At 60.9% G+C, this 56,413-nt stretch carries 49 protein-coding genes and 5 pseudogenes; 19 read left to right on the forward strand and 35 right to left on the reverse strand.

The window, feature by feature from the left end; all coding sequences use genetic code 11:
* Positions 1 to 700 precede the first annotated feature (700 nt).
* From ACN9M1_RS27590 to ACN9M1_RS27600, 3 genes are all read right to left on the reverse strand, one after another.
* Positions 701 to 2,428 carry a DUF2334 domain-containing protein gene (locus tag ACN9M1_RS27590; RefSeq protein WP_426400954.1) on the reverse strand — a complete coding sequence of 576 codons (1,728 nt, stop codon included), beginning with the start codon at positions 2,426 to 2,428 and terminating at the stop codon, positions 701 to 703.
* Between the two features lie 24 nt (positions 2,429 to 2,452).
* Positions 2,453 to 2,902 carry a hypothetical protein gene (locus tag ACN9M1_RS27595; protein WP_426400955.1) on the reverse strand — a complete coding sequence of 150 codons (450 nt, stop codon included), beginning with the start codon at positions 2,900 to 2,902 and terminating at the stop codon, positions 2,453 to 2,455.
* 138 nt (positions 2,903 to 3,040) lie between these two features.
* Positions 3,041 to 4,549 carry a lactonase family protein gene (locus tag ACN9M1_RS27600; protein ID WP_426400956.1) on the reverse strand — a complete coding sequence of 503 codons (1,509 nt, stop codon included), beginning with the start codon at positions 4,547 to 4,549 and terminating at the stop codon, positions 3,041 to 3,043.
* Positions 4,550 to 5,162: 613 nt separating this feature from the next.
* Here ACN9M1_RS27600 and ACN9M1_RS27605 point away from each other — a divergent pair.
* Positions 5,163 to 6,284 (forward strand): DUF2252 family protein, encoded by a 1,122-nt coding sequence (locus ACN9M1_RS27605; protein ID WP_426400957.1) that lies wholly within the window; start codon positions 5,163 to 5,165, stop codon positions 6,282 to 6,284.
* 1,142 nt (positions 6,285 to 7,426) lie between these two features.
* On the opposite strand, the gene ACN9M1_RS27610 is transcribed toward ACN9M1_RS27605, so the two are convergent.
* Both ACN9M1_RS27610 and ACN9M1_RS27615 read right to left on the reverse strand, forming a co-directional pair.
* Positions 7,427 to 10,540: an LPD7 domain-containing protein gene (locus ACN9M1_RS27610; RefSeq protein WP_426400958.1), complete on the reverse strand. Its 3,114-nt coding sequence runs from the start codon at positions 10,538 to 10,540 to the stop codon at positions 7,427 to 7,429.
* A gap of 7 nt (positions 10,541 to 10,547) precedes the next feature.
* The gene (locus ACN9M1_RS27615) at positions 10,548 to 10,907 is read right to left on the reverse strand and encodes a plasmid mobilization protein (protein WP_426400960.1); all 360 of its coding nucleotides are present in this window, start codon (positions 10,905 to 10,907) and stop codon (positions 10,548 to 10,550) included.
* A gap of 402 nt (positions 10,908 to 11,309) precedes the next feature.
* Between ACN9M1_RS27615 and ACN9M1_RS27620 the strand changes: the two genes are divergently transcribed.
* A complete protein-coding gene (locus ACN9M1_RS27620; RefSeq protein ID WP_413705625.1) occupies positions 11,310 to 11,810 on the forward strand; it encodes a hypothetical protein in 501 nt (166 codons plus the stop codon).
* A 312-nt stretch (positions 11,811 to 12,122) separates the two neighbouring features.
* Here the strand turns inward: ACN9M1_RS27620 and ACN9M1_RS27625 are convergent, their stop codons facing one another.
* Together ACN9M1_RS27625 and ACN9M1_RS27630 are read right to left on the reverse strand one after the other, a co-directional pair.
* Positions 12,123 to 12,743, reverse strand: coding sequence for a hypothetical protein (locus ACN9M1_RS27625; RefSeq protein WP_413705624.1), 621 nt, complete (start codon positions 12,741 to 12,743; stop codon positions 12,123 to 12,125).
* Between the two features lie 571 nt (positions 12,744 to 13,314).
* Positions 13,315 to 15,204 carry a ParB/RepB/Spo0J family partition protein gene (locus ACN9M1_RS27630; protein WP_426400961.1) on the reverse strand — a complete coding sequence of 630 codons (1,890 nt, stop codon included), beginning with the start codon at positions 15,202 to 15,204 and terminating at the stop codon, positions 13,315 to 13,317.
* A 782-nt stretch (positions 15,205 to 15,986) separates the two neighbouring features.
* Between ACN9M1_RS27630 and ACN9M1_RS27635 the strand changes: the two genes are divergently transcribed.
* Positions 15,987 to 16,145, forward strand: coding sequence for a hypothetical protein (locus tag ACN9M1_RS27635; protein ID WP_021197635.1), 159 nt, complete (start codon positions 15,987 to 15,989; stop codon positions 16,143 to 16,145).
* 55 nt (positions 16,146 to 16,200) lie between these two features.
* Here ACN9M1_RS27635 and ACN9M1_RS27640 read toward each other — a convergent pair whose 3' ends face one another.
* Both ACN9M1_RS27640 and ACN9M1_RS27645 read right to left on the reverse strand, forming a co-directional pair.
* Complete coding sequence (locus ACN9M1_RS27640; RefSeq protein WP_426400962.1) at positions 16,201 to 16,941, reverse strand: winged helix-turn-helix domain-containing protein; 741 nt, start codon at positions 16,939 to 16,941, stop codon at positions 16,201 to 16,203.
* Between the two features lie 322 nt (positions 16,942 to 17,263).
* Positions 17,264 to 17,506, reverse strand: a complete 243-nt coding sequence (locus ACN9M1_RS27645; protein ID WP_426400963.1) for an H-NS family nucleoid-associated regulatory protein — start codon at positions 17,504 to 17,506, stop codon at positions 17,264 to 17,266.
* A 1,120-nt stretch (positions 17,507 to 18,626) separates the two neighbouring features.
* Between ACN9M1_RS27645 and ACN9M1_RS27650 the strand changes: the two are divergent.
* Both ACN9M1_RS27650 and ACN9M1_RS27655 read left to right on the forward strand, forming a co-directional pair.
* A pseudogene (locus ACN9M1_RS27650) lies at positions 18,627 to 18,860 on the forward strand (AI-2E family transporter); the annotation flags it as partial.
* A gap of 79 nt (positions 18,861 to 18,939) precedes the next feature.
* The gene (locus ACN9M1_RS27655) at positions 18,940 to 19,659 is read left to right on the forward strand and encodes a Crp/Fnr family transcriptional regulator (RefSeq protein WP_021197631.1); all 720 of its coding nucleotides are present in this window, start codon (positions 18,940 to 18,942) and stop codon (positions 19,657 to 19,659) included.
* A 20-nt stretch (positions 19,660 to 19,679) separates the two neighbouring features.
* Here ACN9M1_RS27655 and ACN9M1_RS27660 read toward each other — a convergent pair whose 3' ends face one another.
* On the reverse strand, positions 19,680 to 20,141 hold the full coding sequence (locus tag ACN9M1_RS27660; protein WP_021197630.1) for a PRC-barrel domain-containing protein: 462 nt from the start codon (positions 20,139 to 20,141) through the stop codon (positions 19,680 to 19,682).
* 394 nt (positions 20,142 to 20,535) lie between these two features.
* Entirely contained in the window at positions 20,536 to 20,718 is a 183-nt protein-coding gene (locus ACN9M1_RS27665) for a CsbD family protein (RefSeq protein ID WP_045204854.1), read from the reverse strand.
* Positions 20,719 to 21,095: 377 nt separating this feature from the next.
* Here ACN9M1_RS27665 and ACN9M1_RS27670 point away from each other — a divergent pair, with 377 nt between their 5' ends.
* The 5 genes from ACN9M1_RS27670 to ACN9M1_RS27690 all read left to right on the forward strand — a co-directional run bounded on the left by ACN9M1_RS27670 (position 21,096) and on the right by ACN9M1_RS27690 (position 23,638).
* Positions 21,096 to 21,686 carry a BPSL1445 family SYLF domain-containing lipoprotein gene (locus ACN9M1_RS27670; RefSeq protein ID WP_031330235.1) on the forward strand — a complete coding sequence of 197 codons (591 nt, stop codon included), beginning with the start codon at positions 21,096 to 21,098 and terminating at the stop codon, positions 21,684 to 21,686.
* Between the two features lie 21 nt (positions 21,687 to 21,707).
* Entirely contained in the window at positions 21,708 to 21,899 is a 192-nt protein-coding gene (locus tag ACN9M1_RS27675; protein ID WP_021197626.1) for a hypothetical protein, read from the forward strand.
* 271 nt (positions 21,900 to 22,170) lie between these two features.
* Positions 22,171 to 22,329 (forward strand): DUF3309 family protein, encoded by a 159-nt coding sequence (locus ACN9M1_RS27680; protein WP_037026237.1) that lies wholly within the window; start codon positions 22,171 to 22,173, stop codon positions 22,327 to 22,329.
* A 73-nt stretch (positions 22,330 to 22,402) separates the two neighbouring features.
* Entirely contained in the window at positions 22,403 to 22,660 is a 258-nt protein-coding gene (locus ACN9M1_RS27685) for a hypothetical protein (RefSeq protein ID WP_027678056.1), read from the forward strand.
* Between the two features lie 90 nt (positions 22,661 to 22,750).
* The gene (locus ACN9M1_RS27690; RefSeq protein ID WP_021197623.1) at positions 22,751 to 23,638 is read left to right on the forward strand and encodes a slipin family protein; all 888 of its coding nucleotides are present in this window, start codon (positions 22,751 to 22,753) and stop codon (positions 23,636 to 23,638) included.
* A gap of 88 nt (positions 23,639 to 23,726) precedes the next feature.
* On the opposite strand, the gene ACN9M1_RS27695 is transcribed toward ACN9M1_RS27690, so the two are convergent.
* On the reverse strand, positions 23,727 to 23,942 hold the full coding sequence (locus ACN9M1_RS27695; protein ID WP_080981236.1) for a glycine zipper 2TM domain-containing protein: 216 nt from the start codon (positions 23,940 to 23,942) through the stop codon (positions 23,727 to 23,729).
* A gap of 396 nt (positions 23,943 to 24,338) precedes the next feature.
* Between ACN9M1_RS27695 and ACN9M1_RS27700 the strand changes: the two genes are divergently transcribed.
* Positions 24,339 to 24,554, forward strand: a complete 216-nt coding sequence (locus tag ACN9M1_RS27700) for a hypothetical protein (RefSeq protein WP_426400965.1) — start codon at positions 24,339 to 24,341, stop codon at positions 24,552 to 24,554.
* A gap of 95 nt (positions 24,555 to 24,649) precedes the next feature.
* Here the strand turns inward: ACN9M1_RS27700 and ACN9M1_RS27705 are convergent, their stop codons facing one another.
* Entirely contained in the window at positions 24,650 to 25,939 is a 1,290-nt protein-coding gene (locus ACN9M1_RS27705; protein WP_426400966.1) for an NRAMP family divalent metal transporter, read from the reverse strand.
* Between the two features lie 271 nt (positions 25,940 to 26,210).
* Here ACN9M1_RS27705 and ACN9M1_RS27710 point away from each other — a divergent pair, with 271 nt between their 5' ends.
* Positions 26,211 to 26,675, forward strand: a complete 465-nt coding sequence (locus tag ACN9M1_RS27710; protein WP_426400967.1) for a hypothetical protein — start codon at positions 26,211 to 26,213, stop codon at positions 26,673 to 26,675.
* Between the two features lie 126 nt (positions 26,676 to 26,801).
* Here ACN9M1_RS27710 and ACN9M1_RS27715 read toward each other — a convergent pair whose 3' ends face one another.
* From ACN9M1_RS27715 to ACN9M1_RS27730, 4 genes and pseudogenes are all read right to left on the reverse strand, one after another.
* Positions 26,802 to 27,017, reverse strand: coding sequence for a hypothetical protein (locus ACN9M1_RS27715; protein ID WP_156158400.1), 216 nt, complete (start codon positions 27,015 to 27,017; stop codon positions 26,802 to 26,804).
* Positions 27,018 to 27,553: 536 nt separating this feature from the next.
* Positions 27,554 to 29,767 (reverse strand): glycogen debranching N-terminal domain-containing protein, encoded by a 2,214-nt coding sequence (locus ACN9M1_RS27720; protein ID WP_426400968.1) that lies wholly within the window; start codon positions 29,765 to 29,767, stop codon positions 27,554 to 27,556.
* Between the two features lie 17 nt (positions 29,768 to 29,784).
* Positions 29,785 to 30,864, reverse strand: a complete 1,080-nt coding sequence (locus ACN9M1_RS27725) for a glycosyltransferase family 4 protein (RefSeq protein ID WP_426400969.1) — start codon at positions 30,862 to 30,864, stop codon at positions 29,785 to 29,787.
* A gap of 400 nt (positions 30,865 to 31,264) precedes the next feature.
* A pseudogene (locus ACN9M1_RS27730) lies at positions 31,265 to 31,588 on the reverse strand (Crp/Fnr family transcriptional regulator); the annotation flags it as partial.
* A gap of 332 nt (positions 31,589 to 31,920) precedes the next feature.
* Here ACN9M1_RS27730 and ACN9M1_RS27735 point away from each other — a divergent pair.
* Both ACN9M1_RS27735 and ACN9M1_RS27740 read left to right on the forward strand, forming a co-directional pair.
* Positions 31,921 to 32,697: an EAL domain-containing protein gene (locus ACN9M1_RS27735; protein WP_045204846.1), complete on the forward strand. Its 777-nt coding sequence runs from the start codon at positions 31,921 to 31,923 to the stop codon at positions 32,695 to 32,697.
* Between the two features lie 131 nt (positions 32,698 to 32,828).
* Positions 32,829 to 34,079, forward strand: coding sequence for a sensor domain-containing diguanylate cyclase (locus tag ACN9M1_RS27740; protein ID WP_426400970.1), 1,251 nt, complete (start codon positions 32,829 to 32,831; stop codon positions 34,077 to 34,079).
* A gap of 330 nt (positions 34,080 to 34,409) precedes the next feature.
* Here ACN9M1_RS27740 and ltrA read toward each other — a convergent pair.
* Positions 34,410 to 35,900 (reverse strand): annotated as a pseudogene (ltrA, locus tag ACN9M1_RS27745) (group II intron reverse transcriptase/maturase); the annotation flags it as partial.
* A gap of 469 nt (positions 35,901 to 36,369) precedes the next feature.
* Here ltrA and ACN9M1_RS27750 point away from each other — a divergent pair.
* From ACN9M1_RS27750 to ACN9M1_RS27765, 4 genes and pseudogenes are all read left to right on the forward strand, one after another.
* Positions 36,370 to 36,786 carry a PAAR domain-containing protein gene (locus ACN9M1_RS27750; protein ID WP_426401037.1) on the forward strand — a complete coding sequence of 139 codons (417 nt, stop codon included), beginning with the start codon at positions 36,370 to 36,372 and terminating at the stop codon, positions 36,784 to 36,786.
* Between the two features lie 2 nt (positions 36,787 to 36,788).
* Complete coding sequence (locus ACN9M1_RS27755; RefSeq protein ID WP_426400971.1) at positions 36,789 to 37,523, forward strand: Imm52 family immunity protein; 735 nt, start codon at positions 36,789 to 36,791, stop codon at positions 37,521 to 37,523.
* 61 nt (positions 37,524 to 37,584) lie between these two features.
* Positions 37,585 to 39,852 carry a hypothetical protein gene (locus tag ACN9M1_RS27760; protein ID WP_426400972.1) on the forward strand — a complete coding sequence of 756 codons (2,268 nt, stop codon included), beginning with the start codon at positions 37,585 to 37,587 and terminating at the stop codon, positions 39,850 to 39,852.
* Positions 39,853 to 40,354: 502 nt separating this feature from the next.
* Positions 40,355 to 40,618 (forward strand): annotated as a pseudogene (locus tag ACN9M1_RS27765) (IS3 family transposase); the annotation flags it as partial.
* A gap of 210 nt (positions 40,619 to 40,828) precedes the next feature.
* Here ACN9M1_RS27765 and ACN9M1_RS27770 read toward each other — a convergent pair.
* The 9 genes from ACN9M1_RS27770 to ACN9M1_RS27810 form a co-directional block, all read right to left on the reverse strand.
* Entirely contained in the window at positions 40,829 to 41,512 is a 684-nt protein-coding gene (locus ACN9M1_RS27770) for an SOS response-associated peptidase (protein WP_426400974.1), read from the reverse strand.
* A 53-nt stretch (positions 41,513 to 41,565) separates the two neighbouring features.
* The gene (locus ACN9M1_RS27775) at positions 41,566 to 41,898 is read right to left on the reverse strand and encodes a hypothetical protein (RefSeq protein ID WP_426400975.1); all 333 of its coding nucleotides are present in this window, start codon (positions 41,896 to 41,898) and stop codon (positions 41,566 to 41,568) included.
* Between the two features lie 136 nt (positions 41,899 to 42,034).
* Positions 42,035 to 42,268, reverse strand: a complete 234-nt coding sequence (locus ACN9M1_RS27780) for a hypothetical protein (RefSeq protein ID WP_426400976.1) — start codon at positions 42,266 to 42,268, stop codon at positions 42,035 to 42,037.
* A gap of 139 nt (positions 42,269 to 42,407) precedes the next feature.
* Entirely contained in the window at positions 42,408 to 42,683 is a 276-nt protein-coding gene (locus ACN9M1_RS27785) for a hypothetical protein (RefSeq protein WP_426400977.1), read from the reverse strand.
* Positions 42,680 to 43,030: a hypothetical protein gene (locus tag ACN9M1_RS27790; protein WP_426400978.1), complete on the reverse strand. Its 351-nt coding sequence runs from the start codon at positions 43,028 to 43,030 to the stop codon at positions 42,680 to 42,682. The genes ACN9M1_RS27785 and ACN9M1_RS27790 overlap by 4 nt, the downstream gene beginning before the upstream one ends.
* Positions 43,027 to 43,221, reverse strand: coding sequence for a YqaE/Pmp3 family membrane protein (locus tag ACN9M1_RS27795; protein WP_426400980.1), 195 nt, complete (start codon positions 43,219 to 43,221; stop codon positions 43,027 to 43,029). The genes ACN9M1_RS27790 and ACN9M1_RS27795 overlap by 4 nt, the downstream gene beginning before the upstream one ends.
* A 299-nt stretch (positions 43,222 to 43,520) precedes the next feature.
* A complete protein-coding gene (locus tag ACN9M1_RS27800; RefSeq protein WP_426400981.1) occupies positions 43,521 to 43,808 on the reverse strand; it encodes a hypothetical protein in 288 nt (95 codons plus the stop codon).
* Between the two features lie 630 nt (positions 43,809 to 44,438).
* Positions 44,439 to 44,726 (reverse strand): H-NS family nucleoid-associated regulatory protein, encoded by a 288-nt coding sequence (locus ACN9M1_RS27805; protein WP_426400982.1) that lies wholly within the window; start codon positions 44,724 to 44,726, stop codon positions 44,439 to 44,441.
* Between the two features lie 67 nt (positions 44,727 to 44,793).
* The gene (locus ACN9M1_RS27810) at positions 44,794 to 45,846 is read right to left on the reverse strand and encodes a hypothetical protein (RefSeq protein ID WP_426400984.1); all 1,053 of its coding nucleotides are present in this window, start codon (positions 45,844 to 45,846) and stop codon (positions 44,794 to 44,796) included.
* 519 nt (positions 45,847 to 46,365) lie between these two features.
* Between ACN9M1_RS27810 and ACN9M1_RS27815 the strand changes: the two genes are divergently transcribed.
* The gene (locus ACN9M1_RS27815) at positions 46,366 to 46,698 is read left to right on the forward strand and encodes a hypothetical protein (RefSeq protein ID WP_426400985.1); all 333 of its coding nucleotides are present in this window, start codon (positions 46,366 to 46,368) and stop codon (positions 46,696 to 46,698) included.
* 262 nt (positions 46,699 to 46,960) lie between these two features.
* Here ACN9M1_RS27815 and ACN9M1_RS27820 read toward each other — a convergent pair whose 3' ends face one another.
* From ACN9M1_RS27820 to ACN9M1_RS27855, 8 genes and pseudogenes are all read right to left on the reverse strand, one after another.
* The gene (locus ACN9M1_RS27820; protein ID WP_426400986.1) at positions 46,961 to 47,434 is read right to left on the reverse strand and encodes a hypothetical protein; all 474 of its coding nucleotides are present in this window, start codon (positions 47,432 to 47,434) and stop codon (positions 46,961 to 46,963) included.
* Between the two features lie 149 nt (positions 47,435 to 47,583).
* Positions 47,584 to 49,980: a helicase C-terminal domain-containing protein gene (locus tag ACN9M1_RS27825; protein WP_426400987.1), complete on the reverse strand. Its 2,397-nt coding sequence runs from the start codon at positions 49,978 to 49,980 to the stop codon at positions 47,584 to 47,586.
* A gap of 331 nt (positions 49,981 to 50,311) precedes the next feature.
* Positions 50,312 to 50,425, reverse strand: a pseudogene (locus ACN9M1_RS27830) (IS5/IS1182 family transposase); the annotation flags it as partial.
* A gap of 125 nt (positions 50,426 to 50,550) precedes the next feature.
* Positions 50,551 to 51,966: a Shedu immune nuclease family protein gene (locus ACN9M1_RS27835; protein WP_426400988.1), complete on the reverse strand. Its 1,416-nt coding sequence runs from the start codon at positions 51,964 to 51,966 to the stop codon at positions 50,551 to 50,553.
* A 76-nt stretch (positions 51,967 to 52,042) separates the two neighbouring features.
* Positions 52,043 to 53,728, reverse strand: coding sequence for a phage integrase family protein (locus ACN9M1_RS27840; RefSeq protein WP_426400989.1), 1,686 nt, complete (start codon positions 53,726 to 53,728; stop codon positions 52,043 to 52,045).
* A gap of 86 nt (positions 53,729 to 53,814) precedes the next feature.
* Positions 53,815 to 54,528 (reverse strand): hypothetical protein, encoded by a 714-nt coding sequence (locus ACN9M1_RS27845; protein ID WP_426400990.1) that lies wholly within the window; start codon positions 54,526 to 54,528, stop codon positions 53,815 to 53,817.
* 48 nt (positions 54,529 to 54,576) lie between these two features.
* The gene (locus tag ACN9M1_RS27850; RefSeq protein WP_426400992.1) at positions 54,577 to 55,953 is read right to left on the reverse strand and encodes a KAP family P-loop NTPase fold protein; all 1,377 of its coding nucleotides are present in this window, start codon (positions 55,951 to 55,953) and stop codon (positions 54,577 to 54,579) included.
* A 16-nt stretch (positions 55,954 to 55,969) separates the two neighbouring features.
* Entirely contained in the window at positions 55,970 to 56,245 is a 276-nt protein-coding gene (locus ACN9M1_RS27855) for a hypothetical protein (RefSeq protein WP_426400993.1), read from the reverse strand.
* Positions 56,246 to 56,413: the final 168 nt, after the last annotated feature.

A 56,413-nucleotide genomic window follows, 5' to 3' on the forward strand; every position in this document is an offset into this window, starting at 1 on the left:
CGCCCATCGAACAGTTTGTATGGCCTGCTTGCGGAACATTCAGGACAGCGTTTTATCGTCGAACCAGAGTAACTCTGACTCTGGTCCGGTTTGGGGGAAACTACCCAATATTTACGGCTCGACGAGCTACATCCGGCGCTCGTCTTGTTGGAGTGTGCACTCAAGGCGACTAGATAAGTGCATCGGTCGCAACTACGCTAGAGAACCTGCGGCGCCAAAACGGCGAAAAAACCTGCGCGGGCTGACGCTTTTTGCGGGGAACCTCGATGCAAATTTCAGTGAAAACCGGTCACGGCCAGGTCGAGGTCCATATCGCGCGACGGACAGACAAACGATGGTCAAGTGACTATCGTTATGTTCCGCATCACGGCACACCAACTTAATGGACATCAGCCTACTCGCCCGAGGGATTCCTCTCTAAGGGGATGGCGTTGAACGCGGGCATTCTGATGGCAAAGGAACTTGCGCAGCAATGCGACGCTCAACGTCACACCACGAAGGCTGGGAAAGAGAGATCGGTGCAACGCGCACCCCCTCCCTAACCCATTCGTGGATCGCAAGGCGCGATCCTGCAATGGCTTCATACCAAGCGAACACCGAGGTGGTCCTCTTCATATCCCCCTAATGCCACCGGTGTTCCTGTCTGGAATAGCCCCTTCTGAACCCCTCGCCAGTTTCGAGCGCATCCGCATTCAGTTGGCTACTGAGCCGTGCTGGCATCCACCCAGGTAAAGCCCAGTGCGGAAATGCCGGTGATGAGTTGTTGGAAGTCAGGGAAGCCCGTGGCAACCAGCCCCGGCTCCAGCCAGAACGGATGGAAGAAGAACGAGGCAAAGCCGTCGCGTACCACCAGAGCGTAGGTGGCGTTGGTCAGGATGTCCGCGACGTTGTACGTCAGGCAAGACGACGGATCGATTGCGCAGATGTTGTATTCCACGTTGCCGAGGTTCTCCGGAATCACGCGTTGGCCGTAGTAGTCCTTTTGAATGATGTAGGGGAAAAACTGGCCGACCGAGAAGTCGTGTCCCGGCGCCGTCGAAGCGAGCGTCTGCGGGTTATCCGACGTGTAGTACACCACGCGCTGATAGGTGTTCTTGAAGTACTTCGGCACAGCCTTGATGGCCAATGGCGACGACTGGTAGTGTGGTGCCTCCCACGCAAATGGGAAGTATCCGTTGAGTTGCAGTTCCAGCAACCCGGCCGACAAGCGACCGGCCGCCCATTGGGTCGAATCCTCATTCACGGGCCGGTTCTGCGTGGCGAGCCAGAACTCATAGTCGTTCGCGCTGACCGCGTTGATCAGGTTCGGAATGTTGCTGTACTGGTGCGTGTAGCCGTGCATCAGGACGTGACCGCCGCGCGCCCGGGCGTAGTTCAGCGCCTGCTTCAGCCCCGTTGCGTTGACCATGTGGATGGTCTGCGCCACGCCGCCGTTATAGACACCGTTCGGATCGGTGTACACCGGGATGGTCGCAATCGAGAACGGAACCTTCTGGCCGTACAGGTAGTCCGTCAACTGCTGCATCGAAGACACCGTCGTGGTGGCATTCACGTCTTCCAGACGGACAAGCGCACGGTGCAGCGTGGGCGCATTGGTGCCCAGAATGTCATGCAGCATGTCGCAGATCACCAGGTAGCGGTCACGCGGTCCGATGTACGAGAACGGCATGTCGGCGAAGTACCAGAAGTTTCCCGAGCGAATGACATATGGCACGGCCGGCTTCGTGGTGGGGCTGACCGAGTTGGAGATGGTCACCAAGGTCGTGGCCTTGGTTGCATCGGCTACCGCCGTCACGCCGATGTCGGGGTCTGCAGTAACTGCCCCGGTCGTAGCATTGAAGGCGTAGTACTTGGTCATGATCTGGCTCTTGTACGTGATCGTGTCGTAGAAGCCAGGGTTCGGTGCACTGGCCGACGGCGTCGCATTCATGCCAGCCAGATTGACGAAGTTAATGCCGTAGCGCGTGGTGAACGGATATGCCGTGTTCCAGGCCAGCTCCCACAGGTTGTACTTGAACCAGACGACGGTCTTCTGCGTGGTGCTCACGTCTGACAGGAACGCCGCTGGTATGGGGTTGTTGTAGTAGCTCCCCATGTAGAACGTGGCGGCGTACTGCTCGGTCATGCCCGCCGTGTAGTTCTGCACGGGCAGCATGGTGATGGTGGTGTTGAAGTGCGCGAGCAGGTTGTACAGCATGATCGCGTACGCCTTGCCCAGGTTGGTGTACGGGTCATTGGCGGGCGCGTCGTACAGCACCAGCATCTTGGCCGGCGTGGTCTGCGCTGATGCCGATCCGCCGATCGTCACGCAGATGGCCCCGACCCCGAGGGTGCAGGTGGCGCTCTGAGACAGCTCCGTTAGCGAAACGCCCAGCAGGCCGCCCGCAAATACCAGCGCACAGAGAAACTTTCGAAACAGCGTCTTCATGATGACTCTCCGGCTCATGGGCAATCATGGGCGATACAACGAGCCATCCGCTTGGCGGTAGAGCCCGAGGTTGAAGTTGGGGCCACGGTCGTGGCCACGTTCGGTACCCGTTACCTCGTTTTCCGGCATACCAGGACGGACTTCAGTCATGACCACGGTGCGTGGCGGTGGAATGACCTGTCCGTTTTCATCCATGACGCCGTAGCCGTAGGCGCGCGCGCCACCAGTCACGGGCTTGGGTGTGGCTACCGCCACGACAGTGGGCCGCATGGGTTGCGCAGTTGTAGTCGTCGCCGTTGTATATGCGGGTGCTTCTTTCTTGTTTCCGCTCTCACCGCCGCTGCCGGGGTCCGTAGCGCTGGCCACGACAGCGAGATTGTCCGCATCGCCGGCCCATGGTGGCGATACGATCAGCCACCCGGCAACGAGGGCGGAGGCCAACAACACGCCTCCCCCGATTCGTTTCGCTTTCATCAAAACCTCCCACCCAATCAGGCGACGCTATGCGGGTAACCAATGCACAGTGGCCTTTGTCGCTTCCTTCTTGATGATTTCCAGACCTTGGTGGTCGTTTGACCACACAGGGTATGTAATTGATCAACCCGGGAAATTTCAGGGCACCGCCGCAATCACCATCCCGCGCGGGATATTGCCGCTGGCCGCCGACCCATTCGTCACCGCGGTCAGCTTGCCGGTGGTGCCGTCCACGCGGTAGGCGGTGACGGTGTTGTCAACGCCGCTCACCACATAAGCGAAAGTGCCTGCGGGGTTCAGCAGGACAGTGACGGGGGCGTTGCCGGTGGCAGTGGTGTCGATAAGCGTCAGGGCGCCATTGGTTGGATTGATCGAGAACACGCTCACGTTATTGCTGAGCACATTGCTCACGTACAGGAAGCCGCCTGAGGGTGAAATCGACATATAGAACGGGTTGGTGCCCGCCGCGACCGGTGTGCCCGATGCGGTGAGTGCGCCAGTGTTGCTGACGCTGTAGATGCCGATCGTGTTGTCTGCAGAGTTGGCGACATACGCAAAGCTGCCGGCCGGGTTGACCGCGATGAACTGCGGCGTATTGCCGGTGTTGACCGTGGTGCCCACCTGCGTGAAGGCGCCCGTGCTGTTGTTGATGGCAAATGCCATGGCTGTGCCGGTGGTGCTGCCGCTGTTGGCGTTCACCACGTAGGCGAAGGTGCCCGCGCTGTTGATGGTGACGGTGTACGGGTTGGCGCCTGCCGTGATGGCTGACAGTGCAGTCAGCGCGCCCGTGCCGGTGTTGACCGAAAACGCCGAGAGCGTGTTATCTCCAAAGTTGGCCGTGTACGCAAACTTGCCGTTGGGCGTGCGCGCGATGCTGAACGGCTGTATGCCGGTCACAGTGGGCGAGCCCACCACGGTCAGCAGCCCGGTGGTCGGGTTGATTGACAGCGTGGTGATGGTGTTGTCGTTGGCGTTGGCCACGTACACGTACTTGCCTGCCGGATCAACGGTGAGCGACAGCGGCCCGAGCCCGACGGCCACTGCCGTGCCGATGGCTGTGGGAATGCCAGTGGTCAGGTCCAGCGTGAAGGCGGAGATGGTGCCGTCGTTAGAGTTCACGGCATACGCAAACAGCGGCCGCGGTGCGCACGCCACCGCAATGTTGGTGACATTGCTGGTGCCCACTGTGCCGCTGCCGTTGGTGACGGTGCAGTTTTCCCCTGAAGGCCGGGTGCCTACCGTCGCAGCGTACGGCCTGCCCTGCGCGAGCGCGGTTGGGAAGCGGAAGTTGCCGTTGGCGCTGACGGTAATGGCGTCGCCGCCGTTGTTCAGCAGAGTGACCGATTTGCCCGTAGTCAGGCCGCTGACGGTGCCGCCCACGCCAAAGGTTGTCACCGGTGAGGGCGCGGGCGCTGGCGTGGGGGCGGGCGTGGCGTTGCTGCTCGGCGGGTTGGCCGCTGGGGGCGAGGCATCACCGCCGCCGCCGCAGGCCGTAAGCCCCAAAGACATCGCCGCCGCTGCCATTACCAGCGCCGCGCCGTGGATGCCGCGCGCGCGTGTCGCACTGCGAGGGGGAATCGGTGCGGGCGTTGGTTGCCCATGTGTGCCGCTCGCGCGTTGCGCTTGGGCGATTGACAGCTCGGCCATGGCTCCCCCCGTTCTGGTTGTCGCGAGTGTGTGGACTCGTGTTCCCCAAAGCATAGGAACCCCGACCCATATGCCGACATAGGCTAATTGACCGACGAGGCCCTCCGCTTCATGGACGGGAACGTGCGGTGTGCGCCGGTTGCAAGCGTTTGGCGCGATACTTGGGCCACTGTTGCTTGCCTTGCCATGCTTGGCTCCGCCGTTGAGCGGCCGCACATTCTGATCGCAGGCAATGCGAGACAGGACAATTCGACTCTTTGCAGCTGGTGACCATACGAAAGGCGGCCAGGGCGTTTCACGTCCACGCCGTGCTGGGTTTCCAACTGTGTTCGTCGGCGCAGAGAATATGGTCCGATACACTGAGGACGCCCTCGCGTTAACGTCGCGTACTGAAAAACTGTGCGCCGCCGGTGCAATGGGAATCCTACCGCCCGAGCAAAAATGACTCTCAGAGGTCTGCCGATGTGCAGCGTTGAGTGGACCGAGAACATCTTCCAGAAGGACCGCGGCATATGCCAACCAAAACGAAGCGTGGCCCCACCCACTCGGCCACACACGGGACGTCCTACCGCGCAACCGCAACGTCGCGCTTGCAGAACTGCGTAACCTGAAGATGGCCAAGTCCGCGCACGCGTTCGTGCGCGGCAGCACTACAAAGTTCTACGAGTGGTTGGAAGAAATCAGCCCAAGCACGTTACCAGTGGGCCCGGCCATCTGGATATGTGGGGACTGCCACGTGGGCGACACCGCCGGCCGGGTCGCGATTCAGGTCCGCGATATGGACCAGACAGTCATCGGCAATCCGGCACACGACCTGATCCGGCTGGGCGTGTCACTCGCCACGGCCGCACGCGGATCGGACCTGCCCGGTGTTGTCACCGCGCAGATGGTCGAAGCGCTCATGGCGGGCTACATGGCAGCGCTGAAGGCGGGCCCCACGCATCGGCTTCCGCCCAAGCCTTCAGCAGCGAAGACCGCCATGAAGGCTGCGACCCGCAGAACATGGAAGCAACTCGCGAGCGACCGCATCGAAGACGCGAAGCCGACGATCCCCCTCGGCAAACGCTTCTGGCCTTTGCGCAAGGCGGAGCGCGACGCGCTTGAGGCGCTTTGTCGGGAAACCACGCTACCCCTTCTCGTTACCCGCTTGTACTCCCGAGAGCCTGCGGACCAGATTGAGCTTATGGATGCAGCGTATTGGGTAAAGGGATGCAGCTCGCTAGGGCGACTCCGCTACGCAGTGTTGCTTGCCGTCGGAACAGGGAAGAACCGGCACTATTGCCTATTGGATTTCAAGGAGGCTGCAGCGCCTGCGGCGCCCAGGCAGCCGCAGACCAATATGCCGCGCGACAACGGCGAGCGTGTCGTCGCGGGCGCAACGCACCTTGCGCCGTTTCTGGGAACCCGGATGGCTGCCCTGCGGGTGTTGGATACCAGCGTCTTCGTGCGGGAGTTGCTCCCCCAAGACTTGAAACTTGAGATTGACACGCTGCCGCAAGCGGAGGCCACTGAAGTCGCACGCTACCTCGGCGCGGTAGTCGGTGTCGCGCATGGGGGACAACTTTCGCGAAACGATGCTGGGGTGTGGCGACGCGAGCTACAGCGGCGCCACGGTAAATCCATCGATGCGCCGTTCTGGCTGTGGACGAGCATCGTGGATCTGGTAGGAAGACACGAACGCCAATATCTTGATCACTGCCGGCGCTGGGCGTTGGGACACAGCACCACCACCTAAATCTTTATGGGGCACCTGTGCTAGTCCGCCTCTTCATTGCGAGACGACAGAGGGGCTGCAAGACGGGGGGACGCAGCAGCAGCAGAAGAAGACAGCGCTGATCGCCTTAAGCCTCCATATCGTCGTGACTTCGTTGCAGCGCCTAGAAGTTGCTCACCTCACCGCGTGTTTTAGGAGGAGTCGTCGCAATGACGCTTCGGCCGCGCCTAGCCCTGCACGTGGATGTCGCTGCTGATGATCGTGCCGAAGGAGCGCGGACTGTCGTCGCGGCCATGTGCCGGGGCGGCGACCGTGGCCTGCGGAGCGAGTGCAGCAGTGGCCATCTGTTTGGCTTCTATGGGGATCGCCTCTCATCTTGTTGCCGATAAAAAAGTGCCCGCCGGGGGACGGAGCACAAAACTGTTGGTCGTGTATTCCCGATTCCAGTCATTTGATTCACCTGCACGACCCCGTAGGTGTTGCGTAGCGCCGCCGCGCCTCGCTTGTTCTCCGGTGCCAGGGCTGTGTCTTGACTGACCACGAACCTGCGCCGCCACGCCAGACAATGCACTCTCAGCAAGCGGCTCGATGTAAGGCATTTGTTGTTGCACGACTGATGTGGAGGCTGCGGCCGCCGCGAAGTTCAGCGTCATCGCAACGTCAGCGGTAACTGCGGTCTGCTCAAGCGTGTAGTCGGCCGGCAAGTGCCGAGCATGGCGCTACGAGGTGATTGTTGGCATGGCTCGCGCCTCCCCGCAGGGCATGGAGCGACATCTGTGCCATGTCGGTTTCGGCCTTGATTTTGCGGGGCATGCGTCCGTCTCCAGTCACACTGAGCGGCACGAAGCGTGCATTTCTATATCACGGCTGAAACAAACGCGGCGCTCGCGTACGACGACATAGTAAGAAGGGGCGGCAGGTCCAGCGGCAATCACGCAACATTTCAGTGCGACTCCGGCCGCTCGCGATGTTGCCTGCCGAGTGCTCCGGTAGAACATATCCATGCTGAGGGTGGCTCATCCGACACTCGTCTTTTCAGCCCACACGATAAGTCGCGGGCTTTTTTTCCACGGGTTTTTTTTTGGGGAGAACGGCCGCCACGGCTCCTAGCACTTTAAGCATTGCGGCATGCCGGAAGCGTAGGCATAGCGTCAAACCGCAGCCTATCGCTCGATGTCACCGCCTAGCTCCGGATCCGGGGGCTGCGCGCCTCGATCCGATATATCTGCGCTATGGCCTGGTGATGGCGTGCCAGGATCAAATGTCGGCTTCTCCGGTTGCTTGCCAGATGGTGGCGTTGACCGACTCGTCTCCTGCGGCCGACGGGAGGCCAGTTCTTGCAGAATGTCCCGACGCTCGACAACCATGCGGTTAATTGCGCCATCAGCAAATTCAACATTGAGCCGCGCATCGGCCGCCACCCGCGCCGCCTCCATCTGGAATTCCAACGGTCCAGACAGCTGCAGCACCGGCCCAAACTTCTGCTGCGCGAGGCGCAGGGCGATTTCGATCGCATCCCGATCGTTCTGCCACAGACGCACCGACTTGCCCTGGTCAACCAGCAGCGCAGCACCGTTGCGCTGGTACTCCACGTCGCCGTTGCGCTGCACCCGGTGCGTGATGACGGGACCGTCATACAAGATCGCGTTGGGCTGCACCGGGCGCGTAGGTCGGATCGTGAGTCGGCGCGGATCTTCGGCCGGCTCTTGAGGGCGCAGTCGCTGCAGCTCGAACAGCGCCGCGGTGTCGCCGCGCTGGCCACGTGCTGCGAGATACGCCAGGTAACGATCCTCCTGCGACGGCCGAGACGCCCTCAACGTATCGCGCTCGGCCGTGATGGCGCGGCTGAGCGCCGTTTCCTGCTCCACGCGCGTCATCCGCGCCGTCGACAATGCCGCCTTGACCTGTGCTGCCCGCGACAGCTTCGGATCTTCACCGATAGCGCTGCGTGCCGCACGGAACGCCGACCGGATTGCCTCGCGCCGTTCACGCTCGCTCTGCAGCTGCGCCGCCCACGCCGCGCGGTCAGCCTGGCCGAAGACTGCACACTGCAGCATGAACTCACGCCACAGCGCCGGCGTCGGCTCCGGCCGCTGTAGTGAGGGCGCTTCAATCTCCCGGCCGGTCTGCGCCCGATAGGTTGTGCGCAGCAGCTGCGCGGCATCCGCCCAGGACAGATTCAATTCCTTGGTCAGGAAATCCGACACGTTCAAGTTGCGCGTGCCGGCACGGATGCGATCCCCGCCATCAGCGCCCTTGGTGACCGCGTACTTGTCTACGATCAGCCCATGCGTGCGCGAGAGCGTATCCAGCAACCGCTGCGCATCCAGGTTCGCCTTGATCTCGCGGAACTCGGCCCGCTCAATGTCGCCGCGCGCAGCCCGCCGCTCCGACAGATCTCGCGCCAGCTGATCCAGCACACTGTCCGCTTCCCGTCCCGTCGCTGTGCGCGCCCGGCTGTTGAACTGCACCACAATGTCGCCGGCGCCCACGGCCGCTGGCCATGACGGCGGATGCTGCGAGTGGCCGGGGGGAGCGTCAGCCCTAATGGGCTGGCTGTTAATTGCATTTATTCTTACATCCGACTGCGCGCGCTCAAACGGCATCGAGCCGATCGCATCAAAGCCCTCGATCTCAGCCAGATTGCGCGGCCCCGGCCGCTGCCCAAACGGTGCTGGTGTGCCCGCTGCACCCGGTGGTGGCGCAAACTGGTACTGCGTGAACTTCGCAGCGCTAGCCGCACGCAAGCGCGCTTGGCTTGCAGGGTCGCCAGCTTGGTAGGCGTCATACATCCGCGCCGCCACAAACCGCCACGCCAGATCCTCGGCCGTCCGGCCTACGCTTCTTCGTTCGCCTGCTCCCGCTCCAGCGAAATCGCCAGCCCGTCGCAGTGCGTCAGCTCGTTCGGCTTGCTCGACTCCCAACTCCAGTAGTGGATCAGCCGGCAATAGCTCTTCACCTCGCGCGGGGTGGCCATCCATACCGCCGAAGGGCAGACCTCGCACACGGTCTGCGGATTCGGGCGCCGCGCGGGGTCGATCTGCATCAACGTCAACGCCACCACGCCCGTGCCCGCCTCGCCGGTCACGTTGGCTTGGCTGCGCTTCGACTTCTCTTCCGAACTCCGGGCGTGAATCACCCCATCCGCGTCCACCGTCTCGTTCGGCCCAACGCCAGGCGCCGTGCTCTCCATACCCGCTGCGCTCGCCTCGGTCGAGTGCTTTGCCATCCAAACCTCCATAGGGTTGATAGAACTGAAACTCGCGCTCGGCCAGCAGCGTGCGCTGCTCATCCGCCGGCGCTTCCCGATAAATCTTGTAGAATGGACTGCCACCGTTCAGGTATTTGACTTCACGTGCCCGCGAGGTATGCCACTCGGCCAGCGCCTCACGAAACATGACTGGCGTGGTGCGCGGCTGACCAGGCGCGACGTATTCCGCATGCACCCGGGCTTCCATCGCGGCCCGCTTGTCTTCGGCGCTCAACTCAACGAACTCGCGCGAGAAAACGTATTCCTTGAGGTTCACACCCTTGGCCGCGCCAGGCGGCTTCACGTTCTCGTATTCATTGCTGCGACCGGCATTGCGCGTGCGCACCTCGCCGAATTCGGCCAGCAACGATCGGAAGTCTTCGTAACATGTGATGTCCCGCGCCAGCACGGCGTCCAGGATCGCCGACCGCAGCTCGCGGTTCGACCCATCGAACGCATCGCCCTTGTAGCGGCTGATCATCTCCGATGAGTCGGTGAAGGCCACGCGCCGGTTGTCGCGCGGGCTGGCCAAGCCGTACTTGGCATTGACGTGTTCCTGGAAGGCCTCCAGGAAGCGCGTTTGCTGGTCGACCTTGCCGAAGGGGTCCAGACGCCGGCCCGTCAGCCGGTTCAGCGCCGGCACCACGACGTGGATGTGCACCTTGCGCTCCACCAGATCACCCGTCTTGCGATCGGGATAGCTCTTGAGACGCGGCACGTGCGCTTCGGCGTAGAAATTGTATTCGTCCGGCCGGTAGGCCGCGAACATGAACGCCTCGAAGTCACGCACGATCTCGGCCAGCACCTCACGCGACAGCTCGTCCTCTTTGAACGAGAGCGTGACATTCATGTACCGGCTGGCATCGGTGCTGTCCATCGACTGGATCAGCGCATCGGTCAAGTCCAGGTCGCCGGCGAGGATGACGCGCTCATCCATCTCGTCGCGCGTGAACTCGCGGTCTTGCTTCTGGCCTTTTTCCAGATACTCCTTGACGCCTTCGCGGTAGTGCCGGATGCGGATCAGCATGGGCGGCTCAGTCCACCTGGGCCAGCGTGGCCTTCAGATACCGACCAATCAGCTGCAGCCGGTCGAGCATCTGCATGTAGGTTTCCTCAGACAGAGCGCCGCGCTCATGGTCTGCACTGGCTTGGCGCGCGAGCCGCTCGATGTCGCGGCTCGTCTTGCCAAAGATGAACAGCAGGCGTTCGCGGTGGGGCGTGGCCTTCAGACGCGCCACCAGCTGCGTGCGGTTGGTCAGCACCGCCTGGCGGAAGAACTCGGATTGGGTCAGGCCAGACGCCGCGACCTTGGCCAGGTACGCCTCGCGATCAGCTTCCGACAGCCGGAAGCTGATCGGCTTAGACAGGCCACCTTCGGGCTTCGGTTTGAGCATCGCAGAGTCTTCTTGTCGGGGTTGGGCTGCTGGATCGGGCGCGTCGCGCTACGCATAACAGGGGCGCGGAGGGCCGTCCTGTCGCGCAGTTCCACGCGGCAACGCCGCGGGGGTTTCAAAGGGGCGAGCCCCTTTGGCACGTTGTATTTTACGGGAGGCGGAGCATCACGTAAACATACACTACGTGCCTTACGACTTTGATCTAAGTGGTAACTATTCAATACTCTTACCAGAGTATGGTGAGACTCCTGAATAGAGATACAGAATCCTTTAGAATCCGGCGGAATCAATGCAGAACTGATGCAGAGCTATCTAAGAATCGATCGGTAATGATGCGATCACCGCGATACGGTGACTCGCCGAATCTCGTTAGCGGCTCATGAGTCACTTTTTGGCGCGCATATGAACGTTCAGGAATTCCAGAATCAGGTCCAGCCAGCACGACGACGCTCAATAATGCATCCGTGGCTCGCCGACATTCAGGCGCTGCGGGCGGCGGGTTACACCATCGAGCAGGTGCGCCAATTCCTCGCCGCGAATCAGGTCGTCGTGGCGTTCTCGACCTTGGCCGCCTTCATTGCACGGCAGACACCGCAGGAGAAACCGGCGCGCTCTCGGACCGCTCCGGCTGCGAACGTGAGCGAACCTGTCCGGCAAGCCGCTGACACGTCAGCACCGCCGAAGAAAGCGGAGCGGTCTTACAAGACCACGGAAGAACTGGCCAAGGAGAACCCAATGCTCAACAAGCGGGCCATCCTCGACTTGTACGCCCGCCAGTTCCAGGTAGAGTCGCCGAATCCGTTGGATGAGTTGATTCGCAAACAGGAAGAACGCAAGCGCTTGGCGCGTGAGCAAGTCAGTGCAGGGAGCGCAGGGGCCGGGCCGACTGCTGCGAGTGGATAGAAGGGAAGGCGGTCAGCGTCAGGAGTGTCCGCGCCCAGGTCGAAGGGCATAGGGGACCCCTCCGGGGACATGGGAGCGTTGGTTACCTTCCAGGCGGTTGTCGCGCGGCCAGCGCGGCTCGCGGGACCGAGTAGCAGGTTGGACTGACAACGCCCCGACTTCAGCGTCGCACTTGCCTGACCACCCTTCTCTGCAAGCCCGTTCGCCATGGCAGGTAGACCGCTCGCGGCGTATCCGGCCGCAGTCGTCATGCCGCGAGGGTGGGCGGGCCATGCCCGCCCAAGGGGGCGCCATTGCGGCGCCCCATCCAGCTTAGTATTCGTCCGGGAACAGTAGAGTCGTCACGCTGCGGTCAGACTCGGTAATGACCCATACCTTGCGGCTGCCGACCATGTAGCTCGACATGAGGCGTCCGCCCTCTTCCAGCGCGCGGGCGTTGCTGTAGCAATCCTCTTCGCACATGTCGCCCCAGTCGCCCATGGCGTGGCGAGCAACCAGCATGGCTGGCACGGACGGCAACAGGCCGCGCTCCTTCATGAAGTCATAGCAACCCGTCGTCATCGCCACGTCGCCCAGCTTGAACGGCAGGCCCCGGCGCTGCTCGACGCCTGCGGGTGCGGCCCCCATGAAGTGCTCGGTGTAGGTGCCGTCCGCCTTGTGATAGACGTAGCGCTCGCCCATGTTGCCTGCGCGGTCCTTCTGCGCCTGCGCGAACATGGAGGCCGGAACGTCGATGCCCAGCGTTTCCAGCTTGGCGCGGTAATCGTCCAGATCGAACGCATACGGCTTGCGCTCCTGCAGGTTCGTGTAGACGTAGCGGTCGGCGTCCAAATACTCGACCGTCAGCAGATACTGCTGCACGGGGCGATCCCAGCCGATCATAACACGCACGGGACGATTCAGGTAAGTCGTTTCAAAATAGTGTTGACTCATGTTTCGTACTCATATGGTTTGTTAGCTACCGGGCCCCTAGATTTGGAGCCCTCTCCAGGGCAGGTTTGTCAGGTGGTGTTGCGGCCTGTCAGCGCTGCCGCCGTTCCCCTGAGTTCCTCGCCCTGTGGACAAAGGAGGCGACGCTTGCCACGCCGCAAGGGCGCGCACGGAGGCCGCATGCGGAGCACAGCCCATGGGGCGAGCACCGAACGGGCGAGTACGCGGCGAAGCGAACCCTTGCGACGTGGCAAGCGTCGCCTACGGTCCACAACAGGGCGGGGAACTCAGGGGAACGGCGGCAGTGCCCGGCGACACCACTGGCAGACGCCGCGCGGCGAGCGCCTATTGCGGGCCTTGGCTCGCACTGGAATCCACGTAAGCGGTGGGATGCGCGACACGACACAGCGCAGAGGCCCACGGCAATGGTCAGGCAAGACGGCGGGCACACGGCCCGCCGCGGAAGAAGGCATTGCAGGCAACAGCGTGGACCACTACACTGCTGCCTGCGAGCGGGCGACTCACCCGCTCGCAACTCATACCTCGCCCAGCCTGCATGGCTGGGATTTTTTTGTCAGGCGGCGTGCTGACGCAGCAGCGGCGGCACCCAGCGTTTGCCCTCCAGCAAGCGCCCTGCAGCCTCCACCATCGGCCCCTTCTTCATGGACGCCAGCGGCACGGCTTCCGCAGGTGAGACGGCCTCACTCACCGCTTGCAGCACATCGGCCTTGCGCACCCGGCACAAGTAGCCATCGGGCGTCGCGCTCCACCAGTCCGCCATATCCAGATTCACCGCTCGCGCAAGCGCATCGGTGCAATGCTCGCCACTGCGGGATTGGATGCCATCAACGGTGAGCGCCGTGCAGTGGGCCAGCAGCGCGATCAACTCTTCCTGCGGCATCGCCAACAGGTGTTCCCACAGCGCATCTGGTTCGCCCGGCAAGCGCTCGCCCCACTCTGCCCGCGCCGCATTGATCTGCTGCCATGCCCGCGAGTCTTCGAGCGCCGCATCGGCGGCATGCAAGTCGTACGCTACGTTCTTGGCCGACACCTTGATGCCGCCCTCGCCGCTCCGGTAGTACACCTCGCGCGCCAGATCCGTCACCATCGTGTGCGCCAACGCTGCGAGCGCCACATGGTGGTTCTCCATCAGCATGGCTTGCAAGGCAGCCGTGCGCTGCGCGGTCAGCGCGCGCACCAGTTTCTTGGGCATCGCGGGCAGGCGATTGGTAATGCCGCTTCCGGACACGGCTGCTGCGCCGCGCGCCTGCGCGCGAGCGGCCTTGACAGCAGCCCTGCGGTCTTCCGGGCGGATCGCGCCTCGAATCACCTCCACGCCGTGGTCGCGCAGCGCAACGATGACACCGACATTGGTCTTGTCCGCGACCGTCTCCAACGCGGCTTCGCGCTCGCTGCGCTCCGTGTAGATGCCCTCCAGTTCATCCGACAAGCGCTGATAGGCTTCGTCCGCCCCCTCGTCATCGGACAACTCCAGCGCCTCCATCTGCGCTTCGATGGCCTCTTGGCGCTGGTCCAAGGCATCCATCGCAGCCTGCTCAGCCTCGGTCGGCTCGCGCAACATCCGCGGCGCACGACCGTAGGCATTCAGCGCGGCATAGTCGGGCTGCACCAGTGCGACAGCCCAAGCCCAACCCTCTTCCGCACGGATCGTCTCCGCTTGCTGTGCCAGTCGTTCTTCCGCCAACTGGTGAGCCAAGGCACCGTCCGCCCAGTACGCACCGTGTTCAGCGAACAGATCAACCTGTTCGTGCCCACCTGCGGCGAGATAGGCATCGCGCCCGACGAATTCAGCCACCGCCGAGTCGGAGGCGATGGACGCTTCGCCAAGCAGGGCACGGCGCAACGCCGCCGGCGCACGCTGGTACGCCGGAGTGCCGTGCCAGACTTGCTCTTGTGCCGCACGGTCGTCGCTCACCGTCAACGCCATCAACTGTTCCAGCGACATGGCACCCTCGCGGTAGAGCGCAATCAGCGCGGGTGCGACGTTGGCGAGTTTCAGGCGACGCTGCACCACGGCGACCGACACGCCGAAGTGCGCCGCCACGGTCTCCACACCGGCACCCTCGTCCACCATGCGGCGGAAGCATTCATATTCGTCGGCCGGATGCATGGGCTGGTGCGTGTTCTCGACCGCTGACAGTTCGACGGCGTTTTCATCGGCCACCACGCGCACCGTCACGGCGTAGTCCACGTCGATCTTGCCTTCGTCGCGCAGCAGCCTCAGCGCTGCGAAACGGCGACGCCCTGCGACTACAGCGTATGTCGCCTTCTTGCTTCTGCCCTTGGGCTTCTCCTCGGTCACGAGTAGCGGGTACAGCAGACCATGCGCCGCGATGGTGGCGGCAAGGCTGGCGACCAAGTTCGCATCGAGTGCGCCTTTACGGACGTTGGCTTCGGATTCGACCAGTCGGGACAGCGGTACAGCAATGTGTTGTTCTTGCATGATGGGTTTCCAGAAGGGTTGTCGTGCTACCGGGCTCCTAGATTCGGAGCCCCCTCGTGGGCAGGTTGGTCAGGCGGTGCGGCGGCCTGTCAGCCTTGCCGCCGTTCTCCTGAGTCCGTCGCCCTGGGACCCAAGGAGGCAGCGCCGGCCAGGCGGACAAGGGCGCGCTTTGCGCGGCTTGCGAACCCTTGTCCGCCTGGCCGGAGGTGACTACGGTCCCGGATGAGGGCGAGGGGCTCGGGAGAATGGCGCGCAAGGCACGCCGTCACCGCTGGCCAACGCCGCGCGGCGAGCGCCTATTGCGGGCTTCAGCCCGCACTGGAATCGGACCAAGTGCAGCACGGTCGGCCCGGTCAGGCAGGCCACACGGAGCGGGAACAACGACGGGGGAAACCGTGAGGAAAAGCGAAATTGACGCAGCAAAATCCATTGACAATGAATTGCTTTCCTTCACCCACCCGGTGAATTCAAGCCCAAGCACCTGCTTGGGCTTTTTTTCTTCAGCAGCGACCTTTCACACCTGTGATGAGATGGCGTGTGCTTCTCAAACTCTGAGTGGGAAGCGGATGACCACAGGCTCCCTACCCTTGTCCTGGTAAGGGGCAGGCGAACGCCCACACCGATATGCGTGATATCGTCAGCGCTCGGTCAATACAGGTTCTTGAGAAACAGATGTACGAGGAATGCAGGGCATGGTGAGACGCAGGCCCGAATATCCCCCGCCACTCGCCGCCGGCACCTATCGAGCCACTTGCCGTGAAGTGGAAATGGTCCATGCCGCAATGAACGAACACAGCCGTGCTTTCACTGAAGCACTCTGCGTGAGCGACGGTCGATGGTGCATCTTCTACCGCGACGGCACCGAGGTGTGGAGTTGTAATGCGAGCTACGCGGCAGCGCATTTCGACATGGAGCCCGTGTCCAGTAGCAAGGACACCTAACTCGCGCACGCGTCTGTCAGGAACGCCAAGATGCCTGGCGCGCCGGCGATCGGCGTCAAGCCGCCAGCATGAGTTGCGGGGCGGCACTGCGCGATTGCTCGCTCATCTGCTGGACAGTCAACTGATAGCCGCGCGAGTAGACCGTCTTGAGCTCCACTCCGGTCGCCTCTCCGAAGCCCAGCTTCTTGCGCAGCTTGTAGATGTGCTGCTCGATCGAGCGTTCGGCAACACTGGCCTCCGTTCCCCAGACTGCAGAAGCGATCTGCTGGCGTGACAGAAACGCCCCAGGGGACGAGAACAAAAGCCAGGCCGTGGCAAATTCGCGGGCGGTCAAGCGGATGGGCGTGCCGCGTAACGTCACCGTCCGAGTGAGCCGGCACAGACTGTTCGGCCCGACCACGGTACGGGTAGCGGACTCGGTCTGCTGCGTCCCGCGTTCCGCGCTGCGCTGAACGCGCTGAACGCGGGCATTCAACTCCTCTGCGGTGAAGTGGCCGGTGATCACGTCTTCGACAGCGCTGTCAAAAACACGCAGCATTTCCGCGCGTTCGGTGAAAGTGCCGAACACCAGCGTTGGCCAGCGCAAGTCGGCATTGCAGTCACGCCAGGACAGAACCAGCCGGCCGGCCGTGCTGAACAGCTGTGCATCGATCATCAGCAAGTCGAAGGCCTCGGTGCGCCGGGCGCGCAACAGCGCCAAATCGTCGTCCAATCGCACGCACGTCACGTACGCTGGCAGGCAAGCCGCCACGTACGCAAAGCTCGAAGGATTGCTGGTGAGGATGGCGAATTTCATAACGAACCCGATTGATGCGGCGCCCATCAACACGTAGACCCCGCTTGTTGTCTTTTACCCCAGCATAACTTTCACAAATCCTTCATACATCACTAGAAAGAGTGATCTTTGGCCTAGACAGTGCTTAATCCGAAAATCGCCGCAGTTGTCATCAAAATGACATCAAATTGAAATATTTCGATGCAGATCCCGCACAACAGGAGGACGGCGAGAGAGCTGCCCACGTCAACGCGCGATGACCACAAAGAAAAAGGCGCAGCCTTGAACACGTCTGCACCTTTGGTAAGACGGTTCAAGCCGGCGCCCTGCACCCGGCAATGACTCAGGTATCGGCCCGGAAATGCTCCGCACTTTGGCCGGCATTGACGGCCCGCTTGAGCCAGTCGGGCGTCTCGCCCTCCCCGTCCCAGGTCTGGCCATCCGCGGTGCGATAGCGCACCTTCAGCTGGTTTCGCTGCCGCGATGGGAACGCGCCTGCCGCCGCCAGGTCGGCATACGTCAGCCCGTAGCGCGCGATCTGCAGCCGAACCCACGTAATCGCCTCGGCGCGGCGGCGCAGCGTCACGGTGGAACTGGGCTCGCTGAGGGAGGGGCGACGCGATTCGGCATGGGAGATGACGCTCGGAGAGGATTGCCCCGAATCATCGCTGTGCAAGGTCCCTGCGGACCCGCAGAGATTGCCATGGCGCGAGCACTCGCAGGTGGGGTTCGAAATAGGGTTAAAAATATCAAACATTGCTCGTGACGTGGGCTCGCACACCGGTGCTGCTGTGGGCAAGTGTGGGTAGCCTCGTGGGCAACCTGTGGGCAGGCGCAGCCTGTCCATCGGGTTGTCCATCAGGCTATCCACATGGGCCGCGCCAGCGGATGTCCACAGCCTGGTGGACCACCACGGGACCGGCATCGCCTCCGCGCAAAACAACCGCAACGCGGACACGCTGGCCGCGCATCTGCACGCCAACGACGTTTGCCGCCCGCATTGCTTGCGGGCATTTCATCGTAGGCGATCCGGCGCCCGTCTGAGGTATATCTGGCAGGATAAACGACACCTCGGACGAATGACCGAAGGCACGCTTCATTGCTCTACATTATCGTCCGTTTCTGCCCTCAAGAACGCGCCTGTTATCGCATGGTGGATTGGTCCGTAGACACAAATACGCTTGGATTAGGCCATTGATTAGGGAACGCACTGTCACGTACCGCCGAATATTTCAATAGCGATTTTGGGCGTGGGTTGAATATACCTTCCCTGAGAACCAAAGGGCGAGGAAGCTAACAAACGAGCAACTCCCCGCAAAGGATTTCCATCACATTGCTTCAGGCGAAGCGTTTGCTAACATTATTCGACTGGAGGTACCCGCGATGCCACCGATCCCTATCCAGTCCGGCGAGATACTCATTGCCGTACCCGAACTAAGCCGTGTGATTGGCGTACTGCAGTGTAGCTATGAGGTCGACATCTAGCCCTCCCCAGAGGGCGGCTTGACCATACACTTCACCATCAAAGATAAGCGGTATACCCTTGCAACCGTGCGAGGCGGCATCCGGCGTTCGCGGCAGCTCGAAGTGGCCCTGCTGTTTCTGCAAATGCAGTGCCATCGATGGCGAAGGGCGCGACCCCATACTGATTTATGGACGCTTTCGTCTGATGAGCAATCGCTGGAAAGGCCCCAGCGCCTTGATTCTGGCTGATCGGGTTCATCGTGGTCTACCGTCTGTTCCAGGACTACGTGCTGAATCCCTACCTGATGAGCGAAGGGGTCAAGGTCAGTCCGCTCCTCGTCATCGTGGGGTTGCTTGCAGGCGAGCAGTTGGGCGGCGTCGCAGGCATTTTCCTGTCGGTGCCCGTCATCGCCGCGCTCAAGATTGTGCTGTCGCGCGCCTGGGCAGCGCAGGGCCTGGGCCACGAGATACGCTGATGCACGGACGCCGCCATGCCCAGCAGCGCCGCGGGAATGACGACTGGGATACCACACCACCACTAGAAGGGAGGCGACCATGACGGCTCCACCGAATCCGAAGCTGAACCATCTGCTGTCCGTGCTGCCGCCAGCGGAATGGGAGAGCATCGCGCCGCAGCTTGTCTGGGTCGACATGCCGCTCGGGCACGTCGTTTATGAATCGGGCGACCGCCCCGAATTCGTCTACTTTCCCGTCACGTCCATCGTCTCCCTGCTCTATGTCATGGAAGACGGCTCTTCGGGCGAGATCGCGATCGTCGGCAACGAGGGCTTGGTCGGCATCGCCATCTTCATGGGCGGGGAAACCACCCCCAGCCGTGCCGTGGTTCAGAGTGCGGGCGGCGCTTACCGCCTCAGTGCCCGCATTCTCAAGCAAGAGTTCGCCCGCGCCGGGGCCATGCAGCGTCTGTTGTTGCGCTACACCCAGGCGCTCATTACCCAGATGGCCCAGACCGCCGTCTGCAACCGGCACCACTCGATCGACCAGCAGTTGTGTCGCTGGCTCCTCCTGAGCCTGGACCGCCTGCCCTCCAACGAGCTGCGCATGACCCAGGAGCTGATTGCCAACATGCTGGGGGTGCGCAGGTCCGGTGTCACCGAAGCCGCGTTGAAGCTGCAGACCGCCGGGTTGATCCGTTACAGCCACGGAACCATCGAAGTCCTCGACCGCCCCGGCCTCGAGCGTCGCGTCTGCGAATGCTATGCCGTGGTCAAGCGCGAGTTCGATCGCCTGCTTCCTGACCTCGAGGCGCTCTGACCAGCAATACGCCGACTTCATCAGGAATCCAGTTTGGCCTCTTTCCGGCTCCCCTCCCAGTACGGGGGCGTGCCATAGTACTGATGGATGCTGGTGGCCCATTGCGTATCCGCCATGCTAGGCCAGTGATTCTGATCAAAGCCCGGCGCGGCTTCCAGCTGCTTCTTGTCGATGCCCAGCACGAAGCTCTTGCGTACAGTGTCGAGCGTCAGAGCAGACCATGGCACCGCGAACAGCTTCGTGCCGACACCTAGAAAACCTCCGAATGACAGCACCGCATAGGCGATTTGCCCGCGGGGAACATCCAGCATGATGTGATCGATCTTGCCGAGCTTCTCACCGCTCGGGCCAAGAACCGGATCGCCGTTGAGTGTGTCGGCAGCCATGATGACGGGGCCGGGGCCGGCGCCCTTCAGCTGACCGTTGCCGACGATGGCAGCGCGCGGTCCGCTGCTTTGGTGGTCCAATTCGTTGATGTTCATGGTGTGACTCCAGATAAGGTGATTAGCCATTGAACCGGCGACTGCGCCGGCGGGGGGATACGTCAATGCGCACGGCTTTTGCCCTTGTGCCGTAGAGTGGGCTCGACGCGGGAAGCCTGCCTCTTGCTACCGACAGCCAGGCTCCAATCTGTCTTGTCGAGCGAGGTACTGAGCTGACGCTCCGCATACATGGCCGCACCCGGCGAGATTGGGTCGCTCGCCGGAAAGGTCATCTCAAGCGATGCGTCCACAGCGGATTGATAGGTGTGCCCTTCATCCGCGGCAGGTATGCATCCGCAAGCAGCAGGCTCCGACTTTCTGTGCTGTGCGGTGGTAGTGACTTTGTGCATGATTGCTCCCGTGTTGCATTGACGCGCTGCGCAGGCCGCGGGCATCAAGGCTTCGGCTGCTTCTTGAACGCTTCCTTGGCATCGCCATACGCCGCCTGCGCCTTACCGGCAATCTGTTCGACCTTTCCTTTCGCTGCCGTGGCGTCCTTTCCGGTGACCTTGCCAACGGCTTCAGTCAACTTGCCCTTCGCTTCCTCAAGACGGCCCTTCACTTGATCCTTGTTCATGGCAATGCTCCTGCGCTTTCGGCGCTCAGTTGGTCGTGGGGGATGCCGTGCCTTGACGCGCCGCGCTCGGACCATTCCACTTCATTACCCGGCGATGCGCATACCAAAACAAGACCTTGCCCAACGAAACCGCATGATGTCTCCGCAGACGCAGTGCCGTCTGTACGGTAGTGGACTAACTCGAGAGGGGCGGCGCAATCACCCACGCAAATTGGCTGAACCGCGTCGCAAGCTGCGATGGACCGGATCCGCCCGCGCGCAGCGAATCGCCATCCCTGGCTCTTTTCACCAGGCCCTGCATCTTCGTACGCTGTCGTACCGTAACGCACTCCGCATTGACATACGCTCAAGATGGCTCTTCCACGATGGAGGCAAAGATGCGAGAAAAACGTTTCCTAACAATGACGGCGATGGCTCTTGCCGCAGTCGTCGGACTCATGACTCCCGGCTGCACAACGACTGGAACGTCTGACTCGGCCGCCCATCAAGTCGACAAGCGACACGCGATTGATACAGCCGCCGACTCGACGCTTGCGCGTCTCTATACTGCCGCCAGCGGGTCGCGCGAACTGGTCGGCAAGGCCCGTGGTGTACTGGTGTTCCCATCGGTCATTGCCGCCGGATTCGGCATAGGCGGCCAATATGGTGAGGGGGTATTGCGCGTGGGCGGTGGGACGACCGGGTACTACAGCACGACAACGGCATCGATTGGATTGCAGATTGGCGCCCAATCGAAAGCAATCATCTTCCTCTTCATGACACAGGAGGCGCTGGACCGATTTCGCAATAGCGAGGGGTGGTCTGTAGGCGGTGACGCATCGGTTGCCGTCCTGAAAGTGGGCGCCAACGGCAACATCGACAGTTCGACCGCGACGGGGCCGATCGAGGCATTCGTTCTCACCAACAGTGGGTTGATGGCAGGCGTGACGCTCGAGGGCACGAAAGTCACCAAACTCAAATCTCTTTAGTGCAGTCGCGAGGAGGCCGCCATGCGCGCCCTTATCTATACGGTCCTGGGGATATGGATGGCCTCGCTGGCCGGTTGCCTGTGGGTTCCTGACGACGGCTACAACGATGGCCGGCAAGGTGGCTATGAACGTGATCATCGTGGCGGTTACGAAGGTCATCGCCAGGGCGGCTACGAGAGCGACCACGGTGATAGAGACCGTGAGCACCGCTAACGAAGCCGTTATTGGCAGGCCCCGCTCACGAGGGGCGATCGCCGCTTTGCGCCCCGCACGAGACACGCATTCCACATGCTGGTGCGTACGCTACCGAACCGTTTTCAGGCCCGCAGTACTCTATTCTTCAAGACAATGAGGAACGCTCAAATCGCTCGGACTATGCCCGGGAAACCTTGAGCGTCACCCTCATGATGAAACAACCGTGGAGCGCTTTTTGCCTGGCTCGTGCACACGGAGTGGGGGGAACCTACAAAACAAGGAGGGCATCATGTCTCTCGGACTCGTACTTCTCATTGTCTTAGCCGTTTTGCTGGTTGGGGCATTCCCAAGGTGGTCCTACAGCAACGGGTGGGGCTACGCGCCAAGCGGTGCGCTCGGCGTGGGTCTGCTCATCGTTCTCGTCCTCTTGCTCATGGGGCGACTTTAAAGCCGACGATCCGATACGCCCTACGGAACGCGAAGCACAGGCGGCAGCACACTACGAGAAAGAGGCCAACGTGATGCTCGATCAAACCATTCTCCAGTTTCCAGACATGGAGCGCGACGCATTTCGCGAGGTGTGCCTGCGCCACGGCCTCGCACCCGACGGCTTTGAGGTGTCCTCCACCGAACATTTCTCCACCGATGCCCCATCCGAGGCGCTGGACCGTAGCGTCATCGTCCGGATGGGCAAGACCATGCGCGAATACGACGGTGCTCATGGCCCTGACTGGACAGTCGATTTTGAAGACGACATCCGCTCGCACGTCTTCGGGTAAAGACATCACGCAGACATTGCGAGCGACCGTCTCCAGAACCCTGGCCCCGTTTCTCATGGTTTGCAGTACCACTTGCCGGCGAGGCGCCATATGAATCCCATCACCGCATTCATCGTTGTCCTTCTCTTGGCTGTGGGGGCCGCTGCAGGCATGTTCGGCTCGGTTCTGCTGGCGCCCGTGTTCTGGATTGCGGCAATCCTCGTCGCGTCAACACTCAAGATGGCAAACGCCTGGCAGAAGTTCGTCATCCTGCGTGCAGGCAAGCTGCAAAGCGTGAAAGGGCCCGGGCTGTTCATGATCCTGCCGATCGTCGACAGCGTCACCGCTGTGATCGACGAGCGCATTCAAACAACCGGATTCAATGCCGAGCAGGCATTGACGAAAGACACGGTGCCGGTCAATGTCGACGCGATCATCTTCTGGCACGTTCACGATGCGCAGAAGGCCGCGCTGGCCATTACCGACTACCGTCAGGCCATCGACCGCGTCGCCCAGACGTCGCTGCGTGAAATGATCGGCGCCTCCATGCTTTCGGCACTGCTATCGGACCGGAAGGCGGCAGACGAGCAATTGCGCGCCGAGATCGGCGAGAAGACTGCAGCATGGGGCGTGACCGTATCGTCAGTCGAAGTGCGCGACGTGGCCATCCCCGTGGCGCTGCAGGACGCAATGTCCCGGCAGGCACAGGCCGAACGCGAGAAACAGGCCCGCGTCATCCTGGGTTCTGCTGAAGCGGCCATCGCCGCCAAGTTCGTCGAGGCTGCGGGCATGTACGAAGGCCATCCGCAAGCGCTTCAACTGCGTGCCATGAACATCATCTATGAGACCACCAAGGAGCGTGGCGCCACGATCCTGATGCCGACCTCCATGGTCGACAGCATGAATCCCGTTGCGGTGGCCTTTGGCGTTTCCGGCAGCTCGGAGCAAACCAGCGCTGTCTTGCCGCTCAAGTCGGCTGCGGCTGCGGCCGCCGCTTAAGCCAACCACCTTTGATTCATGAGAACGGGTTGGAAAGCGGCATGCCACCACTAGTGTGGGCATGCCGCTTCGACTTCCTGGGCTGCAATCATTTGCCGACCTGATTGCCGACGACACCACCGACGACTGCACCGCCCACTGTCCCTACCGCGCTACCGCCTGTCAGGACAGCGCCTGCCACACCACCGACACCGGCGCCGATTGCAGTGTCCGTACCTCGCCGGGACATCCCGGCACACCCGCCCGCAAGCGTCACGACCACCAGCATCGCGCCGCACAGTTGTGCTATCCGATTGCCACGCATTTTGTGCACCTCCACCCCGATCGCAGGCCACCGCGTGCTGTTGCGGAGAACGCAAAACCAGGACTCGAATTTTCTGTACGGACCACAAGCGGCGTACAGCCAATCAGGGCATTCCTGCGTCAGCACGTGAGCGTGACTGCCGCCCGAACGCCCCGATAACTAGCATCCTCGCTCGCGCGAAGGGTGTCGGTACGGTGGCAGACGCAGTCGTCACCCGCCCAGGTGTGCATCCCCTGAACTCAAGCGGCGGACCCAGTGCGTGGGTCACGCTCAATATGGACCGAGTTCTGTACGGTACCGAGCCGACGACGTTTCGCCCCGGCCTTACGCTGCAGTCTCAAATAACAGTGAATCGGCACTTCCCGACATACCGAGGCAACCGCAACAAGGACATCTATGATCAGTTCGCTTGACCTCCCCAACGGAACGCTTGAAATCCGCACGCTGCAGCGTAGTGACCGGCGATGGTTCTCCGAATATCGCTTCACGCACAGTGATGGAAGCGGCACCGGCTGGGAAGCAGCTGCAATCCCAGAGGGGTTCGTTTCCTCCGGATTGGCATTCAGCGCCGGGATACTTCTGGGGCAACAATGCGCGGAACTCACCCGGTAAGGGAGAAGAGGCAGCGCCACCCGAGGGAGCTACGCCGCCAACACGTTGCATGACGTCAACATCGGCATGCAGGCACTCTGCCTGCATGCCGATGCCTACAGCAGAAACATCGCCATGGCCGCAACCCCCATGATCGCCGTGGCCGCCCAACCCAGGACGATCAATGGCCGGCTTGCGGTATAGGGGCCCATCACTGCGGGCTTCGACACGAGCAGGATGATGACCGCCATCAGCGGAACCGCCACCACACCATTGATGACCGCGCTCCAGAAAAGCGCCTTCATCGGACGGATCGGCGAGTACTGGATTGCCAGCCCTGCGAGTACGCTCAAGGCGATGATGCTGTAGAACCCACGGGCATCGCTCACTTTCCGCTCCAGCCCTTCTTTCCAGCCCATCGCTTCGGACAGCGCGTAGGCGCCTGAGCCTGCCAGCACTGGCACGCCGATCAGCCCCACCCCCAGGATCCCGACGGTGAACAGCACGTACGCAAAGTCTCCAGCAAGCGGCCGCAAGGCACTGGCCGCCTGCGCCGCGGTCGTGATGTCGGTCACGCCAGAAACATGCAAAGTCACCCCCGTGGCGAGGATGATGAAGTAGGCGGTCACGTTGGAGTAGAGCATGCCGCTCCACGTGTCCCAGCGAATGCGCCGCAGCTCGGTGCGGGCCTTGGCTCCATCGGCTTTCAACGAGGGGTGCGCCCGCATGTCCTCGACCTCTTCGGAAGCCTGCCAAAAGAAGAGGTAGGGGCTGATAGTGGTACCGAACACGGCAACCACCATCGATGCGGCACTGGCATCGAGTCTCACACTGGGCCACACCGTGTGCAGCGCCACGCGGCTCCACGGCACGTGCACGGTAAACAAGACTGCGGCATACGCCAGCAGAGACGCCGTCAGCCACTTCAGAAAGAAAACGTATCGGTGGTAAGGAACGAATATCTGCAGTGCCAGGGTGCCGAACACCACCAACGCCGTCATGACATGCCGGTCGATGCCGGAAACGAGTTCCGCGACCTCGCCCATCGCCGCAACGTCAGCGGCAATATTCAACGTATTTGCGATCAGCAACAGCAACACGACGATACGCAACACAATCGGCGGGAAGACGTCCTTGATGTTGGCCGCAAGTCCCTTGCCCGTGACGCGTCCCATGTTTGCGCACATGGACTGCATGGCCGCCATCAACGGAAACGTAAGCGGCATTGTCCACAGCATCTCCAGGCCAAACTGTGCCCCGGCCTGCGAATAGGTCGCGATTCCGCTCGGGTCGTCGTCGGCGACGCCCGTGATCAACCCGGGCCCGACATGGGACAATGGATGCGCATTCAAGCGCGCCCGCAGAGCGCGATACAAATTGGGCCGGGCCTGTCCGTTGCCGTCCATGTTGGCTTCCTCTCCGTCCCCCAGCGCTTGGCTGGAGTTGATCGACGCGATGTTCTAGTACCGGATCTTAGAGCGGCTCGCGTCTTGCTCGTGTATCAGCGTATGGGGGTTTCCCCAGACAAGCGGGGGTGATGCGCAGCATCGCTGGACTGTCGTCTTGCTTCCAACATTTTCTGCGACATGGTGCTTGGAACGCGCATCTATTCCCACTATTCTTTACCAGGAACGGGCGCGCATTCTGGACGCCACCGCTTCTCTATCGAGAGACAACATGGGCGCTTACGACAAGCTTGATGCCGCACTGAATGCGTTCGAAAAGCGCAAGGCGGAGGAGAAGGAAGAGGCTGCAGACAAGCAAAGTGCAGCGGAAACTTTTCGGGCCGAGTTTGCAGCGTTCCGGACGAAGACAGTGCATCCTGTGTTTGAGGATATCGGCGCACACCTGCAAAAGCGCGGCCACGGCTTCAAGGTCGAGATGACCGCCTTCAGCGCGACGCTCCATGTGTTTCCCGACGCCAAAGAACAGGCGGCATCTCTCTCGGAACGCGCCGCCCAATACCCCAAGATCACCCTGATCGGCGACGCACTGGACCAGAAGATTCACGTGCACATGGTCGTTTCCAACCATAACGGTATGGCGTCCACCTCCGAAATAACCTTTGATCTGCGAGAGCTTACCGCGAACACTCTGCGTGACCTAGTCGTGGAATGCCTTGCCAAGTCCTTTGCAGGGTGAATGGGATCGACCATTCTCGCCGTCGAATTGCGAACATCATGTGCGCAACCCTTCAGCCAGGTGCACGTCGCCCCAAGCCTGTCGCAAAGGGGCCACGACGTGCCTCTCCTAAAGGCACTGCCTGCTTCAGCGTGCAAGCTCGGCGCACTGTTGCCCCAGCAGTATCCCGGCGCTGAATGCGAGGCCAGAAGAAATGAAGCCTTCTGGGATGGTGGCCTCTGCCCATGCTGTGGCATGTCCATCATTGGGCGTGAAACGATATTCGGAAAACCATCGTCGATCGCTGCGTTGTTTTGTGCGTATTTCAAGCGTTCCGTTTGGCAAGTCAAGCGAATTGATCATAGAGATGCTCGCTGCGGTGCCCTCGGTATGCCGGACTGTGCCGGTTCACTGTTATTTGGGATTCCAGAATAGTCTTCGGGTAGGGCTCTGTCAGATGAGTACCGTATGGAAGCAGGTCAAATAGTGTCCTAGGTCAATGCTGTTACGCCGTCGCCACTATGCGGGAAGACAGCGGAGTGTCGGGCCACGTGATCCGCACGTCTGTCACTGCCCGGGCACTTTCACAGTTCCTCTCGCATTTCTGCCTACAGCGACAAAGCAGATCCATACCAAGCGCGATGACATCGATTGGAAGCTTGAGTCCGACAGCGCAACGCACGCCATTCACGCCGTGCACGCAGCCCGACCGCCATGGAGAAAAGGAGCGCGGGCAGTTGCGGCGTGACGGAGGATGAGCTCCATGCTCGTCACCTGCATGGCAAGCACCGCAGGCCACACCGCTTTACGCACACTCGTCGCGAGCCAAGTCGGCCGAAACATCGGTCCAAAGAAAGAAGCTCGGGGTCCGTCATTCGCGAATGACCGTCACCCCTCGGCTAGCTTCGAGTGATTGTTCTGATTGGCCCCTGCCGGTTCAGCACATCGACCACCACACGCTCGCCGGAGCGACGCACCGCCACATCCGCACTGCCTTCACCGACTGCTAGGTTGCGGAAGACCACTTCGTCAAGGAAGGGCGGCAGCGACGGAGACTCGAAGGTGATTGCCGGCTCGAGCGTGTCGAAGTCGAGCCCCAGGCAGGCCTGCAAAAGCAGCAGCGGAGCGGCCGCCGCCCAGGCCTGCGGAGAGCACGCCACCGGATAGAACGTCGGGCCTTGGCTACGCTGGCGTGAAAAGCCGCAGAACAGCTCGGGCAGCCGGCGCAGCTCAATGTAGCTGGCGGCCGCGAACAGGCCCTCAAAGATGCGGCTGGCTTCGGGATGGTAGCCGTAGCGTGCCATGCCCGCGGCGATCAGAGCGTTGTCGTGCGGCCAAACCGAGCCGTTGTGGTAGCTCATCGGATTGAAGCGTGCTGCATCGGTACATACGGTACGGACGCCCCAGCCGCAGAATGCGTTGCTGTCCATCAGCGCAGCCACCACCGAAGGCGCGCGCTCGGGCAGCGCGATGCCAGTAAACAAGGCGTGGCCGGCATTGGATGCACGTACACGGCATGGGCGCTTCTCGCCGTCCAGCGCCAGCACGTAGGTGCCCAGTGCGGCGTCGTAGAAACGCGCGTCGAAAGCCTCACGCAGCATGTCCGCCCTGGCCGCATAGACCGCTGCGCTCTCGTGATCGCCCAGCGCCGCACTGATCGACGCTGCTGCCCGCCAAGCACCATAGGTGTAGGCCTGCACCTCGGCCAACGCAATCGGGCCCGGGGCAAGCTGCCCGTCTTCATGAAAGACCGAATCGCGGCTGTCTTTCCAGCCCTGGTTGATGAGGCCTTCCGGCGACTGTCGGCCATATTCGACAAACAGGTCGCCATCGCGGTCGCCATAGTCGTTGATCCAGTCCAGCGCAGCCCGGATGTGCGGCCACAGAGCGCGCATGGTTTCGACATCGCCGGTGCGCCGCAGGTAGGCACCGGCCAGCAGCACGAACAACGGCGTGGCATCCACGCTGCCGTAGTAGAGTCCGAACGGCACTTCCCTCAGCCTCGCCATTTCGCCATGGCGCATTTCATGCAGGATCTTGCCCGGCTCGGCATCGGCCTGTGGGTCAACCGTTTTCGCCTGCATCGCGGCAAGGTATTGCAGCACGCCGCGGGCAATTTCCGGGTCGAGCCAAAGCGTCTGCAGCGCGGTAATCAGGGCATCGCGCCCGAACACCGTGCTGAACCATGGAATGCCGGCATACGGATACGGTCCGTATTCGGTGTTGGTCAGCAACATGTACAGGTCCGATACGCTGCGCCGGGCCATTTCATTGAAGAGTTCATTGGAGGTCGTGATGGATGCCGCGCGGCGGGTCGCACGCCGCAACTCGCGCCGCGACTGCAGCAGTGCGCTGAGGAAGGATTGGGGCTCCACGGGCTCGGGCTGCATCGCTTCGCAGCGGATCTCCATGCGAAGTACCTGCGAGCACGACGGCTCGAGCGTCAGGTTGAAACTCGCGCTGCCACCGCCCAGCTCGGCCGGCGCCGGATCAAAGGCGAGCCGGGTCTCGCGCCGCACCTCGTCCAGACCGGCATAGCTCAGTGTGACCGTCGCACCCGCGACATCCGGCGTATGCACCGTGCCGCGCCGCAGCCGCCGCGTACCACGCACTTCGAAAAGGTCGGCAAAGTCGGCATCGAAGGCAATATCCACGCGCACGCTTCGTGACACGTCGTCATAGTTGCGCACGCTCAGCCGCTCATAGCAGGCGCCGTTCCAAAGGAAGCGCGACCTGCGCAGGTGGATCAGATCGTGCTCCAGCCACAGGCGACCGTTCTCGTCGAACAGGTCAGGATTGGTCAGGTCGCAGGTCAACGAGGCGTTGTCGTCGCGCAATGTGGAGGACAGCAGCATAGGCCGCGCCCCATCGATGGTCAGGCGTAGATAGGAGAGGTGCCTGGTATCGAAATGAAACAGCCCTTCCGGACTGCCTAGCACACCGAGGGCATCGCCGTTATGGTCGAACAGCGCGAAGGTGTCTCCGTGTTTGAGCGTGCGAGGCCGGCGCTCCTGCAGCGAGGCCGCTGCCGGGATATAGAACTGCGCAACATGGGCTGCCGCGGCGGCCGGTGTTGCGCTGCCCGGCAGTTCGTTCGACGGCTCGAAATGCATGGATAAAGTCCCTCTACTCACGCGAGCACCAGTTCGCCGGAATCGCGTTCCGGCGAGTCTGCGGCGCCAGGTTCGGTTAGGCTTCGGTAGATCCGCACGTATTCGCGCGTCATCCGATCGACGGTAAAGCGCGCCTCGAAGGCTGCACGCACGGCAGCGCGCGGGAGGGTGCTCACGCTATGCACGGCCGCCACCGCTTCATCGACGTTGCGCACGATATATCCATTGACGCCGGCCTCAATCACTTCAGGCACCGAGCCGCATGAAAACGCGACCACAGGAGTGCCACACGCCATCGCCTCGATCATCACCAGCCCGAACGGTTCTGGCCAGTCGATGGGGAATAGCAGCGCGAGCGCATTGCCGAGGAAGGCGGATTTTTCATGCTCGTCGATCTCGCCGAGGTATTCGACATTCGGGTGCGCCGCCACAAGTGGGCGGATGGTGCTCTCCCAGTAGGCGCGATCGACCTCGTCAATCTTGGCGGCGATCTTCAGCGGTAGCCCGGCGCGTGCCGCAATCGCGATGGCATGGTCGGGGCGCTTCTCCGGCGAAATCCGGCCGAGAAACGCCAGGTAGTCGCCGCGTGGATTTGCACAGCAGGTCAGTAGGTTCGTCGGCAGGCCATGGTGCACGGTGCCGGCCCAGTTCACCGGGGGCATCGGCGCGCGCTGGGCGGTGGAAACCGAAACTAGCGGGAAATGCGGGAAGCGCGCGTAGAACGGCAGCAGATCCGGCAGGTCCAGGCGGCCATGCAAGGTGGTCACGGCCCGCACCGGCATGCACCGCAGCAGCGGGTACTGCATCATGTCGATATGAAAATGCAGCACATCAAAGCTGCTGGCACGCGCCATGACTCTGTCCAGCATCATCACGTAATACGGCAACGGATCGCGCACGTGCGTATCAAGACGTAGCGCCACGTCGCAGCACGGTACCAGTTCAGCAAGTGTGGCCGAATCCCCGCTTGCGAACAACGTGACTTCGTGGCCCTGCCGCACCAGTTCTTCGGTCAGGTAGGAGACGATGCGCTCCGTGCCGCCATACAGGCTGGGCGGGCAACGCTCCGCAAGTGGTGCAATCTGCGCAATCTTCATCGGTACCCCCGCGTCTTGTATGTAGCAATACTGGAGGCTGGAGTGACCGCGCCGGAGCCTGGGCCGGCGAACGATCAAAAGGGCCGCCCTCAATTTCAGGCTGTCGTGCCCAGGATTGAAGTGCGCGGTAAGGCCCTGCTCGCGCCGCGCGCGGAAGTCCTGCCTTTACAGTAAATCAAAGCGTCATGAAATTCGTCTTCAATTTGACGCCACTAGGTCAGTTGCACGGGACGTGCAGAAGGCAGCATCGCCTCGCTGTCCGGTGCGCGGGCCAATGCTTCGCCCACAGGCGCAGGATGGGATGTCTCTCGCGTGTCGTCCGTACGCTACCGTTCAAACGGACTTTGCGGCGGACCAGCCCAGGCGGGGTGGGATATCGATGATTCCAGATGTGCAGCAGTCAGATCGCCTGAAGGTCAGGGAGGAGACGATCAAACTCCCGCTTGACCACGGCGTAGCATTCACAGACGCGGCCCTCGAGGCCTGGCCGATCCAGCACTTCGATATTGCCGTGGCTATAGCGGATCAATCAGGCGGTCTGCAGCTTCAGCGCCGCCTCGGTGACACCGGATCTGCGCACACCCAGCATGTCGGCGATCAGTTCCTGCGTCATGCGCAGCTCGTTGGACGGCAGGCGGTCCAGGCTCAGCAGCAGCCAACGACACAACTGCTGGTCGATCGAGTGGTGGCGATTGCAGACCGCCGTTTGTGCCATCTGTGTTAACGCGCGAGCAGAATTCACCCACCGGGGGTCAAATTTAGCTGCGCGCCAACACCCCCTCAAGTCAAAATGCGGCGCTAAGGCCTTTTGCGGTCTTCGCCTCTCCGCTGCCTAAGGTGCACTGCGCGGAATGGGCAATTGATCTATCATCCAATTCCCCCTTCCCCCTCACGTGAGCGCAGTTTGCTCGCGTCGATCCCCTAGTGGCGCTGTACTGCACTTCGAGTGAAGTCAACGTCGCACAAGCCCGCTTGGCAGGAGTGTGCAGTGCTCAACGCCCACGCCCCGACCAAGCGTGAAGCGGTTGCCCAAAATCCTTTACTCGTTTTGCCAAGATGATTCAGATCCATAGCGCAAGCCGACCATCGGCATCCAACAAGCACTGCTCCGGATGCAACTCCGATGATGGCACCTCAATCGAGATGGCCTTCGCATTTCAGCCGATCGTTGATCTGCGCACGGGCGACGCCTACGCACACGAAGCGCTCGTACGCGGGCCCAACGGAGAGCCTGCGGCATCGGTGCTCACGCAAGTGGACGAAGCCAACCGTTACCGGTTTGACCAACGATGCCGCACCACCGCAATTGAGCAGGCGGCTGAGATAGGGATGGACACCTTCCTATCCATCAACTTCATGCCGAACGCTGTGTATCAGCCAGCCGCATGTATCCGTACAACCTTTGAAGCGGCCGAAAAGTACGGCTTTCCAATCAATCGGATCATCTTCGAAACCATCGAGGGCGAAGACATCATCAACCGCCCCCACCTGCTGGAGATCTTCCGCGCCTATCAGTCGTTCGGCTTCCAAACAGCGATTGATGATTTCGGCGCCGGCCACTCCGGGCTCACCCTACTCGCCGATTTCCAGCCGGACCTGATCAAGTTGGATATGGCACTTATCCGAGGTATCGATTCAGATCTGGTGCGTCAACGCATTGTTTGCGGCGTGCTCAGCATCTGTAACGACCTCGGGATCCGCGTCATTGCCGAAGGCGTTGAAACGGCGGAGGAGCGCGACTTCCTCGCTGCCGCAGGTATCACGCTCATGCAAGGCTATCTGTTCGCTAAGCCTGCGTTCAGAGCAATGCCAACGGTATCAAACGCTCGCTGATTGTCACACGGACTTTAGCCGGACCGGCTGGCGGGCACACCGGTTATCCAGCTTCGGGCCTATCCGCCGTCGCTGGCGGACGGCTGATTCACATCAACCTCGTTCGATTGGACAACCGAGCCCGGTAACTTATGAGCACACCACTGCTAAAACTATTCGAGGCGGCCATCACGCAGGCATGGAATGCCATCGTGATCACCGATGCCGACATCTCTGTCGGTTGCCGAGTGCAGTTTGCCAACCCAGCGTTCACAGCCATGACGGGCTATTCTCTGGACGAGCTACGCGGGCACTCCCTTAGGATTCTTCAAGGCCCTGACACCGATCCGGCATTAATTGATGAACTTCGCGTCTGCTTGAAAGAGGCTCGACTCTTCGAGGGCATCGCAACGAACTATCGAAAGGACGGCTCTAGCTACACCGTCCGCTGGAGCATTTCGCCAGTTCGCGACGACAGCGGGTTGGTCACCAATTTTGTCTCGGTGCAGCAGGATATTTCAGATTACGAGCAGGCAGAACAGACAAACAGACTGCTCGCTCGCGCGCTTGATGCAACCAGTGACCCGGTCATGCTGACGGATGCAAAAGCCCGGATCATCTTCGCAAATACCGCCTTCGCCAACTCCACGGGCTACACGGTCGACGAAATCCAAGGCAGCACGCCCGCCATGTTCAAGTCAGGCAAACATGACGAGGCCTTTTATGCGGCTATGCGCCGCTCTCTTGCGAGCGGACGAGACTTCCGCGCCACCTTCATCAATCGGCGCCGTGACGGCTCGCTCTACCATGCAGAACAAAGCATCTCGCCAATATTCGACGAGAAAGGGCGTATAAGCCACTACGTTAGTGTGAGCAAAGACATCACCAAACGCGTAGAGCGGGAACAGGCACTGTTACGTGCAGCCACCAAAGACAAGCTCACCGGCCTGCACAATCGTCACCATGGCGAGCAACTCCTCGCGGAGCGCTACATCACCGCCAGGACGCTGGAGCACCCGCTCGCCCTCGTCATGTGTGATATCGACCACTTCAAGAGGATCAACGACCAGTTCGGCCATCCCACCGGAGACCGCATACTGGTCGAGGTGGCCGACATGTTGCGGCAAGCGGTCCGCAGCCGCGATGCTGTCATTCGCTGGGGTGGCGAAGAATTCATGATCGTGCTCGACGATTGCTCGCAGACGGATACGGTCGACCTTGCCAAGCGCATTCTCGATCGCGTCAACGCCTATGAAGACGGGGAAGTCTCCGCGCTGACTCTTTCGCTCGGGCTCGCAACGCTTGCCCCAGATGAGGGGATCGACGAACTCATCGCACGTGCTGACTCGGCTCTTTACGACGCGAAACGTACCGGGCGTAATCGGCTATCAATCGCGGCTTGATCGGCTAAATAGCACAGCAGGCCACAGGGCAAAAATAAAGGCGGTCCGGAGAGAGGTGGACCGCCTTGAAGGCTGTGGAGAGAGCGAAACACTCAAAGCCAATGTACCAGCGCAGCGGCCAAATGTATTGGGGTCAATACATTTATTGCACGCAAACGTTGCGCACAGGTGACGGTAAAAATTACCCGTGCGGCCGGTTCTGCGAGCCACGGATGCCGCCGGAATCACGTCTGCAATGTCTACGTTGACGCCCAGATCCCGGCCAACGATGTCGCGGTAGGGATGCCCGTTACCGGCCCCCCCCGCACAGATCCCGGCGTGCGCGATTCGCGCACCGGGCTTTTGCCTTGGGTGCATGGCGTCGAAGCGCATATTCGGCCAGGGGTGAGGGATGCGAGCGCTGGGAAGCCACTGTGCTGCCAGCCTTAGAACCCGTGCCCACGTGGTGTTGTCCTTCTGGCTGCGACGCCGAAGCGCGCGCCCCCAGAGGTTGATCACATGTGCCCGGAACGCTTTCAGCGCAGGGAAGTTGGTCGGTACCGCGTGGTAGTTAAAGTAACCCTGTACCACGCGGCGTAACCATTGCCCTTGCTCGCGGATCGATTGATGCCGTCTGCGCTGTAGTCCTTCCTTGATTTGACGTAACGCGGCCCGAAACCGGTCGCGCCGTGTCTTACGCCACAGTAGGAACTTGCCATCTCTGGCGCGGCCACTGATGTTGGTAAAACCAAGGAAGTTGAACGTCTCCGGCTTGCCCAAACCTCGCGCGGCCCGGTTCTGCGCCGCGAAGCGGCCGAACTGGATCAAGCGCGTCTTCTCCGGGTGCACCGACAGCCCAAACCGCTCCAACCTCTGCTGCATGGCCCGCTTGAACCGCTTGGCATCGTGCTGCTTGTCGAAGCCGACCACAACATCGTCGGCGTATCTGACGATCACGAAGTTCCCTTCGGCATGGCGCTTGCGCCATTAGCTCGCCCAGAGATCAAAGACGTAATGCAGGTAGATGTTTGCCAGCAGCGACGAGATGACCGACCCTTGCGGCGTCCCCTCGTCTGTTGACTCGATCACCCCGTCTTCCATCGCGCCTGCCTTTAGTCATTTGCGAATCAATCGGATCACGCGCTGGTCGCCTATCCGGTGTCCTATGAACTTGATCAGCCACTCGTGGTTGACCGTGTCGAAGAACTGGCTGATGTCGGCGTCAAGTATCCAGCTCACGTTTGTACGAGCAATTGCCGTCGCTAATGAATCCAGCGCATCGTGCTGACTGCGCCGCGGACGGAATCCGTAAGAGAACCCAAGGAAGTCTGTCTCGTAGACCGCGTTGAGCACTTCCACCAATGCGCGTTGGACGATCTTGTCTTCCAGCGCAGCTATGCCCAGCGGACGCAGCTTGCCATCAGCCTTCGGGATATACCGTCGGCGGCTGGGCTGCGCACGATAGGCCTGCCGGTGCAGTCGCCCATGCAGGTCTTTGAGATTTCCCTCCAGGTTTTGCTCGTAGTCGTGCCATGTCACGCCATCCACCCCTGCGGCCGCCCTCCGCTTCAGCCAGAAGAACGCCGTCTCCAGCAGGTCAATGTCGAGCAGATGGAACACCGCCGTGAACCTCTCCTTCTTCCTTTGCCTTGCGGCTTGACGCACACGGTCCAGTCTCTGGGACACGCTTTCCCGGCTCAGCGTCCGGCGCGTGTGTGACCAACCCGTGTTCCCCTTGGCCCCACCCCTTGGCTCCATCGACTCCGCTCCCGATCGCTCAGGTTTGTTCGCCGGCTTCGTCGCTACTATGGGTGAGTCCGACTTCTCCCATTCGTTCGTCATCGGCTATGGCTCCTCACCTTCCCGATGCGGCCCGCTCGGCCTGACTCCTGCCGGCGGCCAAATGGGAGACCTCCCGGTTCCCGCATGGAGATCGTACTGACATGCCAGGGTCTAAGACCACGCCGAGCCCACCCAGCGCTTGCGATAGCGCGCAGGGTGTTGTTGCCTTCCGCAAACAGTAGTGCGCAGCACTCGGGAATGAAATAAACATTTCGTGGCTCAATGGCTGACCTATCAGCGCCCATGGGCTACGAGTCCGTGTGGGCAGTATGGGTGCACCTCATATTTCAGACCACGGTGAGCGCAGCGGCCGTGCTGCCTTCAGGATTCAACCAGGCGTCGACTAGGCAAGCTCAAATCAGACTTCAATTTCTTTCAGCAGCCGTCACAGACGATTCTCGTTAGCATGGCGCCGCCCGCCACGGGCAGGTACGAGAGCAAGCGTCGCGTGCAGCAGCCGGAGGAGCCGATGTCATCAGGGCAACAACCGTTTATCGTCGTGGGCGACAAAACCACCCACGTTGGCACCGTCATCACCGGCGACATGACGTCCACCATGCAGGGCAAGCCCATTGCCCGCTCTGGCGACATGACAGTGTGTCCAAAATGCAAGGGCACCTTCCCCATACTTAAGAGCGACAGCATCGTCGTTGACGGCGGCGGTAACACGTATGCCCGCCACTTGGACAAGACCGCGTGCGGTGCCAACCTGCTCGCCAGTCAGGCGACTGGTACCGCATCCGCGATGGTTTCCGGTACCGGCAGTCCGGCCGGTGCAGTGGCAGCACAGGCGGCAACAATCGCCGCACCGACAACGTCCGGCGTTTGCCTGTCATGCCTCATCAAAGCCGCCGCAAGTGGTAGCTCCACTGTCGTTCGGAGCTGATCATGGCGCTTGATGTAGCCGAGCGCTTGAAGCGTCCCTACGAGCTAACCGCTGTCTTTCGTCATCAAGGCTCCCTGGAAGCCATTGCCTTGCTGCAGGAACTGGCTACGTTTTGCCGCGTGCTGGGTGACCAATCGCCCGAGCTGTCCACGTGGTACCTGAAAGGCGAGTCCAGGGAAGAGGCCGCACGGTACGGGGTGTTCGACGCCAACGGCCCGACGACAGCCGCAACCGCGGTTGTTACCGAAGAACTCCGGAAAGAAGTGGATCCGCGCATCATCGGCATTTGGAATGGCAAGACCGACGCCAACGGCGCGTCCCTCCAAATCATCGCGCGGCCTGGCCCCGAGACATCGACTGCCATTTTGCGGGTCAAGCCTGGTGCCTTTCCCCAAGCCTACGAAGGCGCTGTAGCGGTCGTGCAAGCGGCAGCTCTGCAATGGCAAGCAAGCGCCATCACGCTGGAATCTGGCGGGTACTTTCCGCTGAAGGTGTTCAAGGACCGCCCGGGCGTAGGTTGGATGATCTATTTGCCGACGACGCTGACGGTGCAGCAAGTGCCCGAAGCCGGCGCCTTAATTCCCGTCATCGACGGCAAGAAGCAGATTGGCACCATTGTCGTGAGTGTCACGGATGCGCCGTTCTCTGATGCCGACCCTGAACACGTACGCATTGCCAACAAGATCGAAGTCCGCCTGGTGGACCAGGATCTTCTGCCACGCTACGCCGCTCTTTGAAGGCGCTTTATTACATCCCCATTTGGGCCACTCAGGCATTGCCTGACAACGGAGAATACATATGTATGTACTGCAAAACCTCGTTGGCCGCATCAGGAGACTGTCCGCCATGCTCCACGAGGATCGGGTGTACTGGTGGGCTTTAGGTGACCGGAACGAAGTGATCGAAGGCGGAATGCAACCGGGCTTCATGATCGCGCCGGTGCCTGTACCGCAAGCGACGGTCCACATCAAAGGCACCCCTGTCGCGTTCTGCCCGGTCATGCGACCCGGGGACAAGGGCAAGCCGGCGCTCTTGCGATGCTATGTTGCTCGGACATCAGCAGGTTTCGAGGTCGGATGTTTTGCGGACGACCACATTCCGAAAACGATCCGCACGCTCTCGCCGGAAGGCGTGCTCGGTGTCGAATTGGCAGGCAGCCGCGCGGGGCTGTGCGCATTCGTGACATACATTTCCCCGGTGCCGCGGGTCGAGATCATCCACATGGACTGGGAACAATTCGATTCTCGTGTCCCGCTTACCTTCCTCCATCCGCAAGTGCTTCCCTCTGGCGCCTTCGGGCGCGTCCACGGCATATGCACTAGCGATAAGCCAGGGGAACTGCGATTCAAGCTGGTCATCGCCTGCAAGCTAACGCAAGACGCGGCGGGCTGGGCGGAGCTTGACGCCAACCTGATCCACGGCAGTCACGGATGGCAGCTCCGTGATAGTGCCTGGGAGACGCATGCAACCCAGGACCGGTATCTCATGGAGCCTACCTTGCTTTGGGGTGCTGACGGTGCGATGCAGATGATGTCGGCATCGGCGATACCTACTGATCACGATATCGCGCTCCGACGCTTATCGCTCACCCACGGGTGGCAGCGGACCGATATCCTGCGTGCGGAGGAAGGACGCTCGCTGCAGCAAGCGCTCCCCGCGGTAGTCTACGTTCCTGGCGGCGAACCGGTGGTTTCCGGAATCGGTGACAACGCCGTTACCGAGGTCGACGTGCAGCGCTGGACGCTATGGCCGGTCGGGCTTGGCGAAGATCCGGCCGTGGTGACGCAATTGCAATTGGACGTCCAGCGTGTGGGCAAGGCAAAGCGGCATACGCTAGGCACTGTGGAGGGCGCCAAACAGGTGCTCGTTGGCCTCATCGAGGGACCACCCCCGGTGCCGAAGGAAAACCTCAACCTGGCTGCCGGGATGGACAAGTCGTCGGCCTCCGCGGAGACGACTCTATCCGACCAGACTTCGCATACGAGCACGGTGGAGATCATTGCTTCCGAAGCCGGAATCTTTGAGGCGAAGGGCGAGGTGGGCTGGATCTTTACGGGCAGCAGCTCTTTCACCCTTAATGTGGCTCACACATCGGGCTCGAAACACACCGTTACGACGACGCTGACGGACGCGTTCAAGAACAGCCTCAAGCAGGAGCAAAAAGACGGGCATACAGGGGTGCAGCCGCTAGGAACTGCGGTCGTGCTGGGACTCTCGTTTACGGGGTACGAGTTCCAGTTTCTCGATGCGGCGGGAAAGGCGATTGAGGATGCGCCTCAGATGCGAATGGTGATCCCACACACGCCCGCGCTGCGGGTACGCCCCTATGTCATCAACCCGCAACGCTCCCCGGTGCCGGGCGAACTGGTGAGCTATATGCTGGACGCATCAAGAATGCAGCGCCTTCAAAGCCAAGCCATGGTGTTGGCCGACGAAAGGAGAAAGCTCAGCAGCTCATGGGGCCTCACGAGCACCGGCCAGGCCATCTTCCAGCGGGTAGAGCTAGATCAGTTTTCGAGAGGCTTTGCCATAGACTTGAAACTGATGCTCTCGGTCAAGGCAAACTTTCTGGGGGAGAAGGGCGAAATCGGAGGCGGCATGCAGCTCAAGCTGAGCGGGACATGGGCATCTTCCGACCAGAACACTCGCACCTTGTCGACATCGGTGTCCGTGCCAGGCAACCGAAGCGCCGTGGGCAGCTATTACGCCTACAGCTACGACACGTATCTACTGCAGCCGAGTCAGGCGATCGAAGCAGCGTTCCTGGAGAGCCTTGTCACCACGGACTGGCCTGCTGACAAGAACGACCGGCAGATCAACCAAGAGCTACTCGACGATCTGGCGCCGGCGGGAACCGATGCTGAAGGTCCTTGGATGATCACTTATGCGGTGACAGAGAGCCACCGGGTGCAGTTGCTGGAGGATTGGCTGAAAGCCCATGAGCAGCAACTCGATGCCGATCTGGTCTTGCGTCTGCGGGCATCTGGGGCGACCACCACCGCAGAGGTCGCAGACTTGATGGAACAAGGCCGCGTGGCAGGTGCTCAAGTGCAGCAACTGCTGTGAGCGAGTGAGCGCTTTTGTATCCTTTCAGTCCCGTGCCCGGCAGCGTCGGGCACGACAAGCGTGTGAGCGCGATCGTGCGCGACGCAATAGAGATCGATCGAATGGCAAGATTTTCCTTCTGCCGGCGAATCCGTTGTTTTTCCTATTTGATGGATGTGTTGTGCAGGAGCGTCCGGCCAGATTCGGTCAGATCAACGTTCCACATATCGCCGTCCAAGTCATTCATCTCAGAAATGGTGATCAATTCACGGCGCTCCAAATGCGGTAGCGCCTCAACCACCATCCGATCGGCACAGGCAGCGATACGCCGTCCGCCACATCTTTCAGAACGCCAGCATCCGTCATGTTCGTCTCTGCGCCGGCACACGCCGGCTTTGCCTTTGCTCTCAGTGCGAGAAGTACATCACTATCGAGAAGACAAACTGTTGATTTGCACCGAATCCTGACCCACCCGAGGTAGGTGGAGGTGCGGACAAAATCTTGGACTACCTGGAGGTAGTTCATGTATTCGTACGAGGACAGGATTCGAGCGGTCGAGCTCTACATCAAGCTCGGCAAGCGCGTCAGAGCAACCATTCGCCAGTTGGGATACCCGACCAAGAACGCGCTGAAGGGTTGGTACCGGGAGTACGAGCAGCGACTCGATCTTCCAAAGGGCTATGCGCGCCCCAAGCCGAAATATTCTCAAGAGCAAAAAGAGGCAGCTGTCAGGCACTACTTCGATCATGGACGTTGCATCGATGGCACCATGAAGGCGCTGGGTTACCTGACTGTCACCCTGTTCGATGCGTCCGGCAGTCGCGATCCGGCGGCAGCTTACCGCGAGGCGATCCAGGATGGCCAGGTCGTTTTCCCGATCGTGCACGTGCAGGTCGATGAGAAGGTGACCGGGATCTTCAGCGACCTGATGATCGACCTGACACCGAAGGGCTTCCACCACCCCCCGCCACCACGAGGTGACGACGGTGTACAAGCGCTAGCCCGGCGCGGTGTTCGATGCCGGCTTGGCTGCCCGCGGCGGTCGCGGTGCCGGCGCGGCGTCCATCTGGTCAACCGGGTAGAGCGTCAGGAACGTGCGGGCGAGTTCGGGATCACGGCAGGCCAGCCAGTCATCCCACTGTGCGCGGGGGACGATCACCACGCTGCGCTTCTCCTTGTTTGGCGCGTGCATGCGCCGCATCAGCGGATGCGCATCCGCGTTGACTGTCAGCATCGTGAAGCTGACGCCCGGCGGCGCGCCGTCCGGCCGGGCATCCCACTCGCGCCACAACCCCGCGATCGCGAAATCCGGCTCGTCCTTCAGCCAGATCCGGACGCGTGTGCTCTTCTTCGGATCGGCCTCATAGTTCGGCTCGAACAGCGAACGCGCCGGCACCAGGCACACCTGGCCAGCCTTCCAATACTTGGCCCACGTCGGCTTCTCCCCCACCGTCTCCGATCGTGCATTGGTGGTGTCGTAACTCACGCCCGGTGGTTGCCGTCGTTTCGGCACGAACCCGAAGTTGGCTAACACGCATTCGTGCGCGCCGTGCGCTGCGCTAAGCACGATCGGGGCTTCATAGTCCGGATACGTCTCCGCGCGGTAGCTGAAATGCTCCGCCGCCGTGCGGAACAGTTCGTTGATCCGGTCCAGCTCCGACGGCTCGTAGTTATTGCACATACGCACCTCGCAGTCTTGCGATGGACGCCATCATAGGCCACCTGTGTGGATGCCTACCGGTAGGCTTTCTTATTACGCTTCTTGGTGCTCGTGCGTGCTTGGCGCTTTTCGTAGATGGCGTGCATCGACGGCAAGTTCTCGTGGAGGTAGATCTCGGTTTCGAGCACCTTGGCCAGCTCGTCCAGCACGTAGTCAAAACCGCCGGGGATCAGCTGATCCTGCATGCGGCGCGCACGGATCACCGCCCCCGCTTTTTTGATGACGACATGCAGGCAGTAGATCTCCCATACCAGGCGACGCATGGCGCGCGTTGGGTTCGCCTGGTAGAGGGCACGAATCTCCGCCTGCGTGAGCGCGGGATAGTTCTTCCGTTCCGGGTTGTTCATGGCAGGCACTGCAGGACAACGGCCCCGCCCCAACTGGTGGTCCACCGCGTATAGGAGCCGGCAGGCGCACGCACGCTTGAGTCGCCATCACCGTCGCACCAAGCTCACGTGGCCACGACGGGGACCACTGCCGCCGTCAATCGCACAGCTCTGCTTCGAGCAGTTCGGTCGCATCAATTTCGACGGCGCAGAAGGCCGGAGCCAGAATCGCATGGCGGGCCTTTGCATCCCAAAGCGACTCAAACGGCCCGTGGATCGTGGTGTCCCGCGACAGCATGTAACCCGGCTGGCCAAGTACGTACAGCAACGCAATGGCCCACCCGCTGGGGTGTTGCCAACCGTAGTCCGAAACCTGCGCCCAGTTCTCCATCGCAGCAGCCTCCCCTGATTAGCACGCCAGGTCACGAGCGGTCGATGTGTCCGCTCGCGTGATGACACGTACAACGGTATAATACTGTATATACATACAGTTTCAACGTCAGGGTAACCCTGGCGACCAGGGGATCACACTACTGCTGGGATTCGCATAGACCGCGCAAATCGGCTTCCGTCGGCGCGGTGTAGATAAAGCCAGTCGTCGAAGTGCACGTGTACAGCTGTTGGCCGGGGCCATCGCTCGCGTGAATTGGCGTCGCTTGCGCCTCAAGGCGATGTTCGAGCTCATGAAAGCGCTGCACGGCGTGTTCATCCTTACGCTGCTGGTACATCACCCAACCCACCATCCCGACAATGGCGAAAACTGTCAACAGAAACGGTGCCGCACGTAACTTTGGGTGGGACTTCAAAGCGGTCCTCCGTCCCGGCGCCGATCGCCGTCGAATGGATTGGTGCGGCTGATGAAGGTGTGGCCCTCAAAGTAAGCTAGGCCGCAGCGCAGCACCCAATAGTCCGTTTTGGAGTACACCTCCACCGGCTCACCGTGGCACGACTCGGTGCGCAGTGCGTCCAAATCTTCGAAGCGCACCGCCCCCACGTCCCTTGCCAGAAACCGGGGGTACTGCGTGCCGTTGACCAAGTAAAAACGTTCGGCGACGGTCAGGAGGCTGACGATTGCCACGCCCAACGGGATCGCGGCCTTCAATATGGTGGTGGCACGCATTGATGCACTGATGTTCAGCGAGGTCGAGATCATCGACGGGCGCCCAGCGCGCGCTCGATCTTCTGGTCGGTTTTGTATTGGCTCAGCGCGTACACCGACCAGATTGCAGCGGGAATCCAACCAATCAATGTGAGCTGCAGCAGAAGGCAGATGATCCCGGCGAACGGCCGGCCGATCGTAAAGAACTGCAGCCACGGCAGAAGCAAGGCAAGCAACAACCGCATCGAATCCTCTTAAGTGATGGTGATGATCGCCGGCGGCAGACCAACTCGGGACGCGATCCACCATGTGACGTGGCGCGAGAACTGTCGGCGCAGTCGCCAGCGGCGAGACGCTAGCGTAGGCGAAAAAAATCGGCTTGCAATTCTGGCGCTGCGCAGCGGGGAGCGTATTCAGGCGTACGCCGTCATGATGACCGCAGCAGGTTCGCAGGCTTGGCCGCATCCGGCGAGGTGTTGACCGCGTATGCGAATCGCAGCGCCCCTCCAGCGCAATCAGCGTGCGATGACGCAGTTGCGCTCGCTCAGCAGGTGCTCTTGCGCGTCGCGCAGTGCTCTCGGTAGTGCGCTGCGATGTTGCTCTTGGACAGGCACAGTGCCACCGTCTCCGGGGCTGCATCGAAGTACAGCTGCAGTGCGTCCGCAGCATCTGCCCGATGGAACCCGACTGCGGACATGGACGCGAGCTCACCGTTGGCGGAGTACATGCCGATCCAGACTTCACCGTCGTCGGGCACGTCTCGAGTGGCCGGCAGCGCGCGCTCATCTACATGCGCCTGCGCGAGCATCTGCCGCCCCCTCACCTCGAACACCGGGGGCTTCCATCACGTTCAGCATCTCGCCGGGTTCCCGTGGGAACACGCCGGCGAATTCATGTTGCAACCGCCGGCGAGCCGTAGCCTTGGCCAAGGTGAAGTAGGCCTCTTTACGAACCAGCCAAAAGCATTCGACGCCCGAGGCCGCGTACCGCTCCTGTCGCTGCGTGTAGTCCCGCAGGTGCTGATAGAAGCGCAGCAGCTCCGCTCGCGATGGGGCGGCCCGAGACAAAAACAGGACATCAGCCTCCCACTTGTCTCCGCTCGGTGATCTACCTGGCGCCTCTTCACGGCCCGCCATGCCCAGGGCGGATACGCCGCCCGCACGGCCACCTTGCCCGCCAGGTGCCATTGCGTTTCAGGCGCGGTGGCACATTCATCTGCCGTGTGAGCGAAAAATAGCAGTCCGTTGATGCTGGTCTTGAGCACCGCAGGTGCGCGACAGCACGTCATGACGAAGTCGCCGGGCTGCGTCGACTGCTTGAGCGCCTGCCAGTCGGCGCTGTGCATGCGGACCCCAGGGAGACTTCCCGGGGGCAAAGTCTCAGCCCGCAGTCTCCCTGATGATGCAATGAGCGATCATATAAAAAGCCCGCGGGAGCGGGCTTCCTCCAACGTCTTCGGGGACTAGACGATCAGGAAGCGATCAAAGTTTTTGCCTGCGATCCACGCCGGTGCGCGACCACGGCCGGTCCAAGTAGCCCCAGTCTTGGGGTCTTGGTATTTCGGCGCAACGGTGCGGCGAGCTTTCACTTTGGTCTTGGACGACAAGCCGATGTCTTCTGCTGTCAGCCCGTAGTCGGCCACAACCTGTTTAACCTGAGCGATGACCTGCTCAAGCTCTTTGAGACGAGCATTCTCAAGCTGTTCTTCCAGCTTCTGCTTCTGAGCGAGTAGTTCTTTATAGGTAGCCATGGTTTCCTAGGTTTTTTTGTACTGCAACGCGCAGCATAGGCTAAGAAACGGCTCAGGGATAGCGGATTTAATCAACATCAAGGGCCGACTCCGCTCTCGTTGCGGTGGTCGATGTGATGCCGCTGGGAGTGGTTACGCGATTGTGCTCGCGTATGTATGGAGCAATCTCCTTAAATAAGGCGCGTGCTTTTCTCCGGGCCTCTTTTGGCATTGGCATCGGTTTCTCGATGCCTCCTGGCTGGAATTTGTAGCCCCATTGTGCAGTATAAATTTCGCGATGAACTTGGAGTACGCCCATGAGCTTGGCTACCTCAATCAGGCCCGTTGCTTCTAGCAGATAGCGAAGTTCGTCGTCGCGTGCGTGGGCAAGGGCAACGAGGAAGATGTAACGCAACTCAAGGTACGTGAGCTGAGCCCGCACAACCTCTAGATAGAATGCTTTCTCACGGCCATCAACGTCTGACTCATGGATATGCCGAAGAAGAAGCTTGAAGGACTCTACATATCGAGCGTGTCTCTGAAGGTGGGTGTAGATTGCCCGATAGTGAGCAAAAGTTAGCGCAGCTTTGACGGCTTCATCTGGCAGACGAATGCCCGCTTTCCTTAATCTCTTTGCTGCATTTAGTGACGCTGATAGGCCTTGGGAGCGTAGGTCCTCATCCAATGCATTATGCATATGAGCCAGCGCATCGACACCGGAAAATGCTTGATCGTTTGTTCGAATTTTTAGAGCCGCGAGCGTGCCACGATAAATATCGAGCAGCCTAAAGAATTTTTCCTCCGACCACTCTGAGTTTTGCCGCTTTCTGTCCGCACCAATTTCCTTTCGCTGATCGATGAGCTGCTGCCGCTGTAAGAAGATCGTGACTATGAGTCCCGCAAATGCGAGTGCGGTGAACAACGTGTTCAGACCGCCAAACGCGTCGCCGAATACCCCTGCCCCTTCTCCCCCTTTGGTCAGGGTCGACCATCCTGGCCAAACAATCGCAGTGTAGCCGGCGCAAACCCCAATGACGGCCAAAAACAAGAGGGTGGCAAGTACCCATGCAACAGTAGAACGCTCCGAATGATGATCAGATTGCTCACCTTTAGGTTGCTCGATTTTCGCCACTTCGGACATGGTCGCTCCAGGCTTGCATAGGTTTACGACGGCTCGCGAAGATATTGCCGAGTCGGTAACTACTCTCCGTTTCTTCTCCGATTGTACGTGCAAGTCCCATCTCGGAGAATTCGGTAGGGAATGCCTATTCTTCAGTAGCTGAGTAGACGGCCCTCGCTCGGCGAAGCCGGTTATCGCCATCGCCCGCAAGGACATCACTCAGAAGTTGTTCGAAGAAGTGAAGCTGACCAGGGCGGGTGCGAGCACGTACTACCAGATGATTAAGAAGAAGGGCGCAACGACCTAGAAATGATGACGTTAACGTGTCGTTCATATGGCTCCTTCGGGAGCCATTTTTTTTTGGGGGAAGAGGGAAAAACGATCCGGGCAGGTGACCACAGCAGTATAATATGCGTAGACGATATTTCACGTTTCAGCGAGACTCGTACTCGCTTACGGACAAACAGGGGCCTGCATCTACCTGCCCACAAGTGCAAAACCCCGACACCATAGGATCGTTTATCTAAACCGGAGTTGACAATGCAAGATGAAATGCGTGCCGTTCTGATTTATGGGGAGGCTAACGAGAATCTGTTGAGCAAGATTAGTAACACCCTGCCGACTTGGCACCTTTCACTGCTTGATCCGGCCAGGCATGTTATCGACGGTCGCACTCAGGTTTTGCGGAAAGGCGTGGTCGAGATTCACTTGAGAGAGATAGCGCCCAACGTCCTCCGGACGGTGAATGTTCTCCCGCACGATGCGAATCACGATCAGCACGCCGCAAACTGCGCTCTAAAGGAGTTGGCCGATGAGCTGGATGCGGCAGGCTTCAGTTGCGAGGTTACCGCATCCGACAAAGATCTCACCTAGCTTTGCATTGAGATGAGCCGCCCGGTCCACCAGCACCCGTTGCATATCCTGGCGGGAATCCATGCGTGCTATTGACGGCCAATCTTCGAAAGCATTCGAGTTGCGTCGGCTTTGGTGAACCCAGCCGGTTAGGATCGAATGGGATAAACCAGCACGGTGTAGAAGTGTATGCGGCCACCTTGGCGCGTTTCTTCGGGTCAGCGCCCCGGTAATTTTTGCGCGCCACATAAATGGGATAGGTCTTCATAGATCGTCCGGACAGCTACTTGGGCAGATTGAAGAGCAAGACGGATGCGATAACCAAGCCCACCAGGAAGCAAACGAAGCTGCCCCAGCCTAGCCACGGCCCCAGCAAATTCCACGTCTTCACACGGTTATCATCACGCTCAATAAACCTATCCCAGGTAATTTTCCCGGCTCGGTACTGCATAAAGTCTGCAACAAGTCCTCGTTGCAATGCCTTCATCGCCTCAAGTGAGTGGGCGCGGGCAACCCCGGCAAGGACGAGTCCAACTGCAAAACACAAGAGTGCCCACAATGCGCCGGGCGCCTGCCGTATTTGCTGAACCGCCCCCACAAATGCCAACACCCCCGCGAGGGCACCTCCATTGACTGTCAAAAGATAGGTCAGCGCACCTTCCGAGTGGGAAATAACGAGCCCGTTCAATTGAGTCCATCGCTGTAAGTAATAGTCGATTGTTTGCTGTGGTATCAGCGGCCCGTTTTGCGTCATCAAGTCCTCTGCGGCATGATATGTATGCGAAGTTACCTAAGAGTCGGGATCAAGTTCGGCATCCGATCACCGGCCACCAGCTCTTGCAATCCACGACAAACAATGCAGCGAGGCGCTCGTCGGTACTCCCGTGAGCGCTCGAGATGTAGCGGTTACGCGGGACCCGTCGTGAATCTGCTGATGAATACGTTGTCGTTCAAGCCAACGTGATTGATCGCTTCAGCGAACTGAGCGACCGGCACAAATCCCGCGCCTCCGCCGATGACAGCCTTAGTGAACTGCTCCACGGCAACCTTCAGGCTTGCCAGTCGATCTTTGTCGATGACGCGCATACCTTCGGCCGGCGATGCCTCGGCGCCGAACTTAGCGGAGGGGTGCACCATGATCGGTACCGGCACACAAGTGCTGTCATAGTGGGAGACGAACCATGACTTCGCCCCAAGGAGTTGGTTGCAGTAGTCCTTGGAGATTGGTTTGCTCATATCCGCCACACCGCTCTTGCATTCGATGACGTAGTACTTCAGGCCACCGACCGCCCACAGGTTATCTGGCCCGCCATCCTTGTATGACTTGTCAGGACGTTGCGATCCGAAGCCAAGCAGCGCGCCAAGATCCTGCATTGCTGCCTCGAACTGGTCCGTCCGCTCCGGATCCCACTGCAGGTCCGCAAGGACCGCTTTGACGTACAGAAGGAAGCTGTTTGGGTCGAGGAACCTCGCACGAACAAACGCCTCCGAAGCCGCAGCCTGATTGACCGTGGGTGATGAGAGTTTTCTGTAGGAGATTCCCTCGATTGGTCGAAGGATGCGCGGATTGTCGACTACGCCAGAGGCCAATAGCTTCTGCGCGGCGACGGGATCAGTGCGATTGACGTACTCTGCCAACTGCTGCTTCAGATACCCCTTCGCGATCGGCTCTGTGGCGCCGTTTACAGCGGCCTGCAATTGATCAGCGGCAGGTTGCCATTGATTCAGGGCCGCAAGGTCGAATGCTTTGCGGATGAACGGTACAGCCGGGTCGATATGACTGGGAGCACCTTCACCAGCCTTCGCGAGCCGAGCCCGACCAGCCTGCCACCAAGCGTGGCCGTCGGGGGTATTCCTCAACATGCACAGATCAAGGAACGGTCTGAGCTTGGACACGGGCTGTCCTTTGATCTGACGCGTGAATTCCTTGCCCATATCAATCTGCGCGAGAGTCGCCGCAGTAAACATCGCGCGTGCCTCCGGCATGTGGATCCGCTGCGTGAGCCGCGCCCCAAGGAGCAAGACTGCGCAGCGATCTTCACCCGAACGAACTCCACGCCCCATCCCTTGCTCAAGGCGTTGAATCTGCCGCAACAGCTGCAATTGCGTGCCCTCCATGACGGCAGTATCCATTCGGTCAACGAGCCCGAAAACCTCCGGCAGTCCGTCCACAATCAACAATCGGCACGCATCATCCGGCAAATCCACGCCATCGTATCGATTGACAAGGACCGTGAGTCCTACATGCTTCTGCTTCAGTAGCGCGACCCCGCCGGCAATTGTTTCCTTTGCCAGCGTTTGATGCGCAACACTTTCCCAAAACTTGGCACGTGCAAAGGACGGAACCAAGACAACGACGTTCACGGTCTTCGCGACTTCCGCAGCGAGATCTCTGACTTCCTCATCTGTGGCATCTGGATTCACGCCCTGGGGCGCGACAATCATGCGATCGCCGATCTCTCCGGCGCCCTTCACGCGGATTGGATCCGCAATGGCGATCGGATCCGCGCGAAGATGCGTGATCAGGACGCCGTCATCCGCCAGCGTTGCTGTCATGTAGACGCGGCGCTTGGCTCTGGCGAAAGATGGAATTTGGTCGATGGGCAGGCACCTGGGCTTTGCCTGCAACGCGTTCCCACTGAAGACGCAAGTGCACTGTGGAATGACGCCCTTAAGCAAGGGCCAGCTGAACTTCAGCGCGTCCGAAGTTCTGTGGGCGTCGAAAATCTCAATGACCCGGTTCGCCTTTTCCTGCCAAGCCCAAAATGGGACCTGCATCAGGCAGCGTGGATCCTCTCTTGCAAGCTCGACCCAACTCACATGCGAGTACGACTTGAGGTCATCCTCAAAAAGCGCCAGCAGCTCGGCATACGCTGGATGTGTTTTCGGAATATCGATGCTGAACTGATCCGCGACAGCGTCCAAGCATGCGTGCGCATCGTCGATAACGACCGAGCCGAGCGGAATCTCCGCTCCCGCCGAGCCGACGCCAAACACGGACTTTCCGTTCACCAGCTTGTCGATATTTGCGACCAATATCGCTTCGCCGTTCAAAAATCCGGAGTTATTGATGTCCGCCGTTGCGGAAATCCCCAGGTCGTTTGCCTCCTGAAGGACCTGTCTCGCCAAATAGTTATCGGGGGTAACATAAATTGCCGGGCCCATCTTCTCGTTCAGGCAGCTCTTCAAAACCAACAGGCCGACGAGCATCTTTCCCGAACCCGTGTTCATCTTGATGGTGTTATCGACCCTATGGCGTTTCTCCTGCCATTTGTCAAGAACCTCGCCTTGGTTCGCCGACACGAACTTGAATCTCGGGGCACGAACGAGTGTCGTGAAAATCTGGCGAGGGTCCACGATGTCATCCGCCCCGCCATTCCCTCCGCTAAGTGCTCCAAAATCCAGCATAAACGCCCCCCAGTGAATAATCCTTCAGCCTAGCACACCAAATTCACCGGAGCGATGCTCCCAACGAGGGGACCCAAGCATTAAACGGGACCTGATCGTAATACATTTCAAAAATCCAAAAAAATAATGGCTTGTTGACCCGCTCGCACGATTAGTACGGTTGTTTAGCTAATAGGCACACTCTCGATTTCCGATAATCAAGGCGCGAAGGGCACATTTAGACCCGCTAACACAAGTCATCTGCGAATCGAGCACAGATGATCGCAGCGGCAAGCAAGAGCAGTGCGCAATGGATGTCGAGGCGACGTTCTAAGCGAATACGCAGCTTGCCGAAGCCGGCACCGTCGCTTACTTCACTGCGCATCGACTCACTCCACTGAAAATCTACTTTGAGCGCACTGTGTGGTTGTCAGCATCCTGCTGCTCTGCCCCACAGTAAGCAAGGCACTTGGTAGCCATCCGCCCCTAAAAGGGAACATCGTTTGGTTCATTCGGCACAGGCGGAGTTGCCGCCAGCGCGTGGTGCAGATACTCAAGGCGCGCAAGCAGTTCATCGAACGTGAGCACTGTGACATCTTTGAGAACGTGTCTAAATGCGTCGAACGCCTCCTTGTCCGCCCTTGACGTCGGTAGTGTGCCAATGAGGACCACGGCCTGGGGCGAGTAGATCTCCGCGCCATCAAGCGTCCCGTCGTCATCGACTTTTAAGCTGGCCCATCCAGTGGACAGGCGTCGCCGCTGTCCAAGTACTTGGGTAATGGCCCCCGTCAAGTCATTCGACGGACCTTGCTGCTCTGCACGGTACTGCATCAGGAGTTTTGTGCCAGGTGCCTTGATCTCGATGAGTGCAACATTGCCCGTGCCTTGACCCCGCATTAAGAAATCGGAGTGTCTCCCACCCTGTCCGCTCACGCGCTTGCCATGCACGTACGGCGTTTCCTGAACAAAGATCGTAGGAACTACGAACGCCATCGACAGAATAAAGGTGTTCGCCTCGAAGAAGCTCTGCCACTTTGTCTCGGGCAAGTTCTGGGCAAGCTTCTCCCGATACTTAGCGATCATCTCCTGCAGGGTTGCGGATTCGATCTTCGCGGCGAGGTCGTATAACGTCTCCGGGGCCTCTTTCGCAATGGCCGGCGCATTGTCGGCCAGCATGTTCACCATGCCGCGCTGCGCCTCTTTGGGAATGCGGGTACGCGTGCGTCCGACCTTAACCATCTCGAACACGGCTTCAGCGCTGGCGCGCTTCATTTTGGCGGGGAACCGATTCGGATCGACGGCGCTCAACAGCTCGTTGTGGGCCACAAGCATTCGGTCCACCCGCGCCTGTCTCTGGTATCGGCTGGAGATTGAGCGCATGCTTTTCACGAGCTGCTTGATGTGCTGTTCACTGAGAACGTACACACCGCCCTCGTAGGTTGGAGCAGCGCGGCCGCCCCCAATCAAAACGTAGACGCGCGTGGACAGGCTGCCGATGGCAGCGGCAATAAAGCGGTCCTGACTTGAAAAGCCGAGCCCGTTCAAAGGATTGCGTTCCAACCAGTCGGGCGGCCGATCCAGCAGATCCACGACATCGTCGTGAGTGGCGGGCTTCTCATACGGCCCCGTCCGAAGCTGCGCCAAAGTGAGCTGAGCCAGCCCCGCGTACTTTGGCTCGTAGCCGGTGCCGCTTGACGCTGGTTTGAACGGGAAAATGTCCAAGTGATCCGGATAGACGCGCAGCATTCGGGCTTTGTCGGCGAGCTTTGCGCTTGCTCTGTGCACAGGCCGCAAGTGGTAATAAACGTCCGTACCACCGTCGCCTAAATCTACGCACTCGTACACGATGCGTTCTACGAGGCGATCCTTAATATCGAGCGACTGCACAACCGATCTAGCCATGCGCTTCCCCTGTTGAATGCGGCTCGATGTTGCGGCCGTCGATACCTGCTACACAACGACAAAAGAGGGCGACAATTTACACGTCCCGGACATTCGCTGGAGCATGCGTACCGTACAACTTGCGGATCTGGCCTTGACGGCGACGCGCGCCCGCCTTGTTATAGATCGCTGTCGTCGCCCGCGACGCGTGCCCGAGGTAGCTCTGCACCACGTCTTCAGGCACCTCCGCTTCGGTCGCTTGCGTCCCGAAGGCATGCCTGAAGGCGTGCGGATGCAGGAACAGTCGATTCCTGGCCAAGTCGGCGTGGTGTTCAGTGAGCCACGCACGGAAGGCCTCGCCAGCCCGCTTGACCAAGTGGCGCAGCCCTCGGTCACTGTAGCCCGCCCTCCCCTCTTCCGCTTTTGCTCTCGCACGCGGACTGGTGCCTGCCTGCACCGGAGACAGCAGCGGCCCGGCTGCGTCACCGAGCACGTCCCGGTCTGCCCAATGCGCCTCCAGCGCGGCGTAGACACGTCGACTGATCGGAACCATGCGCAGCTTGTTCCGCTTGCCCAGGATCTCCAACTCGCCCCACAGCGGTCCGTCGCCGGCCGCTGGCCGCAGCCCCGACCTGTCGGCGGCGGCCGCCTCGAACACCCGCATGCCAGAATCGTGCAGAAGCAAGAGCGCTGCGCGCACGCTGCGCCAGTACGCACCCTGGGCGGCTTGCTCGTTCAGCCACGGCATCAGCAACTGCCAAACATCATCCGGCACCGCCCGTTCGACGTCGATCGCCTGCACGGCTACGCGCAGGGCAGGCACGCCCTCCCACGGATTACTGTCCAGGTAGCGGCGGCCGACCAGCCACTCGCACAGCGCACTGAGCACCGTTTCCGCATAGGCGCGGCTGCGCGGCGATAAGGTGCCCTGAAACGGCCGCCAGCCCGGCAACGCGCGTGCCACCTGGGGCCCCGCCCAGCGCGGCCCCAGCTCCTTCTGCGCCAGAAAGGCGCGGTACGCCAAACAATCGTCGGTCGTCAGGTCGCTGAAAGCGCGGCCACGCTCCAGGATCGCCCAGGCCAGGAAGCGCTCGGCCTCCTTGCGATACGCGCGCCAGGTCGAACTGCCGGCGGGCCACAGGGAGAGCCAAGTCTGGATCGCTGCGTAGTCGTGGTCGGCATCAATGCGGCAGCGGTGAAGCTCAGCCCGGTTGCGGCCGGCACGGCCATCCAGAGCCGGGGGCAGACGCATCGCCTCGAGCGGTACCGCCTTGCCCTCCCCGGGCGTGAGCGCCGGGGCCAGCAGCGGGACCGGAAGCGTCGCCCCGGTGACGTGCGCACCGAGCTTACCCAGGGTCGCTTCGTTGGCCACCAGCACGCGCACGATGGTCACGGCGGCGGTCGGCCCGATGCGCGGCACTCGTCGCCACCAGGCGCGCCCCCGGTCGTTGGCCAGCGCCATCAACTCGCCGAGCGTTGCAGCACCACCTGCGGCCAAGCGCCTGGCCAGCGGTGCCGCGAACCAGAGCTGAACCCGATGCTCAGGCTTCGGCGTGGGCGATCCAAACTTTTCTTGAAGGGTTTCGAGTTCGCGCAGGCCGACCTGCAGCTCCGGGGACGGGGCACGTCGATGACTGGCCAGCGTGGCCGCCAAGGGCTCGCGTCCATAGCGCAGCGCCAGTTGCGCCATCGCGTGACGGATCTCGCGCAGCGCCTGCAGCGCGGCGGCGTCAGTCCATTCGACATCGGGATCAGAGGACAGCCAGCGTTCGGCCACGGCCACGGAAGACAGACCCTGTAGCCAGCCGCGCAGCGCCGCGAACTGGGCGCGCGTCGGAGGAGACACTGACGAGGAGGATGGCCTGCCACTCATTGTCGCGGATCCATCCGTTCTAGCGCGTCGGGATGAAAGGCGCTACGCGCAATCCCGCCATCGGGTTCTTGCCACTCGCAAATCACCGGAAGCCCGTTTGCCTGAACCGCGCTGCCGATTGGCTGCGTGGTCTCGACGACGCGCATGGCGCGGCCGCTTTGGCGATCACGCACCCAGTCGCCCCGTACAAGCAAACGTGGTTTCGATGCGGCCACGTCGCGCTGAAGTTGCAGCGTACGTCCACGTCCCGCAACCGAGAGGCTGCAAAGATCGCTGTCAAACGGATTGCGATGGATCAAGCCCCGCTTGGTCAGCTTGTCCGCTGTCGCCTGGAACTCCAACGCTGCGTGACCTGGATTGCTGCGGGCTAACTGCCTGAGATGAATGGTGTGGTTCGAAACCTTACCGAGCGTCAGTAGGAAGCTGACTTCGTCACTCCCGAGCCGCCTACGGGCCGCGATCCAGCGATACCCACCACGCACCGCGGAGCCCGCCAGCCAGGCCGCGCCCAACAGCACCGGGATTCCTAACAAGGCCCCGCAAAACGCCAGCACGAACCACGGTACCCAAGCCCATTCCTGAGGCAGCCCCGGAATCACGCCTGGCGCATAGCGCGGCCCGCCAATGAACAACAGGGCTGCCACCACCAGTCCGAATGCGGCGGCCTTCGACTTTTGGGCAAATTCCACCAGCGATTTCAGCAAGTCCATCACGTGCGACTCTCCGTTTTCTTCATGAGTATGCTGACCGCTGGCCGCCTATTGCACGTCAAAATCCAGGCTTTGCATCAGGCCACGCATGGCCTTCACCGGCGACCGCGCCTGCGCGCGGACCATGCCGCGGCCAAACAGAAATTGGATCGTCTCATCGTCCAATCCCTCCTTGCCGTCCGGCACCCGTTGCTGGACCACCGACATGAGGTCCCACATGGCCTGCACATAGCCGACGACCCACTCCTGGGCCGGTGTGATTCGGGGGGCTAAATCCCGCAAGAGCGCAACGGCGCGGTCGTTCGCCTCGGAGTCATCACGGCGTATGCCGTCAAACAAGTCCGGATCCTTGACGCGCAGCGCGACGAGAAAGCTCAGCAGGCCGAGCCAACGAGGTTGCACCAGGAAGCACAGGGCGCAGGCCCGCTCGATCTCGCGCAGCGACAGCTCAAAGGCCTCGGCCCAGATCGTCAACAGGTAGGCAAGATCACCATCCGCGTCCTGATAGGCGTAGCGGCGCAGCACGTGGCTGACGAAGCCGCGCATGAAGTGCGCGTCCCGGTCGACTTCCCACGACCGCGGGCGCGGTAGGGACAGCGAGAGGTGCAGGAACTTGCCGAGGTAGGTCGTGGCATCGGTGTCGGCACCGTACACACCCTTGACGGCCGTCTCCAGCTGACGACGGTTCATGATCAGCACGAAGACCAGGTTCGGCACGTCGAAGTAGTGCTTGATTCGCTCAAGCAGGCGAACCGCGAACGCCGGCCGGCAGCGGTCCAGTTCGTCGATGAGGATCACGACCGGCTTGTCGTTGCTGCCCTGGGTGAAGGTCTCGAGTTCCTTGCGAAAAGCACGGATCGAATCGCGCTCCTTGTCCTGTTGTTCGATGCGGTGCTTGACCCAGGCCTGCGCGGCATCGCCCCCTTTTTCCCCGGCTTTCGCGACTTGCTCGGACCATTCGCCGGAGAGGTCCTCCGTGCCGACCGCTTTGCCGACCATGTTGAGCGTCATCCTCGCGGCCATCGGCATGAGTGCCTTACCGATTTGAGCGGCCCGGTCGCCCAGGCGTTCCGCGAACGTCTTGTCAGCCGCACTCAGCCGCCGCACTTCGGCCGCGAGCAACAGGAACGGATCCTCGACGTAGTCGTTCTCGAACGCGTCGATGCAACCCACGCGGTAACCGTCGGCGTGCAATTGGGCGGCCCAGTGGCGGGCGAACCAGGTCTTGCCCTCTCCCCACGGCGCATCGAGTGCGAGAACCGCGCCCTGGCGCAAGCGCGCGAGATAGCCGGTCAATTGCTTGGCCAAGCGAGCCCGTTGCAGGACGTCGCCTTCGAACGGTTTAGTGATGGAGTCCCAGCGATCGCTCGGCAGATTCAGGGGCGGGAGGGCCTCGGGCAAAGCAGACGCGTCTTGTGTCGACATGGAGAAGTCCGGTTGGCTAGCGCGCCCAGTTTGCAAACCAGTGGGTCCAGGCGAACGCGGCCAGCAGGCCCGCCAGCGCGAGGGTGGCCGCCACTTCGAACCAGAAGCGGCCGGGATGCCCCTGGCGCGTGATGCGCCGGCCGTTGCGGGCCACGTAGCTGCCGCGCTGCCAGAGCCACACGCTGTAGACCAGCGTCAGCACGGACAGTGGCCAAGCCAAGACATCCAGGATGGCGAAGAACACGGACAGCCCCTCCCCCGGGCGATGATGTGAGGTGGATTTCGCCAGCATAGCGATTTTGGGGCCGAAACGCCATGCTGATAATAGCACTTATCGGCAAGGAAATCGGACCAAGAAAGTACCGCACCCTGCCTCGTGAGCCGGTCATTCCGCTCGCTCTAAGGCTGTCGGCGGGCACCGCCGCTATACTCTCGCGCGACACGTCACCGAACTGGACTC

The sequence above is a fragment of the Ralstonia sp. R-29 genome (genome assembly GCF_049913345.1).
GTDB lineage: Bacteria > Pseudomonadota > Gammaproteobacteria > Burkholderiales > Burkholderiaceae > Ralstonia.

Excerpts from the sequence above, each read along its gene's own strand:
- ACN9M1_RS27850 (WP_426400992.1), bottom strand. The coding sequence starts at position 55,953 with ATGTCGACACAAGACGCGTCTGCTTTGCCCGAGGCCCTCCCGCCCCTG.
- ACN9M1_RS27685 (WP_027678056.1), top strand. The coding sequence starts at position 22,403 with ATGCTCGATCAAACCATTCTCCAGTTTCCAGACATGGAGCGCGACGCA.
- ACN9M1_RS27700 (WP_426400965.1), top strand. The coding sequence starts at position 24,339 with ATGATCAGTTCGCTTGACCTCCCCAACGGAACGCTTGAAATCCGCACG.
- ACN9M1_RS27590 (WP_426400954.1), bottom strand. The coding sequence starts at position 2,428 with ATGAAGACGCTGTTTCGAAAGTTTCTCTGTGCGCTGGTATTTGCGGGC.
- ACN9M1_RS27635 (WP_021197635.1), top strand. The coding sequence starts at position 15,987 with ATGAACGAACACAGCCGTGCTTTCACTGAAGCACTCTGCGTGAGCGAC.
- ACN9M1_RS27835 (WP_426400988.1), bottom strand. The coding sequence starts at position 51,966 with ATGGCTAGATCGGTTGTGCAGTCGCTCGATATTAAGGATCGCCTCGTA.
- ACN9M1_RS27595 (WP_426400955.1), bottom strand. The coding sequence starts at position 2,902 with ATGAAAGCGAAACGAATCGGGGGAGGCGTGTTGTTGGCCTCCGCCCTC.
- ACN9M1_RS27845 (WP_426400990.1), bottom strand. The coding sequence starts at position 54,528 with ATGGACTTGCTGAAATCGCTGGTGGAATTTGCCCAAAAGTCGAAGGCC.
- ACN9M1_RS27735 (WP_045204846.1), top strand. The coding sequence starts at position 31,921 with ATGATTCAGATCCATAGCGCAAGCCGACCATCGGCATCCAACAAGCAC.
- ACN9M1_RS27815 (WP_426400985.1), top strand. The coding sequence starts at position 46,366 with ATGCAAGATGAAATGCGTGCCGTTCTGATTTATGGGGAGGCTAACGAG.
- ACN9M1_RS27790 (WP_426400978.1), bottom strand. The coding sequence starts at position 43,030 with ATGATCTCGACCTCGCTGAACATCAGTGCATCAATGCGTGCCACCACC.
- ACN9M1_RS27670 (WP_031330235.1), top strand. The coding sequence starts at position 21,096 with ATGCGAGAAAAACGTTTCCTAACAATGACGGCGATGGCTCTTGCCGCA.
- ACN9M1_RS27680 (WP_037026237.1), top strand. The coding sequence starts at position 22,171 with ATGTCTCTCGGACTCGTACTTCTCATTGTCTTAGCCGTTTTGCTGGTT.
- ACN9M1_RS27805 (WP_426400982.1), bottom strand. The coding sequence starts at position 44,726 with ATGGCTACCTATAAAGAACTACTCGCTCAGAAGCAGAAGCTGGAAGAA.
- ACN9M1_RS27725 (WP_426400969.1), bottom strand. The coding sequence starts at position 30,864 with ATGAAGATTGCGCAGATTGCACCACTTGCGGAGCGTTGCCCGCCCAGC.
- ACN9M1_RS27715 (WP_156158400.1), bottom strand. The coding sequence starts at position 27,017 with ATGATCAATTCGCTTGACTTGCCAAACGGAACGCTTGAAATACGCACA.
- ACN9M1_RS27710 (WP_426400967.1), top strand. The coding sequence starts at position 26,211 with ATGGGCGCTTACGACAAGCTTGATGCCGCACTGAATGCGTTCGAAAAG.
- ACN9M1_RS27630 (WP_426400961.1), bottom strand. The coding sequence starts at position 15,204 with ATGCAAGAACAACACATTGCTGTACCGCTGTCCCGACTGGTCGAATCC.
- ACN9M1_RS27855 (WP_426400993.1), bottom strand. The coding sequence starts at position 56,245 with ATGCTGGCGAAATCCACCTCACATCATCGCCCGGGGGAGGGGCTGTCC.
- ACN9M1_RS27750 (WP_426401037.1), top strand. The coding sequence starts at position 36,370 with ATGTCATCAGGGCAACAACCGTTTATCGTCGTGGGCGACAAAACCACC.
- ACN9M1_RS27665 (WP_045204854.1), bottom strand. The coding sequence starts at position 20,718 with ATGAACAAGGATCAAGTGAAGGGCCGTCTTGAGGAAGCGAAGGGCAAG.
- ACN9M1_RS27615 (WP_426400960.1), bottom strand. The coding sequence starts at position 10,907 with ATGCTCAAACCGAAGCCCGAAGGTGGCCTGTCTAAGCCGATCAGCTTC.
- ACN9M1_RS27620 (WP_413705625.1), top strand. The coding sequence starts at position 11,310 with ATGAACGTTCAGGAATTCCAGAATCAGGTCCAGCCAGCACGACGACGC.
- ACN9M1_RS27690 (WP_021197623.1), top strand. The coding sequence starts at position 22,751 with ATGAATCCCATCACCGCATTCATCGTTGTCCTTCTCTTGGCTGTGGGG.
- ACN9M1_RS27705 (WP_426400966.1), bottom strand. The coding sequence starts at position 25,939 with ATGGACGGCAACGGACAGGCCCGGCCCAATTTGTATCGCGCTCTGCGG.
- ACN9M1_RS27795 (WP_426400980.1), bottom strand. The coding sequence starts at position 43,221 with ATGCGGTTGTTGCTTGCCTTGCTTCTGCCGTGGCTGCAGTTCTTTACG.
- ACN9M1_RS27640 (WP_426400962.1), bottom strand. The coding sequence starts at position 16,941 with ATGAAATTCGCCATCCTCACCAGCAATCCTTCGAGCTTTGCGTACGTG.
- ACN9M1_RS27655 (WP_021197631.1), top strand. The coding sequence starts at position 18,940 with ATGACGGCTCCACCGAATCCGAAGCTGAACCATCTGCTGTCCGTGCTG.
- ACN9M1_RS27605 (WP_426400957.1), top strand. The coding sequence starts at position 5,163 with ATGGCCAAGTCCGCGCACGCGTTCGTGCGCGGCAGCACTACAAAGTTC.
- ACN9M1_RS27770 (WP_426400974.1), bottom strand. The coding sequence starts at position 41,512 with ATGTGCAATAACTACGAGCCGTCGGAGCTGGACCGGATCAACGAACTG.
- ACN9M1_RS27625 (WP_413705624.1), bottom strand. The coding sequence starts at position 12,743 with ATGAGTCAACACTATTTTGAAACGACTTACCTGAATCGTCCCGTGCGT.
- ACN9M1_RS27720 (WP_426400968.1), bottom strand. The coding sequence starts at position 29,767 with ATGCATTTCGAGCCGTCGAACGAACTGCCGGGCAGCGCAACACCGGCC.
- ACN9M1_RS27755 (WP_426400971.1), top strand. The coding sequence starts at position 36,789 with ATGGCGCTTGATGTAGCCGAGCGCTTGAAGCGTCCCTACGAGCTAACC.
- ACN9M1_RS27600 (WP_426400956.1), bottom strand. The coding sequence starts at position 4,549 with ATGGCCGAGCTGTCAATCGCCCAAGCGCAACGCGCGAGCGGCACACAT.
- ACN9M1_RS27760 (WP_426400972.1), top strand. The coding sequence starts at position 37,585 with ATGTATGTACTGCAAAACCTCGTTGGCCGCATCAGGAGACTGTCCGCC.
- ACN9M1_RS27780 (WP_426400976.1), bottom strand. The coding sequence starts at position 42,268 with ATGGAGAACTGGGCGCAGGTTTCGGACTACGGTTGGCAACACCCCAGC.
- ACN9M1_RS27775 (WP_426400975.1), bottom strand. The coding sequence starts at position 41,898 with ATGAACAACCCGGAACGGAAGAACTATCCCGCGCTCACGCAGGCGGAG.
- ACN9M1_RS27675 (WP_021197626.1), top strand. The coding sequence starts at position 21,708 with ATGCGCGCCCTTATCTATACGGTCCTGGGGATATGGATGGCCTCGCTG.
- ACN9M1_RS27740 (WP_426400970.1), top strand. The coding sequence starts at position 32,829 with ATGAGCACACCACTGCTAAAACTATTCGAGGCGGCCATCACGCAGGCA.
- ACN9M1_RS27695 (WP_080981236.1), bottom strand. The coding sequence starts at position 23,942 with ATGCGTGGCAATCGGATAGCACAACTGTGCGGCGCGATGCTGGTGGTC.
- ACN9M1_RS27660 (WP_021197630.1), bottom strand. The coding sequence starts at position 20,141 with ATGAACATCAACGAATTGGACCACCAAAGCAGCGGACCGCGCGCTGCC.
- ACN9M1_RS27610 (WP_426400958.1), bottom strand. The coding sequence starts at position 10,540 with ATGCTGATCCGCATCCGGCACTACCGCGAAGGCGTCAAGGAGTATCTG.
- ACN9M1_RS27810 (WP_426400984.1), bottom strand. The coding sequence starts at position 45,846 with ATGTCCGAAGTGGCGAAAATCGAGCAACCTAAAGGTGAGCAATCTGAT.